Genomic DNA, 56435 nt, shown 5'->3' with positions numbered 1-56435 from the left:
TGTCGCAAGACCAATCGTCCCAAGTCAGAGGGCATCTGCGCGCCTACGACACGATCAACTCACCACAAACATCGGTGGATCCAGGTCAGACGCGGCGAAGGGAGCCTTCAGCCCACAGAAAGTGCCTTCCGCGACACGCGCCCTGCCCCACCCCTCAACAAAAGGACCACGCGCGACCGGGATTGGCAGCCGGTCGCGCGTGGTCTCGTAGTCCGGCCCGCTGGGGGTTCGAGCCGGAGCTGGTCTCGGCCGCGCACTGCGGCCGAGCGTTTCTAGTTCGGGGTGACGGGCTGTCCGCCGAGGGTCACCTCGATGACCTTGTCACCGCTGAGAGTGAACTTGACCTTGTCGTTCGGTGCCCGCGTGCGGATCTCGGCGACGAGCGCGTCCGCGTTGGGGATCGACCGGTCGTCCAGCTTCGTCACGACGTCACCGGATTTGAGGCCCGCCTTCTCGGCGGGGCTGCCCGGCGAGATCTCGCCGAGCTGCGCGCCTCCGGTCGGCGCCGTCTGCACTCGCGCGCCGATGAAGGTCTGCGTCGCCTGGCCGGTGTTGATGATGTCGTCGGCCGTGCGGCGCGCCTGGTCGATCGGGATCGCGAAGCCGATGCCGACGTTGCCGCCGCTCTCGCCGCCCTGGCCCTGCGCGGACTTCGGGCTGTAGATCGCCGAGTTGATGCCGATGACCTGACCCGCCATGTTCGCGAGCGGGCCGCCGGAGTTGCCGGGGTTGATCGCCGCGTCGGTCTGCACCGCCGACATGACCGTGGTCTGGTCGCCGTTGCCGCCGGCGCTCACCGGCCGGTTCAGCGCGCTGACGATCCCCGAGGTGACCGTGCCCGTCAGCTCGAACGGCGAACCGATGGCGACCACCGGCTGGCCGACCCGCAGGTCGTCGGACCGGCCGAGCTCCACCGGGGTCAGGCCGCTGACGCCGCTGACCTTCACCACGGCGATATCCGTCGTGGGGTCGCGGCCGACGACGGTCGCCGTGCCCTTCTTGCCGTCCTGGAACACCGCCTGGATCTGCCCGCCACCGGCGGCGACCTCGACGACGTGGTTGTTGGTGAGCACGTAACCGTCGGTGCTGAGCACGAAGCCGGAGCCCTCGCCCGCCCCCGACCGGCCGGACACCTGCAGCTCGACCACGCTCGGCGACAGCTTCTGCGCCACGGATTCGACCGAACCGGCGGGCAGGTTGCCCGTCTGCTGGGCGGGCTTCGGCGCGTCGAGCGCGTTCACGGCGGCGCCGCCGGAGGAGTCCGCGGTCAGGTAGCCGACCGTGCCGCCCGCGACCCCGCCGACGACGAGCGCGATCGCCGCGACACCGGCGAGCAGCTTGCCCGAGGTGGACTTCTGCGCCTGGCGCTGCTGCGGGACCGCGTAGACCGACGGGCCCGGCTGCGTGTACGGCGTCTGCTGGCCGGGGACCTGGTGTCCCTGGGGGTACTGCCCCTGCGTCTGGTGTTCCTGGGTCTGGGTCTGCTGGGCCTGGGGCGACCACGGGTTGTACTGCTGCTGGTCCGCGGGGTAGGCCTGCTGCGCTCCGGTGTGCGGAGTGGCTTGGCCGCCGAGGCCGGTCGCGTCAGGCTGCTGAGGCGCGGGCTGAGCCGCCCAGTTCGCGCTCTGCTCCGCGTCCGGCCGATCGCCGGCGGGCCGCGCCTTCTCGGCGTCGTTCTCGGTCATGTCTTCACCTTGCGGGATGGTCCTGAGAAGTTCCTGAGCCAAAGCTGTGCATCGCACATGAGTATGGCCCCGTCAGCGGGTGGCGCGCAGCCTGTCCGCGATCTGCTCGGGGGTGGCGTCGTTGATCCACACGGCCATCCCGGACTCCGAACCCGCCAGGTACTTCAGCTTGTCCTTGGACCGCAGGACCGAGAACACCTCCAGGTACAGCCAGCCGAGTTCGCGATCGCGTTTGGCGGGCGCCTGGTTCCAGGCCGCGATGTAGGGCAGCGGCCGGTCGTAAAGGCCGTCGCAGCGGCGAAGGACTTCGAGGTAGACGTCGGCGAAGTCGTCACGCTCGGCGTCCGACAGCGCGGGGATGTCGGGCACCTGGCGATGCGGCACGATCTGGACCTGCACGGGCCAGCGCGCGGCGGGCGGCACGAACGCCGTCCAGTGCTCGCCCGCGACCACGACCCGCTCCCCGGACGCCCGCTCGGCGGCCAGGACGTCCCCCATCACCGGACGGCCGTGCTCGGCCTCGTAGGCACGGGCGACCTCCAGCATGCGCTCGGTCTTCGGCGTGACGAACGGATAGCCGTAGATCTGACCGTGCGGGTGGTGCAGGGTCACGCCGATCTCTTCGCCGCGGTTCTCGAACGGGAAGACCTGCTCGACACCGTCCATCGCGGACAGTTCGGCGGTGCGGTCGGCCCAGGCGTCGACGACCGCGCGAACCTGCTTCGCCGTGAGCCCGGCGAAGGAACCGTCGTGGTCGCTGGTGAAACAGACGACCTCGCAGCGGCCGACGCCCGGCGCGACCGGCACCAGTCCCGCGCCGTCCACTGTGGACGAATCACCGAGGACGTTGCGGGCGAAGGAAGGGAACCGGTTTTCGAATACCGCGACGTCGTAGTCGGGCTCCGGGATCTCGCTCGGCTTCCCGGGTTTCGTGGGGCACAGCGGGCACAGGTCGGCGGGCGGTTTGTAGGTCCGCGTCTGCCGGTGCGCGGCCATCGCGACCCATTCGCCGGTCAGCGGGTCGCGCCGGATCTCCGATGCCGCGGCGACCTGCGGCAGGTCACGCGTGTCTTCAGCGGTGCGTTCGGGCGCGCCCGGCGCGTCGAAATAGATGATCTCCCGGCCGTCGGCCAGGTGCCTAACCGTGCGCTTCACGCTTCTTCTGCCTCAGCCGTCTCCGCCGTTTCGGCGATCATCAGCTCACCCACCTGCTCGGTGAGCGTTTCCCTTGCGTTGTCGGACAAACCGTCGTCCGAGACGACGACATCGGCCTCTTCCAGCCCGGCGATGGTGGAGATCCCGACGATGCCCCATTTGGTGTGGTCGGCCAGCACGACCAGCTTGCGGCCCGCCTCGACCAGCGCGCGGTCGGTCTCGGACTCGGTGAGGTTCGGCGTGGTGAAGCCAGGGCCGTCGGCCATGCCGTGCACGCCGAGGAAGACGACGTCCAGGTGCAGCGACCGCAGGCTCTGCACGGCGACCGGCCCGACCAGCGCGTCCGACGGGGTGCGGACACCGCCGGTGAGGACCACCGTGCGATCCGGCTGGTTCGCCCCGCGCAGCACGTCGGCGACCTGGATGGAGTTCGTGACGATCGTCAGGCCGGGGACCTCGTCGAGCGCCCTGGCCAGCGTCCAAGTGGTGGTGCCGGCGGAGATGCCGATCGCGGTGCCCGGCCGGACCAGCCCGGCGGCGAGCGCGGCGATGGCCTCTTTCTGCGCGCGCTGGCGCACGGATTTGGCCTCGAAACCGGGCTCGTCGGTGCTCTTGCCCACGATCGAGGTGGCGCCGCCGTAGACCTTCTCGACCAGCCCGCGGCCGGCGAGCACGTCGAGGTCGCGGCGCACCGTCATATCGGACACGCCGAGCCTCACGACGAGATCGCTGACCCGGACCGCCCCGGTCCGGCGCGCCTCCTCGAGGATCACCGCCTGTCGTTGCCGCGCGAGCACGAAGCCTCCGAGTAACTACACTGGATCAACTACACAAAATCCTACACGATCAAACATGGACTTCGCGTGTCGATCAGGCCTGATCACTCCGTGGCCGTCTCCTTGACGCCCTCGATCGGGACGCCGCGGAAGCTCAGCACGAAAAGCGAGACGGCGCCGAAGAACAGCGCGATGTCGGCGACGTTCCCGACGAACCAGCCGTTGTAGTCGATGAAGTCGACGACGTGACCGCGCGCGAAGCCGGGCTCACGGAACAGGCGGTCTCCCAGATGGGTCGTCGCGCCGCCGAGCAGCAGGCCGAGCGCGATCGCCCAGCCCGCCGAACGGACCTTGCGGGAGATCCACAGCAGCGCGACCACCGCGGCCGCGGCCAGGATCGCGAAGATCCAGGTGGAGTTCGCGCCCAGCGAGAACGCCGCACCCGGGTTGTACAGCAGCCGGAACCGGATGAAGTCGCCGATCACCGGGATCGGCGCGCGATCGGTGAGGGCGTCGACGGCCCACCATTTGGTCAGCTGGTCGGCGGCCAGCAGCACCGCGGCCACCAGCAGTGTCCACAGCAGACGGCGGGGCGGCATCTCAGGCGCGTTCTCGGTGCTCATCACCCGTCAGGGTACGGGCGACGCCGAGCGCGTTGAGCGCGGCGGGGAAACCCACGTACACGGCGAGATGCAGGATCGCCTCGACGGCCTCCCGGAGCTCCCCCGCGTCCCGCGCCTCGCGAAGGACGTCCGTCAGTTCCGGCGCCACGCCGCCCTTCGCCGTGTACACCGCGACCCGCTTGAGCCGCCTGGTCGTTTCGTCGTCCTGCTCCAGGTCACCGCCGACGTTCGCCACGGCGTCGCGGTGGAACCGAAGCTGCGCCTCCGCGTATCCCAAGGCCTCCAGCGCCGCGACCGTCACCACTTGCCGCTGTGCCAGCGAAAGTCCCGGCCGCTGGTAGACGCCGCCGTAGACGTACGCGACGGCCTCCTTGCCGTAGTCCATCGCCTCGACGGCGTCGAACAGCTCCAGTACGGCGGGGTTCTCGACGCCGCCGAGAAGCCGGAGCAGCTCAAGGCCCTTGTCGTAATCACCCATCAGGCCGGGGCTCCCGGCAGCCGCAGGGTCATCAGGGCGCCGCCCGCGGGAGCGCGTCCCGCGTAGACGTCACCGCCGTGCCGCTGCGCCGCGTGCTGGACGATGGCGAGGCCGAGCCCGGAACCGGGCAGCGTCCGCGCCTCCGACGAGCGATAGAAGCGGTCGAAAACCTTCGGCAGGTCCTCGTCGGCGATGCCGGGCCCGGAGTCCTCGACTTCGAGCACCGCCGTGCCGTCGCCGACCGGGTACAGGCGGACCCCGACCGTCGAGCCCTCCGGCGAGAACTTCACCGCGTTGTCCAGCAGATTCAGCACCGCGCGTTCCAGCGCGCTGGTGTCGCCGGTCAGCACCCACGGCTGGAGCGAGACGTCGAACTCGATCTCGCCCGCGCGGCGGCGCGCCCGGTCCAGCGCGCGCTCGACGACGTCGACCATCTCGACCCGCTCGTGCTCGATCCGCGGCTCGTCCTGGCGCGCGAGTTCGACGAGGTCGCCGATCAGCTGGGTCAGCTCGTCGAGCTGGCCGCGGATGTCGGCCTCGATGTCGCTGCGGTCCTCGTCGGACAGCGTCCGCGCCCCCGGCCTGCTCGCGGACAGCAGCAGTTCCAGGTTCGTGCGGAGCGACGTCAGCGGAGTCCGGAGTTCGTGGCCGGCGTCGGCGACGAGTTGCCGTTGCCGCTCCTGCGATTCGGCGACCGTGCCCAGCATCGTGTTGAAACTCTGGGTGAGGCGGGCGAGTTCGTCGTCGCCGCTCACCGGGATCGGCCGCAGATCGCCCGTGGTGGCGACGCGTTCCGCCGCCGACGTCAGCCTGTCGACCGGCCTCAGCCCCGCTCTCGCGACGGCAGTTCCCGCCGCCGCGGCGACGAGGATCCCGGCGCCGCCGATCAGGAACAGGACGACCGAAAGCTCGTTCAGGGTGCGCTTGGTCGGGCCGAGCGACTGGGCGAGCACCATCGCCTGACCGGCGCCCTGCGGGAGGGCGACGACCCGGCTGTCCGTCTTCGGGTCGGTGCGCAGGGAGAACGTCTTGTCCCCGGTGGCGACGGCGATCTCGTCGTCGCCGTACGGCGGACGGCTCCCGGACTGCGGATAGGTCAGCCGGACCTTCTGCCCCACCGTCAGCTGGCCGATCTGCAGGTCCGCGCTGGCCAGGAAGGCGCCGGGGACCTGCTGCAGTTCGGTCTGCACCTGCGGTGAATCGACCGCGGCCTGCGCGCGGGCGAGCAGGTTGTCGTCCACCTGCTGGTAGAGGTTCTCCTTCACGACGAGGTACGCGCCGAGCGACACCAACGCCACCGCGCCCGCCACCGAAACGGCCGCGAGCAGCGTCACCCGGCCGCGGAGCGAAAAGCGCCGCGTGCCCCAGCGGTCGCCGCGCGGATCCTTTTCGGACACGTCGACGACCGGGACCGGCTCCGTCACGGCGGGGTTTCCCTCAGGACGTAACCCACTCCCCGCACCGTGTGGATCAGCCTCGGTTCGTTCCCAGCCTCGGTCTTTCGGCGCAAATAGCCGACGTAGACCTCCAGCGCGTTGCCCGACGTCGGGAAGTCGTATCCCCACACTTCCTCCAGGATCCGGCTGCGGGTCAGAACGTGCTTCGGGTAGGAGAGGAACAGTTCGAGCAGGGCGAATTCGGTCCTGGTGAGACTGATCTCCCGTCCCGCCCGGCGCACCTCGCGCGTCCCCGGGTCCAAGGTGAGGTCCGCGAACGAGAGGACCTCGGCGTTCTGTCCGGCCTGCGGATCCGGGATCGCCCGGCGCAGAAGCGCGCGAAGACGCGCGAGAAGCTCTTCGAGCGCGAAGGGCTTCGGCAGGTAGTCGTCGGCGCCGGCGTCGAGACCGGACACCCGGTCCGAAACGGTGTCCCGCGCGGTGAGCACGAGAATCGGCAGGTCGTCACCGGTGCTTCGCAGGCGTCGGGCGACCTCCAGGCCGTCGAGCCGCGGCATCATCACGTCGAGGACCATCGCGTCGGGTCTGTTGGCGATGATCGCTTCGAGGGCCTGCGCGCCGTCCCCGGCCAGCTCCACCTGGTAGCCGTTGAACTCAAGGGATCGCCTGAGTGATTCACGGACGGCCCTGTCGTCGTCCACTACGAGGATGCGCATGGCGACAGTCTTACGCAGAGTGCTGAGACTCGCCTAAGAACACACACAGAACCAACAAAGGAAATCCGGCAGTCCAGAAGACGTTTCAGCCGGTCTCGGGCCCTTTTGCAACGGGTGCGTTCCATCTCCGCCACAAAGCGAGCATCCGGACCCCCACCACGGCGGCGGCTGCTACCACCGTCACCGGCCCCGGCGGCAGTCGCAGAGAGTGACCGATCACGACGAGCACGGCCCCCGCGAGCGCCGCGACCGCGTAGATCTCCTTCCGCAGCACGAGCGGGATTTCCCGTAGGAGAAGGTCACGCACCGCACCACCGCCGATACCCGTCGTCATGCCGATCAAGCACGCCGCGTAGGGAGTGGCGCCCGCGTTCAACGCGATAGTGGTCCCCGCCGTCGCGAACACCCCGAGCCCGAGCGCGTCGGCGAGGAGTACGCCACGCCGCAGCTTCGCGATCTGCGGATGGAAGACGAACACGACCAGCGCCGTCCCGCCGCAGACCGCGAGATAAGGCCAGGTCCGCAGGGTCGTGGGCGGCGTGATCCCGAGCAGGACGTCACGGATGACCCCGCCGCCGAGCGCGGTGGTCAACCCGACGACCACCACCCCGAAGACGTCCAACCTGGACCGCACCGCCGCGAGCGCCCCCGAAGCGGCGAACGCGATCAAGCCGAGGAACTCGAGCGCGGTGAGGATCATTACTGGTCGAGCAGGCCACCGCGGTAGGCCAGCAGCGCGGCCTGCACCCGGTTCGCCGCGCCGATCTTGGACAGGACGGCCGAGACGTAGCCCTTGACCGTGGCCTCGGACAGGTGCAGGCGGCCGCCGATCTCGGCGTTGGACAGCCCCTGGCCGATCAGCCCGACGACCTCACGCTCCCGTTCGGACAGCGACGCGAGCAGCTTGCGCGCCGGCTGCGCGGCCCTCTGCTCGTCCCGATGCGACTGCACCATGCGCGCCGCGACCCCGGGGTCGAGCACCGCGCCGCCCCTGGCGAGGTCCCTCACCGCCCGGAGGAGAGCCGCCGGGTCGATGTCCTTGAGGAGGAAGCCGTTGGCCCCAAGCCTGAGCGCGAGACTGACGTAATCGTCGATGTCGAACGTGGTCAACATGGCCACGGTCGGCGGATCCGGCAGGGCCAAAATCGCCCGCAGCGCGCGAATGCCGTCGTCCGGCGCCCGCATCTTGATGTCGAGCAACGCGACGTCGGGGTGGTACCGCCGGGCGACCTCGACCGCTGATCTCCCGTCGCTCGCCTCGCCCACGATCTCGATATCGGCAGCGCCCGACATCATGGCACGCAGGCCCGAACGGACCAGTTCCTCGTCGTCGGCGAACATGAGCTTGATCAACGAAGCCCTCCGGCAGCCGGGGGAGCGGCGTCTCGCGTCCCGTTAACGAAGATTACCTACTGTTGTTCAGGGTTTCGAAACCAGACACGTACGAGTGACCCGCGCGGGTCATCTGTGTCGATCTAGGCGTCGATTCAGACCCTGATTTCCTGCTGGAGAGTGTGGCTGCTCCTGGGCGGATCCGCAGGTCGGGTGTCACTGGACGGCCAGTGTCGCTGTCCGGCCGCCGATCCTGGGGTGCCTGCCGCACAACCGCCGTTCGGGGCATTCCGGACATTCACCGGGCCGGGCGCCCGGCAGTTGGAGGTGTGACGACGCCCTCCCGTGCTCGTTCGTGTGGCTACACGGTAGGCTGCGCGTGGCAGTACATGCCCTCGTAGCTCAGGGGATAGAGCACCGCTCTCCTAAAGCGGGTGTCGCAGGTTCGAATCCTGCCGGGGGCACTCCAAGGACGGAAGCGGTGCTGGATATGGCGCCATTCTCGTTACTCTTCTGCGTGTCGCGCCGGCAAGGTTCCTGCGCCATTCGAACAGCAGGGTGTGTCTCATGGGCAGCTTGCCGTGCCGCCGGGACCGCCAGCCATACAGAGTGGCAGCACACCTGAGCTGGTTGGCAATTTTGTGGCATTGAAGGGAAGTCAACCCTGGTGTGATCAATCCCCTGGCGAACAGGCTGTCTTCACAGGCTTCTACGACGGATTCGCGTGCTCCACGACGCCGGGATGATCGGCCATAGCGATGTAACGACAGGTACCGGGAGCGATGAGGCCGGGCAGATCGCGGATTCACCCGACCTGACCACGAACTCCATCTCATCGGTCTCCGGCACCCGAACGAGTTCTCGGCTCCACGATCAGTCAAGCCCCGACGTGCTGGAAACGCCGCCCCGCTACGGAGGACCGATCAGCATCCGCAAGGCCAGGCTCCGCGATCTCGCCTCGATCACGTGCGAACACCCCCGCGCACTGGGCGCGAAACTGGTCGAGGACATCCTCGCCGCGCTCGATGAGCAGACCGCGCCCCTCGCGGGCACCTGTGTTGCGGACAAATCTCACCCAGGCTCGCCGACAGCCTGAAGCTGTTCTGCAGCATAGGAAACCGTCGCAACCGAGGGTGGACAGGATTCTTGGTGCACGCCCTCTCGCCCAAGCCGCAATCCGAATCCGTAGCTCCCCGGAAAAGTGTCGGGTCCGGCAAGGCTGACCGCAGCGGGCGGCCAGCAAACTCACGCTTTTACCTGCGAGTTCGGCCGCGCATCCAGTGGGAAGCTGGACCATCGAGGAGGCCATGGATTTCCTGCGTAGGACATCTACCCCGATCTCGACGCCCACGCTTACCGTGCAGGCGCTGTCCCGCTCGCTCACTCGGATCGTGTTGTCGGCCATGTCAGCATGTGCGCCGACGACAGGTGAATGACCAAACTCAACTCCGCTGTCGATCTTGCCGTATGGTGCGTGTTCATCGTGAGTGGAGGGGAGCCATTCTGGTGCGGAATCATGCGCAGTCGGCGCGGGTGGTGCGGTTCTGGCGCACAATCGAAATGTTCAGTCCGCCAGGGGTTCCGAAACTTACTGCGGCCGGACAGCGGCAGGATTCGACACAGGTGGTCATGGATGTCGCCCCCGATGAACCGGCGCCGTGGCAGGCCCCTCATCCGATCGCGCGGCGTCGGCCGCGCGAGGGTAAGACGTGGCAGTTCACGGTCTATGGCGGCTTGTACGACGTGGCGACGGCGCGGGCTGCGTTGACCACCGCGTTCGGTGAGGACAACGTGCCGGCCGATGCCCGCGGGAACGACGGCGAGACCGCACTGTTCGCGTTCACCCTCGACGCGGAGGGATGCCTGGTGGAGAACTCGGCCACGTTGTCCGCGTGCGCGTGGGCAATCAGCAGGCTGGCCTCACCCGGACCGGACGACCGCACGTGGCTGGACGGGTTCGCGCTCCACGAGCGCGAGTTCGTGGCCGCATTGAACAAGCTGGTACCTCCCAAGCGTGAGCCAAGGGCGATGGGGAACGGCGTGGTCAAGTCCGCTTTGACCACTGCGGGAAGGGCGATCACCGAACAGGTGAAAGGCGCCGCCAAGGAGGCGGTCGCGGCCGGCGCGAAAGCCACGGGTACCGCCGTGACGACGGCGGTGGGCGCGGGAGTCGGCGCGGTCGCGGGTCCGGTTGTCGGCGGGATCGCCGGAGCGGTCGCAGGCACCTTCGCCGAAAAGCTGCTGACCCCGCGAGACTCCGATTCCTCGCCCAAGAACGAGGGTGATGCCGCAGGTGACAGCGAAGCAGACGTGACGATTCCGCGGCTGCGGATGACACCGTCCGCGTTGCATGCGTTCGTCTCGGAGTTGGCCAGTGCTCTGGGTGTCGCGGACGTGCTGGACGCCCACGGGGTCCGGGTGGCCTGCACGCAGGTTTCGGAATCCAAGGCGGATCAGGCTGGTGGGCAGAACTTCCTGAACAGCTACATCGCCGCCGACCTGGCCGAGATCGAGGACGCTGCGCACTCCGGGAATGTCGGCGCCGGGCTGACCAGCTACCTCGCCGATCGCCCTGCTGCGGGCAGGGTCGATGTGCGCGCCGGGCGCGCCCCGCTGATCCACGGTGTCCAGCCGCGCTATATCCCGGGTGGGCGCTGGCCGACAGCGGTGTCGCGGCCGCTGGTGATCAGCCAGCAATTCGCCGTGAACCAGATCATGTCCGAACTCGGCGACAACACGGGCTTGTTCGCGGTCAACGGCCCGCCCGGCACCGGCAAGACCACCATGCTGCGTGACGTCCTGGCCGCCATCGTCGTCGAACGCGCTACCCGCCTGGCCGCGCTGCAGAACCCCATGGACGCCTTCACAGACGTGACCGAGAGGGTGGCACTCGGCCCGCGATACAGCGCCGCTGTGCGGGGACTGCGGCCGGAGCTGACCGGGTTCGAGGTGGTGGTCGCCACCGCCAGCAACGATGCGGCAGCCAATGTGACAGCGGAGATCCCGGCCATGGACGCGGTACGCGGAGCCGAGGACGACGCCTTGGCCGTCGACTACTTCACCGACCTCGCCTCACATGTACTGGGCGGCCCAGCCTGGGGAATGGTCGCCGCGGCACTCGGCAACATGAAGAACCGCAACAGCTTCGCCAGCCGATTCTGGTGGGGTGACGGCGCCCGCCAGCCCTCGTACGAGGCAGGAAGCCAGAATGCGGACGACGAGACTGACACGGACGAGCTGAACGACGAATCCGGCAATGTCGGCCTGTTGAACCTGATGAAGCAGGTACGCGAGTACCCGGACAGCGTCGAGGACTGGGACACCGTGGTCACCGCGTTCACCGACGCACAGACGGAGGTCCAGCGACTTGCCGCCGCCCGTCAGATCGCCGCCGAAGCCATTACAGAGTTCACTTCCCGCCGGAATGCGGTCCGTGAAGCCGAGGACAGACTGCGGCAGTCACAGGCCGCCTGCGAGCAGCTCAACAACGATCTGCGCCATGCCACCGAACAGTGTCACAAAGCGGAACACGCCTACCGGAAAGCCGACGAGGAGTACGAGGACTGGCCCAACCACAGGCCTGGATGCTGGGTGTCACTGTCCACCGGCCTCCGGGCCGGCAAGGAATGGGACACCCAGCATGGCAAGTTGCGGAAGGCTCGGGACAACGCCAAAACCACCCTCGCTCAGTGGACTGAATTCGTCCCCAAATGCAAGTCCGCCTTGCACGAAGCCGTGCTACAGAATCGGCGGAACGAGAATGCCCTGAGCGACGCCACCTACGCGCTGGCCGCGGTGCAGGCTCGCATCGACGCCGCCCGAGCCGAGTGGCCCACCACAGTGCCTTTCGGTGACGAGCTCACCGACGAGGCACGATTTCAGCTGTGCGCGCCGTGGGCCGACCCGGAATTCACCACGGCACGTAACCAGCTGTTCCTGGCCGCACTGCGATTGCACAAGACCTTCCTGCTGACCGCGGAGCAGCACGCCCGCGGCAACCTGGCCGTCATCGCCGCCGTCATCGGCGGCACGCTCAAGAACCAGCCCAAGCCGCAGACGCTGCTGGCCGCGTGGCAGACCTTGTTCCTGGTCGTGCCGATGATCTCCACGACCTTCGCCTCGCTGCCGCGACTGTTCTCCGGGCTGGGCAGCGAAAGTTTCGGCTGGTTGTTCATCGACGAAGCCGGCCAGGCAACACCCCAGCAGGCCGTCGGCGGTCTCTGGCGATGCCGACGCGCCGTGATCGTCGGCGATCCGCAGCAACTCGAACCGATCGTCACACTCCCACTTCCCGCCCAACACGCGTTGCGCCGCCACCACGACGTGCATGAACAGTGGACGCCGGAAAACACCTCGGCCCAACGCGTCGCCGACCGGCATGCCCGGCACGGCACCGCTCTCCCCGAACCCGACGGCGGCACCGTATGGGTCGGCGCTCCCCTCCGAGTCCACCGCCGCTGCGACCGCCCGATGTTCGAGATCTCCAACACCATCGCCTACGGCGGAGACCTCATGATCTACGGCACCAGCCAAGACGGTGACTACCCAGGGCAGAACACCTGGATCGACGTCCGGTCCGGGCAGTCACAAGGCAACTGGATTCCCGCCGAAGGCGAGGCACTGCTCCAGCTGCTCACCGACCTGGCCAGGGACGGCGTCAAAACGCACGAGATCCGCGTGATCAGCCCATTCCGCGACGTCGTCCGCGGCAGCAAGGACATCATCACCGAACGCTTCGGCCGCAACGAGCACATCCGGGGCTTCGCCGACAAGAACGTCGGCACCGTCCACACCGTGCAAGGGCAGGAAGCCAACGTCGTGATCCTTGTTCTGGGCAGTAAGCCCAACGGGACCGGCGCACGCGCATGGGCGGCCGAAAAACCCAACCTCCTCAACGTCGCCGCCTCACGCGCCAAACGCCGCCTCTACATCATCGGCAACCACGACAACTGGAAAGACCTCCGCTACTTCAGCACCCTCGCCGCCACCATCCCCACCGACCGGAAGTAGCGTCAGACCACGGGGGCCGGCAGGTCGATCACGAGGTGTTATCCAGTGCCGCCACTCGAAGTTTCGGGAGCCGGACAAGCCTGCTTTCGACAATGCAGCGACGGAGCACAGCAGCTTGCCGACGTTCGGTGAACCGTCATCGTGCGCCATCCAGCGCGCGAACAGAATTCCCGGCCCTTCAGACGGCGACCACGGCGCATCAGGCTCATTGCCGGACCACGAAACGGATCGGTTGCGTCAGAACCTCACGAGCTGCGTCGAAATCCGCCAGCCGACTAGCCAGCGTAGCCAGCGCCAATCGGTGCGGCAGCGCCTCCGAGAACTTCAACCCGGCCAGTGCCCGCTCGTCCACATCTGGCAAGCACATACGGTCGAGCGCACCCCGCATTCCTGCCTGCCATGATTCCCTGGTCAAATCGCTCCGCAGCCGCACGGAGACATCGTCGAACCGTTGCTTCTCATCGACGAGCCCGGTCAATGTCGCCGCCAGAGTGGCGTTTCCTCGGAAGCCGGCCCAGGTCCACCACCTCACGTCTGCGGCCTCGCGGGTGACGAGCGTACCTGCCGGATGAACGGCTCCGTAGCGGTCCTCCCGCAGCTCGGCCAGGACACGCCGTGCTCGTTGCGTGAGCTCGACACGAGGATCAGAGCCGAGGAGGACATCGCGCGCCGCTCGCGCCAAGGCGAAGCCCACACCGCTGGCTCCCGGGGTCAACCAACGCGCTCGACCACCTCCGTCAGCCACCTCGACGAAACACCGGCGACGCTTCCAATCGGTCCAGGTCACCTTCCAGCTCCGGCCGCCCAGCAGGAGCAAACGGGGACCGTCCACCTTTTCCGTCAACAAGGCGGGGTCGGTACGCCCGATCTCTCGTCGGCCCTCCAGAACAGTGAACTGGGGCGGCGCGGTGAAGACAGCGGTCATGTCCATGAAGTGCCGGTGCCCGAACTTGCGCTCGGCCTCCCGACCGATGAACATGGTGTGCCCGTCGCGCTCTATGAATCCATCATCCAGCAGATGACGCAGAATCGGCTCATTGTGGTGGTCGAACGGCGCGAGACTGTTCCACGCCTGCCCCCATTCGCTCCCGATCGCATGCTCCTGCAAACACAGGGCAAGGAGCTGCTGAGCGACGATGTGCCGCGGCTCGGGTGGCGCAGTGACGGGTTCGACGTAACCTCGCCCCCACAACAACAGCAACGCTGCCGACCACAACAGTGAATCCTCTCGAAGTGCCAAGAAGAGACAATTCCGGGTAGTGCCGGCGCGACGACCGCTCCGGCCGAGCCGCTGCAGGAACGACGCGACCGATGAAGGTGCGTTGATCTGAATGACGCGGTCGAGATCCCCGACGTCGATCCCGAGTTCGAGCGTCGAGGTCGATACGATGACGCAGTCGCGAGCCTCCGCGAACGCCCGCTCGGCCTGCCGCCGTTCGTCGATCGACAACGAGGCATGAGACAAGAACGTCGTGACACCACGAACGCGGAGGGCTGCTCCGATCTCCTCGACGAGCTGGCGCGAGTCGCAGAACACGAGGCGCTTCTCCCCGCGATGCAGTGCGGCGATCACGGTCGCGGCATTGTCCACCGAGCCGACGTAGTCCAGTTCGATGTCACCCGCCGGCTGTCCCGGAACCGTGACATCGGCTCCCGGCGCGACGACCACACCCGGCCGGCTTCCGCGGCCAGAGCCTTGCAACCATTCGAGCAATTCCGGTGGATTGCCGACCGTCGCGGACAACCCGATCCGCTGGATCGGCTTTCCCGTGACTCGGCTCAGCCGTTCGAGTACAGCCAGCAGATGCCAACCGCGGTCGTCCCCGGCGAAGGCATGCACTTCGTCGACCACGATCGCGCGGACGCCGTCAAGGAATTGACGGTGGTCCACATTGGCGCTCACCAGCATCGCTTCCAGCGATTCCGGTGTGGTCAGCAGGACATCAGGCGGGGCACGCAGGATTCGCTTCCGCGCGGGCCCCGTCACGTCGCCGTGCCAAAGCGCGACCCGCCGTCCCAGCCACGCGGCATATCCCTCCAGCCGGGGCAGGAGATTGTTCAGCAGTGCCTTCAGCGGGCACACATACAACACCGACAGACCGGTCCAGCGCTGCTCCTCCATCGCCGTCAAGACGGGGAAGAACGCGGCCTCGGTCTTTCCGCCCGCGGTGGGCGCGAGCAGCAAGGCATCCTTGCCGTCCACGACCGGCTCGACGGCTTCCTGTTGGAGCGGCCGCAACGTCCGCCAGCCCAAGGTGTTGACGACGTGGTGCACGAGCGCCGGATGCAGCCGTGACACCGAGCCGGTCACGGCAGGTCCAGATCGACTTCGCCCGCGCTGGTCGCCGCACCGCGTTCACCGGCGGTCAGCTCGGCCGCCGTCACGGTCAATTCATAGTGCTCACGCGGGTCGAAATCCGGATGCTCGTCAACCCGATCGAGCACCTCGGCCACCAGCTTCCGGAGGAAGATCCGCGGGGCCACTCCGACCCTGCCCCCGAGTTCCCCGGTCAGCGCGCGGGCGAGCAGGTCGACATACCCGTCGTCCACCACGGCCGCCACCCGGTCTGGATGACGTGCTGCACCGACGTACAGATCGCGGACCTTGCGTCCCAGCTCACCCAGGAGATCGAGGTCGAACCCGGGAAGCCGCAGCTGGACCGCACGAGGCGAGTCGAATCGCGCGTCGGTCGTGAAGTCGGTCGCCAGCCGCTGCGCCAAAGGAGGCAGCCGCTGGACTCCTTGCTGCCCGTCGAAGAACGCCGGGGTCCCTGTCAGGACGAGGAAGAGGCCCGGGAACCGGCCCGCGTCGATTTCATCGAGAAGCTGGCGCAGGGCGTTCAACCCCTTCTCCCGGACATCACCGCGAACGCGCTGCAGTGTCTCGGTCTCATCCAGCACGAGCAGCAACCCCGGATGCCCGCAATCCCGAAGCACCGCAAGCAGACCCTGCAGAAAGCCCAGCGCGGCGAAATGATCGAGGTCACCGCGGACACCCGCAACCCGCCGAGCGGAGGCCGCGACCGACTTCTGGCCACCGAGCCAGGCGACGATCGCTTCCGCCGTGGCGTTGTCCCCGGACTCGACGGCCTGCCGGTAACCGCGGAGCGCGGCCGCGAACGCGGGAGTTGTCCGCGCCACCTCGGCCAGCCGTTGCTCCAGAAGAGTGTCCACCGAAGAGGCCAGGCCGGCTTGATCCTCAGCCTCGACCTCGCCGGTCTCGAGAACCTGCTCCTCCAAGGTGTACAGCCAAGAGTCGACAACGGCACGCAACGCGCTCGGCTGGTGGGTAGCGGTGGTCAACCTCTCGGTGAGACGCCGATAGACCGTCTCCAGCCGATGCAACGGGGTTTCAGTCTCAGAGATCTGGATCTCCGAGACGGCCAGACCACGTCGCTTCGCCTGCTCTGCGAGCCAACGAGCGAAGAATGTCTTGCCCGCGCCGTACTCGCCACGTACCGCGTGGAAAGCCGCTCCGCCCCGAGCGACGGTCGCCAGGTCTTCGCCCATCGCCGCGTCGAATCGCTCAAGTCCCACCGCCAGCAGGTCAAGACCGTTCTGCGGGACAGTTCCGCGCCGCAACGCATCGATGACCTCGCGCCGCCGGACCTCACTGACCGCGGTCACGGTTCTCGCACCCCGAACTGCACCCGCAGCACCTCCAGCTCCAGTTTCACTCGACGACCACCGTCCACCAAGGACAGGACTGGGTAGCCATCGACGTTGAGCAACCGCTGGAGCGTCGTCGCGAAGAACTCGGGACGACGGGCCGCTCGTCCGGCCACCGCGGCGACCGCACTCACCGTCAGCACGCCGTCAGCCTTGACCAGGGCATCGATCACGGCCGCGACGACCTGTCCGTCCGGAGCCTTCGGGACGAAGCCGCGTTGCGCGGCGTAAGCCGGCGTGGCGACCACCGCGGTTCCGAGCGACGACACCGGATCGTCCACGGTGAACAAGGGCACGGCGTCCTCGACGGGCTTGGCCTTTCGTGCCCGGCTCGCTTTGGTCGCTGCCTCGACCGAGACCGGCAACGCGTTCCACCACGGTGGCTCGACCTCCTCCTTCGGCAGGACGTGCCAGCCGGCCGGAAGCTGGTCCAAAGCGGGCAACAGCACCAGAACGGGGACGGTCATCTCGGCCAGGGACGCACCACCGTGATAGCCCGCCTTGCTCGCGGTATAGCGGATGTCCTCTCGCCACGGCAATACGAGTTCGCCATCTCCGAACATCACACGTGGACCGGTCACGCCGATTTCGCCCGCTCCGGGTTTCCCGGTCCGCCACCGTGCCGACTCCACTCCGGTCGCCGCCGTCTTTCCGTGACCGGGCCGAGCGAGCACGTGACCGTGATCGGAGACCAGCACCACCGGACGTCCGTATCCCCGAGCCGCGTCGAGCAGCTCGGAAAGGAACGTGACGGCGCTGACCGACCAGCCCGTGCGATCGCCTTCCTGACCGTGATCCAGGGCGTCATCGATGGTGTTGAGCACGACGCCGACCACGGTCTCGCTCTCGGACAACGCGGCGATCAGCGGCTCGGCGAGCCGGTGACCGGCGTCGCCACCGAGATCGCCCTTGTGGAAAAGCGCGGCCGAGCGGTGCCGGCTACCCCAGAAAGCGGCGAAGCCCGCCTTTTCCCCGGCTTGGTCAGCGACCTTCAGGTCGCCGGTGAGCAAGCCGCCGCGGCTCGCCCCGGTCACCGACGGAAGTCCCGCCACCGCCGCGACGCGACGACCCGCCGCCGGGGTCACCTCGGTCCATACCCGGCCGGTCAACTGCTCACCCAGCTCGACGGCGATCGCGGCGGTCATCCCGTCGACCACGATGACCAGCGGCGCGGCCTTGGCTGTCACCGGCGCGACGATCTCGGCCTGCACCTGCTCGATCAACAGGCAGCCACCGCTTTCGACCGCTGTCGCGTGCCTGGCCCACGGAACCAAGCGTCGTGCGAACTCCTCGTCCAGGGTGTCCCGGCGAGCGCGTACGACGTCGCAAAGTGCTCGATAGGCCTGTCCGACGGCGGGATCCGTTACCGGGTCACCGGCCGCAAGAGTCGTCAGCGCTCGATCGACCCAGGCCCAGACAGTCATCTGCTGGTTGAGGCCGACGGACACCGAACCGACCGAGGTGGCGGGCGAGCTGATCCAGCGGGCCAGCCGGACCGCCATCTCCGCGGCACGGACCTGGGGAACTTCAAGCCTGGCGAGCGCGTGATCACGAAGGGCCGACAGCGCCTGCTCGATGTCCACCGATCCGTGACGCGGCGATCCGGGCAGCGCGGCGGCGAGTTCCCTCAGCGACTCGTTGAAGGTGGATGGCAGGAATCTGTTGCCCGCCAGGGCAACGGTGAGATGCGCCTCGACGGTGATTTGATCCGCCCGGCGCAATACCTCGATCACCCGATGCCTGGCAGCGTCTCCGCCCCGGCTCGAGGCTTCGCTCACCCACCGTTCCAAGGTTCCGGCTACAGCTTCGGTGAACGCCCTGAGCTCCGCCCCCCGGATTCCACCGAGCAAGCTGCCGAAGGCGAACGCGGTGTCCATCGACGCGCCAGGAGCGGTGACGGCCGAGCCGACGACGCCGAGCGGCATCGTGTCAGCCGCACGCCCGTCCGCGGCCAGGCGCATGACCACCACGGCCACCTCTCCGACCGTGTCGGAGAGCCACTGGGTCAGGCCGGCCCGTTCGGGCTCCGAAAGGGCCATGAACCGGCTGGATGCTGCCGGGTCACGCGACCATTCGAGAAGCGCGCCGGCGTCCAGCGCACCCTCCGCCAGCGCGCGGCCACCGAGCCGAGCGCCGATGAGCGCACGGATAGCGCTGTCCCGAGTGAGCACCGAACCGTTCCGCGGCCAGCCTTCGGTCGGCTCGGCATCCAGGAGGGCGTCGACCAGCCACCTGTCCTGCCGGATGCGAGAGTCGACGGCCGTGGCACCGAAGCGCTGCGCGACGATCCTCGCCCGGTCGACGGTGCGGGTGGAGCGGCCGATCGCATACGCGCGCACGTCCCAGCCGAGTTGGTCGTCGGGCACGCTCGTGGTGACCACGAGCAGGTCGTCATCGTCACCATGCGACCGCTCGTGCTCCTGCCAGACCTCGATCACGCCGAGCACCGAGTGCTGGTCGGAGACGTGTACGCGGCGCCGCTGTTCCCCGGCGAGAACCGGGAACTCGGTCGCGGTGTCGACATAGCGGCCGAACACCAGCAGCAACCTGAGCTCTCCGGCGTGCGGCAGCCAGTCGTGCACCATGGCTTCGACGATCCGGCGATCGACCGTCGGCGGCACGCTCATCCGGTGGTGTCCTCACCGAGGCCGTCGTCGCCCACCACCGACCAGATCAGGTCGAATTCGACGCCTGGGTGGTCCTTGGCGTAGGCCCGGATCTTGCCGTCCATTTCGGCCACCAGCCGCACCAATTCCTGTTCGACCGCGCTCGCGTGGATCCTCGTCCGGCCCCCGGCCCGCTCGCGCCGGACGGCGGTTTCCGAGTCGGCGCCCTCCGCCGCGACCGGAGGCTCGGCGGCTTGCTCTCGGTAGACCGGCGCCGGGACCGCCGCCAGTCTGGCTGCCTCATTGACCAGTCCGACCGCCCGGCGTCCGAGACCCTCCAGCACGGGAACGAGGTCCCGGGTGAACTGATCGGCCGCGGCTGCCGCGGCCAGGTCATCGACGAGGCCTTCGGCCTGATTCCCGACGGGGTCGCCACGCCCGGTGAACTTCCGCACGGAGTCCAGCAACGTCCATTCGACTCGCTCCAGCGCGGCGAGCACCTCCGGAGCGGAGCTGATCGCGGCGGCGAGCACCTCGTCGCTCGTGTCATAGCCGGCCGAGGCGAGCTCCTGCACCAAACCGGTGGAGTCGCGCATCGCGGTGAGCCTGGCGAGCAGATCCGCCGCATCGCGCCCGGAGGTGACCCGTGGTGCGTCCGGTCGCCCGTCGATCCCCAACGCGGCCATATGCCGCTCCAGCGCACGCCGGACACCGGCCCCGGCGCCTTCCAGCGCGGCGGCCTTCTCCCGCACCTCATCGGCCAGCCGGTTCACGTTCCGGGTGAAGAGCGTCTCCGGGACGTGCAAGCCGAAGAGAGTGGCCGCGCGCCGTCGGGCCGTCGCGAATTCGTCGGCGCTGGGGAGTTCCTGGGCTCGCAAGGCGTGCCCGACGCCGATCTTGTCCAGGTCCGGCGGCTCGCGCAGCGGCGAACCGTGCAGCACCCAGGCTCGGTCGGCCAGTAGCGCGTAGGTGGCGATGACCAGGTTGCCGACCGATTTGTCCCATCCGGTGTAGCCGAGTTCTTCGATCCAGGACCGGATTTCCTCGACGCGGAGATCGCCGGACGCTCCGTGCTGCCTGGCGGCCTGCTCGATCCGGCGACGCCACTCCGTGGAAACGTTCAAGGGACCGTCGGACACCTCGCCCAGTTCGAGGGGGTGCACGATCCGTTTGACGAGCGCGAGCTGGGCCCGGTCGACGACGACCCGGCGCTGCCCGTCTTCCATTGCCCGGATGATCCAGTTCAGCACGGTGCGCAGATCGCCGAGGGTGGTGGCCTTGCGGTTACCGCTGGGATCGAAGTTCGGATGCTTCGGGTAAAGCGCGTCGAACAACCCATCGGCCAGCGTCAGCGCGTTGTACTCGAATCCGGCACCACCGGCCAAACGCGGCTTGTGCCCGTCCTGCAGCGACAGCACATGCCCGTCTTCGCCGACTTCTTTGCCCACGGTCGCCTCTTCGGCCTGCGCGATGCCGTAGAGCTGACGCAGCGCGGCGGCGAGTTGCGACTCCAGGTTGTCCCGCTGCGCCTGAAGCTGGTGCCTGACCTTGACCCGATTCTCTTCGGACATCGTGCCCGCGTAGTCGGCGAGCCGGTCGCGTTCGAGCAGGTACTGAATCTTGAGCAGCCGTCCGAGCTGGGACGACTTCTGCGGCGAGAAGAAGTGCGGTAGCCAGACCAGGGTCGGGGCGTTGACACCGTCCCGGCGCAGCCTGCTCACCCGCGCCGCGTCGCTGAGCGGCGTCTGATCGGCCTCATCGAACGGATAGTCCAGGATGATTCGCACCCGGCCAGGCACGGTGGGGACGAACTGCATGTCCGGGAGATCACGACTGTCCCGAACGTTCGCGAAGACGAACTCCGCCGTCCGGCGAGTTCCCTTCCAAACGATCTCGCGCTCGCAGACGAAGTCTTCGGTGTCCCGGACCCCGAGCTGGCTCCAAAGCTGGCGCTTGGTCCAGATCCGGCGGGCGCCCAGGGTGTCCTGCTCACCCACGTCGTCGAGTAACGGCTCGATGTCCAAATCGGACAGTTGCAGCCGGAAGACCGGGTCCTCGTCTCCTTCCGAGCGCAGTTCACCGAACTCCGCCTGCATGTCGCGCAGCCTGCTGACCGCCATCGCTCCCGCCGACACGGTGCGCGACCGGATCGATCCGTGGTTCAGCGCGGCAAGCCGCCCACCGGTGAGCCGCGCGAGGGCAGGCACGTTGGGCGCGAGGGCGGCCAGCAGCAGCGTCTTGACGAAACGGTCCATGGCCACGAACTGAGTGCTGCCCTCGCCGTACCGCTGCTGCAGATAGGCACGCGCCTTGACATAGAACCGGTGTCCGGCTTCGGCGTCCTTGCGGAGTCTGTCGGTGAACGCTTCGCCGGTCCCGTCGGCGAGCACATCCCAGAGGTCGCCGAGCGGAATCAGCTCGCCGACTTTCATGTCTTCGCGTCGCCGGTGAAGCATCTCTTGGAGCAGCTTGAGTCCGGTGCGTTCTCGTTGCAACGCGCCGGAGAGGGCCACCAGCACGTTGAGAAGCGCCGGGGAAAGCGGATACACGGCACGGAAGTCCTGCCAGGTCGCCCCGGTCGCGCCGCCGGCGTCGAGCAGGACGTCGCGGTCCGCGGCCTTCGTCGACTCGATGCCGGCGAACGCCTCGTCCAGCACCACGCGGCCGCCTGGCAGGGGTTTGAGCACCCGCTCCTTGATGATGGCGGGGAGGTTTCGATCTTCCAGCGAGACAGTGTCGAACCGCTCGGCCAGGTAGTGCAGTTGCGCCTCGAGGTTCTTCACCTCCGAACCGGTGACGTCCTCACCGACCAGTTTGGACAGATCACGCTGCCGGGAGATGAACGAGACGATGGGCAGCACCCGGTCGGCGTCACCCGACTCGATCAGCTTGACGAGCTTGCTCACCTGGGTATTGACGAACTGCTGGTCGGCCATATTGCCCTGCAGCCAGAGAATCAGCTCGTCGAGGAACAGGATCAGCCCGTCATAGCCTAGGTCGCGGGCGTGCCGGCTGATCACCGTGAGGCCGTTTTCCAGCGGGATGAACGCCGCCGCGTCACCACTCGCCCCCCGGATGTAGGACGACATCGGGCCCGACAGCAACGCGGAGATCAGCGCGTCGCGCACCGGGTCGCCTGCCGGAGCCGCGAAGGCGCGGTCGAGCTCTGTGCTCGTCCAGCGGGAAACCCGCGCTCCTTCGATCACGTCGAGATCGTCGTCGTCATCGCGCTCGGTGGTGGCGGGCGCGTCGCCGCCGAGCCACTCGGCGAACTTCGCGTCGTCTTTGAGGAACTCACGCTGCCCGCGGGCGTCCGCGAGCATCGCGTCCGCCTTGTACACCGGCGGAGTCGGATGATCGGGGTGCAGCTCCCGGACCCGCTTGACGTAGCCACCGAGGATCGCCGAGTCGATGTCGCTGGAGCCGACGAGGTGATAGGGCACCATGAGGAACTTCTTGCCCCGCAACCATTCGTCGTGCTCGGCGATCACCGGCTGCAACCCGGGTTTGGCGCGCGCGGCCTGGTGATTGTTCAGGATCGCGTGGAGCACGGTGAGGAAGTGGCTCTTACCGGAACCGAACGAACCATGCAGGTAAGCGGCGTGTGACTTGGCGTCGCGCACGGCCGAGCGGACCACTCCCAGCGCGTCGCGGAAGGCGGTGCGCAGCTGATCGGTGACCACGTATTCGGCGACGCGTGCTTCGACCTCGGTGAAGCCACCGGTCAGCTCGACCTTGAAGTCGCCGGCGTGTACCGACTTCGGCAGGTCGAGGACTTCGCGGAGGTACTTGTCGCTCACTGCTCCCCCTTCTTGCCCGCCCGGCCGCGCCGTGCGGGTTCGGGCCGCCATGTCTTGAGGTCGTCCTCGGCGAGCTGGTGCTTGGTGCGTTGTTCGTCCAGGAAAGCCTGGTACTCGTCGGCGGGGATGCCACCCCACTCCTCGTCTTCCTCACCATGCCACTGATGAACCCAGAACATGACTTCGGCCAGTCCGGCGAGCAGCGGAGTGAGCCGGGCGGTATCCCATCCGGCTTCAGTGGTGCGGTCGTTGACGAGGTTGACCAGCGCCTGCGCCTGATCTTTGTGGTCCCAGCCCGCCCAGCCGAGCAGCAGGGTCGGGTCGGAATCCGGGTTCGCCCCGGGGTAGGAGATGAACCGCTCCTTGGGGACGTCCAGCTTGCCGCGCTGCGACCAGTAGCTGGTCTTGCGGAAGTCGGCCGAGGAGTACTTCGGCGGCACCGGGATGTCCAGGCGCTGTCCGGTCCTGTCCTCCTCTCGCTGCTGCTCCCACACCTCTTCCCATTGGGCGCGTTTGCTCAGGCCGGAGTCCTTGTAACGAAGGGCCGCGAGGTACGGGACGTGTTGGTCCGCCACGACCCGCTCCAGCACCTGGGCCAGCGTCAAATCGGGTTTGGCGAGATGATCGGTCGCGTACAGCTGGGCGACCGCGTGCATGTCAGTGTCACTTCGGAACGCGTCGGCGAGCTGATTGACGGTCAACGTACGCGGGTTCTCGAAGCCGTCTCGGAGGCCGAACCACAGGTCGCGACGCTCGCAGCGGTCGAGGAGCCAGGTACGGACGGCTTCGGCTTCCTTCTTCTCCCACGGTTCGGTGGACCAGCGCCGCTTACACTCGGGGCGCTCGATGAGCGCGATGTCGCGGCGCTTTTCGATCGTGTCGATCCTTGCCTGGACGATTTCGCGGTACCAGGACGGCCAGTGTGCGGGGATCTCGGTGATCGGCGTTGACCCGTGACGTTTGAACCACACTGTCTCGGTTTCGCCTGCTGCGACTTTTCGGGCCAGGACGATCTCGAAGGCGCGTTCACCGAGGTTGATCTCCGGGACGTTGTCTTTTGCGACGAGCTGGGCGCGCTCGGTGTCGTCGATGAGGCCGTAGGCGTGGTAGACGTACCAGTCGAGTTCTTCCTGGGTGGCGATCATCCGGTTTCGGATTCGCTCATGCTCGGCGCGAGCGGCGGCCAGCCGCTCCCTGGTTGGAGTCACCTCAGTCGCGACGGCGGCGGGCTCCTGTGTGGCGAGTTGCTGAGCCAAAGAGTCGAGGGCCCGGCCGAACTCAAGTGGTAGCGCTGACGGAAGCGGGAACTCCTGTAACTTTGTGCCCGTGAACTCGTAGAAGCGTTCCCATTCGTCATGCATGAAGCCACCAGTGCCGGACTGGCTGCCTTTGTCATGGCTGACTTGCTTCAACCAGAAGCACGCCGTGGACGAGTTGAGCACCCCAAGCAAGGCCAAGTGATCATCTTCACTGGCTTTATCTCCAAGCTGGACAACTGGCGCAGCCCTATTGGCAACAACACCCAAACGATCAAGAGAGAAATGATTATGCGTCGCCACAAATGAAAACAAAATCACACTGTTAGCTGCGAATCTCTTCGGGTAAAACTCGCGGAGCTCCCACCATGAAACGTTGGACAATTCGCCAAAAGGAATACCAAACCTTCGCCTCTGTCGAAGGCTCTCCCTCCATCTCCACATCCAGCACCTCGCTCGGACAGGCAGGTCTTTCAATGCCTCCCCGAAAGGATCATATGGATATAGCGTTAGATTACAGCGAGCACTGAAATCTCGAACGTCTTCACCGGTGACATATTGACGAACTGGAGCCTCGATACGATCGGCAATGAAGTCGTTTAAGACGAATACCTCGTCCAACCCTGTTATTGCCCTGAACCCGCTGTCCGCCACCGCTGATAGCGATACAGAATCGCGCTCTATTTGTTTTTTTACCTCGGCGGCACCACCGCCGCCGAGGGCCCACGGATGTCTGGCAAAGTCATTACGGTCAGAGTCGATTACGGAGACCCAATCAGATTCACTGCCAGGGTTTGATATCCCACTAGAAATGGCAGACCATACAAGACCGAACATAGGATCACCGGGTCGGCTCGGTTCACCTCGCACGCCGAGAACCGCGCGGACGGGGTCGGGCCGAGGTGGATGATTGTTGCCCACCAGAATTACGGTCGGAGTGCCATGCCCAGGAATATAAGCACCCGACGTGTCAATAACGTGCGTGAGGTGAACCTTCTGAGCAAAGTAGTTCTCGATCAGCTTCTTGCCGAACTCGCGCTTCATGAACGAGTTCGCGGTGATCTGGCCGATAAAGCCCGCATCGCGCTCGCCGCCATCCCGCCGGATCGCAAGCTGGAAGAGCCGCTGCGCGAAGGGCACAGAGAGCGCGTATGTGCCGGAACACGCGTCGTAGCGACGCCGATAAGCGTCGTTCTCCCGCTTGTCCTTGACCGTGATGTACGGCGGATTCCCCACCACGACGTGATACGACGACCGACCCAGAAGATCACATGACCGAACGAACTCGTTGACGTCCTCGGTGGCGTAAGTGTGCGCTTCCTCCGTCGCGAACAGCTCTTCCTGAATCCCCGGGGCGCCCCGGCCGTGGATCAGAGAGTCACCGACCGCGATGTTGATCGGGAACTCCGGTGCGCGATCCAGCCGTCCGGCCTCCGCCGCTCGCAGCACCGCGACCAGCAACCGGAACCGAGCGATCGACACCGCGAACGGGTTCTTGTCGCATCCGTGCACCGACGCCAGCGTCCGCTGGATCAGCTCCCAAGCATCGGTGCCAGGCTCGACAGCCCGCCACTTTTCCAGCACCCGGTGGAAGATCCCGAGCAAGAAGTGTCCAGACCCGCAGGCTGGGTCGATCGTGCGCAGCCCCTTCAGCCCGAACTCCTTAACGGCGGGTTCCAGGGTGAGATCGAGGATGAACTCCTCCACGAACTCCGGCGTCTGCAGCAGGGCGTACTTCTTGCGTGCATCCTCGGAAAGGTCCTGATATAGGTCGCCCAGGAACCGGGTGTCCCACCCGGTGAAGTCGTATCGGTCCTCGCCACCCCGCCAAAACCGCAACAACGCCGTCGCGGCTTCGAACGAGGGCGTGATCTCCCACAGTGGATTGTGCTGCCGGTCGAAAAGCCCGGCCGTCGTCGGATGCGCCGATGCCAAGTGGTTGAACGACTCGACGATCCAATCGCGGTCGTTGTCCTGCGGGCGCTCCCGGAAATACGCCTCGTGGCGCTCTTCCGCGTCGGCCAGCCGCTGGCCAGGTCCGGCGATGAACGGCGCCGCGATCAGGCCGTTGTCTTCGCAGTACCGGACGAACACCGTGCCCAGAATCCATGCCGCCGCGACCTGGGTGACTCGCTCCCGGCGCCACGACTCGTACGTCGCCGCGGTCCGCTTCGCCTCGAAGGCCTCGTCGTATTCCGCGCGAAGCGGCTTAGCGAACTCGGGCTCCTCTTCGCTTCGCGCAAGCAGGTCACCTTCGAGGACCGTGACCTGCTTGCGGAGGTCCTTGACCAGTTCTTGAAGCCTGGGTGCCGCCATCTACCGCTTCCCTTTCCAGCTGCTGATCGTCACGCCGCGCTCGCCCGCAACGCCTTCAAGAACCCGCCGTCCAACGCCGCCCGCTCAGCCTCACCCAGAACCTCGATCCGCTGACGGTCCAGGCGTGGCGCGTCCGTGGGCGAATCGCCGGGACACAGCAACCACAGGCCGTGCGGCACTTCCCTCGAACGCCGCGCCGCGTTCTGCAGCCCGGTCAGCAGAGCGTGCCCGCCTTCGTCGAAATACCGTCCGAGCAGGCTCGCGTGGTGCAGGAACAGCACGCTGTCGGCCCCGGCGAACTCCAGCAGGCGCTGCCTGACTCGATCCCACGCGGCCGAGACATAGGACGCGAGTCCACGGGAGACGTCACCGGTCTCGGTGAACCGGGCATCCAGCTTGCGCACCTTGGCCCAGTCCTGGCCGCGCTCGGTGACCAGGGCCTGAAACTCCGACAAGAACTCCTCGTCCACGTTCACCGGGCGCACCGCGTAGGCAGCTGCCAGGGCCTCCGCGGCGCCTGGCAGGTTGTATCCGCGCAGCGTGAGAGCGAGAAAACCGCCTCGCTCCACCGACGCCGTGAGCTTCGCGGCGACGATTTCCCGAGGATCGGCGCCGGCCGCGCGCAGGAGTCCGTGACCACTTATCGCGGTGCTGGACGAGATGACCGCCCCGGACAGTTCCACCGGGCGCGGCCTGAACCGCCGGGTGGTCATGTCGTACTCCAACGCGAAGCCGGCCGCTTTCAGCGCCTCCTCGATGCGAACGTGGGTGAGCCGCTTGCCCAGATCGAGCGCGGGGAACCGGGCCCGCACCTTGGCCAGCAGGTCGTCCACGCTGATCCCGGGATCACGCCGGACCCCGGCGGCCGCTTGCGAAATCCGCAGCGCCCGCATCAGGTCGAGTTCTCGCGGGTACAGCTCCAGCCTGGGCGACGCGGCCGCGTGTGCGGACATCTCCGCGGCCAACTCCACAAGCCGGGTATCGGCCTGCGACATAAGCCCTTCCGGCGGCACGATCGCCCGCAGCTCCCGGACTACGGAGCCTCGGCCAGGCAGGGGTTCCTGTTTCACCAGTTCGTCCGCGCGCCGCCCCAGCGCGACCGCGTAGTCGGCGAGTTCTGGTGCGCTCGGATCGTCCGAACCCCGAAGCGACTCCAGCGCGATGAGGACGTGGCCACCGCGCCGAAGCACCGCGAGCCGGGGTTCGCTGTCGGCGTCGCCTGGCTGCATGCCCACCCACGCCTCGGTGTCGGCGGCTGCACGCACGACGGCCAAGGCATGCGCCGCGCCGCGCCGCGTGTCTTCCTCGACAGTGCCGTATCTGGCCCGCAGCTCGGCTGCCAGTTCGGCCGCGGTCATGATCCGTCCGGCGCCCGCGACCAGCTCGACGACGTCGTTCCGAACGTCGGCCAGCCACTCCTCGGTCGCCCATTGCTTCACCGCCGCACGGTAGTGCTGGGACACCGAGCCCTGGGCGACGCCGACGGCATCGGCGACCTCCGACTGGGTCGGCCACGCCGGTGGCACCCCTTGATCGTCAGGCAGACCGAGCGTCAGCCGTACGGATTCAGCCTTTTTCGAGTTCCGCCGTCCGGCCTTCGGAGGCAGCCGCGCGGCAAGGTCGTCGACGGTCTGCTGTCCGTCGCTGGCGGCCGGGGACCGCCCGTAGCCGTCGTCTTGGCGCAACGCCTGCGCCCACTGCTTGTGACGGCGGTTGAGCTCCTTTCGGACCACCGCCCCCGCGCCCCGTGCCTTGGCGATCTGGTAGAGCTGGACGTCGAGCAGCTCGCCCACGGTCGTCGCGCCGAAGGACTGCGCCACCGACACCGCCCGCGGCGTCAGACCCGCGGCCTCCAGAGGAGTGTCGAGCTTGGCGGCCGCGGCATGCGCGTCGCGGGCCTCGTCGAGAGTTTCCTCTTCGATTCCGACCGTGCCCGGCGTGGTGACCGGTGCCGCCGCATCGGCCGCGGTGAACACCGCCCGCCAGGCGTCCTCCATATGCCTGAAGGTGTCGAACCGCCGGTTCACGTCCCGGTGGAAAGCCCGCTGGAAGAAAGTGATCAGCTCGTCGCGCAGGGCCGGATCGAAAAGATCGGCCGCCAGTGCCGGCGTCTCGTCCGTGGTCATCCGGGGATCGGTCACCCCGTCACCCCAGGTGGGACGTTGCCCCGAGGCCATCTCGTGCAGCGTCACCGCCGCCGCGTAGCGCTCGGCGTGGTCATCGAACGCGGGGCGCCGGTCGGTGCCGAGGAACGGGTCGAGATAGCCGCGCGTACCCGCCTTGACATCTCGTTCCGGAGCGTCGGCCAGCGAGAAGTCGAACAGCATCAGCTGCGTCGAGCGGTCCGCCCGTTTGCAGACCCCGAAGTTGTCCGGTTTGAGGTCGCGATGCCGGACTCCCTTTCCGGCGAGCTGGTCGAGCGCCGTGAACAGGTCACGGCCGTACCGTTCGAGGTAGTGGTAACTGAGCCTGCCCTTGGCACGGAGCAGCTCACCAAGGGTTCCGCTCTCCGGGTCGGTTCCGCCGGCGTACTCGAGATCGAGCACGGTGCGACCGCCCAGCTGCCTCGGCGGCTCCAGCAACTTGACCACGACACCGCCGCCGACGAGGTCCAACGCGCGTGCTTCGGCGTGCAACCGCTCGGCCTTGGCCTCGTCCAGCGCGACCTTCAGAACCCGGGTGAAGACACGCGCATGACCGTCGTCGTCCTCTTGAGTGCGTTCGACCAGGAGCGCACGAGCGGTGGCACCCGTGCCCAGCACGCGCCTGACGGTCCATTCGGAGTCGAGAAGCTGGCCTGCGGACACGGTCAGCGGATCGGCGACCACCATCACCGTGGGTGGCAGCGCGTCGCGCTCGGCGCCGTCAAGGCGTTTGAGAAACGCGTCGGCCGAATCGAGCCGGTGCGCCACGTCGGCTCGAGTGGCGTCGTAGACCAACGCGTCCAGTGCGTCGGAGATACCATCCGCCACCGAGTAAGGATGGAGGCCCTGGCTTTCTGCCATCCGCTCGATCAGCCCGCTGCGCTGGGTGGCCGGCGGCTCTCCGGTCAGGATGAGGTACGCCAGTGCTCCTAGCCCGAAGATGTCCAGGTCGACGGGGTCCGCGTGGGCGGTGTCGAACTCGGGTGCGAGGTACACCTCGGCGGAACCGGCCAGGTGCTCCGCGTTGAGCGACGAATTGCCGAGGGAAGTGAGCCCGGTCGTGTCGAAGTCGCGGGCCGCGGCCTGCCAGTCGATGATGCGCAGAACCGGCCGCGCTTCGCCTTCCCGAGCTGACACGTAAACCGAACGGGCGGACAACGCGCGGTGATACAACGACCGGCTGTGCGCGTATTGCACCGCCTCCGCGAGCTGCCGCACCATGTCCATCCGGGTTTCGGTGGTGAGCCGCTCGCCGAACACGTCCAGGTAGGAGTCCAGCCGCAGATCCGACTCGCGATGGTGGAACAGGATCGCCGGGCCACTTTGGTGGTCCCGGATCTGCACCGCCTGCGCGATTCCCCGGTGGGTGATGCCCTGCAACAGCTGATACTCGCGGCGGGCGGCCCGCTCGACGGACTGCCGCTGCTCGTCTGTCGCCTGCTGCTGGGTCAGGTAGATCCGGACCCGGCCCTGTTCACGCACGATCCCGGTGCGCTCGGCGAGACGGTCTTCCCAGGTCGGTCCGGCGTCGAGAAGGTCCGAGGACAACGCCCAGTCGTCGTCGAATCGCAGATGGGTGGTGGCCGCGCGGATGCCGATCCGCTCCAGGAGCTTGGGAAGGACCTGCTGCGAGAACGCGGGGGTGATCCGCCGGTTTTCCTGCTGCGGCGGCCTGGCCAGCAGGTCACGCCAGATGAACGGCAAACCGTCGCAGTCGTCATCGCGCCCGTAGACGCGGGTCCGCTGGACCTCGTCAAGCTCCGACCTCAGTCCGGACGCGGAGAGGAAGACAGCGGCCTCGACCCGCGGGATACGCGAGGTGATGTGCAGTTCGTTGGCCGCCCACTCGAGCCGGCTCTTCAGTTCCTTGCACTTCAGGTCGGTCAAGTGCAGCGGGTTGCGCAGGGTCCGCACCCGGTTCGAGGTGGCGTCGTGTACGCGCCAGGTGTCGCCGTTGCCGACGACGCGGCCCGGGTGCGCTTTCAGCTCGACCAGGTAAAGCCCACCCGGAACGGCGACCAGCAGATCGCATTCGTTGATCCTGCCGGTCCTGCCGGTGAAGGTGAACGTCGCCCAGGCACGGTAAGGCTCGGCCTGCGGCATCAGCCGCTTGATGTGATCGAGGCCGTCCTGCTCCCACGGGAACGGCGACGGCCGCTCCTGGAACCACCGCTGTAGCGCCTTCGGGCCCGGCTTGGGCACCGGCTGTCGACCGCTCGGCAACGGTTCACCCCCTCGTCGTTTGATCACTGCCCTCCGACGAGCGATCGTAGTGGTCAAGCCCATGGTGACTGCCCGTCACAGGAGCTTGGACCTCGGTCGAGTGAGTACACCCGGCGCCTACGCATAGTCGTCAAGGCCCACCGTCACGTTACGTAGCTTCCCGCGACTGTGCTGCGAGCCCCTCGGTGACGAAAGAGATCACCCCTGAATTCGGCGGGAGCTCAGATTCCTGCTCGGTCGAGGCGTTCGATGAAACTGGGCTTACGACCGTGTGCCTGCCGCAGTGCACTGACCCTGGAGACGAACCTGTCGTCGCGATCTCCTCGCTCCGCGAGTGCTTGAAGATCGGTGAGCAAGATGACGGCGGCGTCGTATTCGGCTGGTTTGCGGGTCGCGATCAATGCGTCGACGCGTGACCATGCCGCGTCTCCCTCCTCCTCGAGCCTGTCGAGTCGTCGTTCACGTGCTCGGGATCGCGCTTCTTCCTGGCGTGCTTCTTCTTCAGCACGCTGCGCGGCCAGGTGACGCTCCCGGTCCGTCCTTCGGCACGCCGCGTTGTCGAGTAAGTCGGCCACGGTCCGGCGGCCTGGGGCTAGGGCGGCCGGGACGGTGTCGCCGCGAAAACGCCGTAGCAGCTCCGTCCGCACCCGTACGGCCTCCCCCTGCGCCACCCGGACGAGGAACCGGTCCTTCTCGGCGGCCGGCCGGAGTGCCACCCAACGGGCGAGATCATCGGGATCGTCGGCAGCCTCATCCAGCGATGGGGAAACCTGGGCCGCGGTGACGAGGAGGTCTTCGTCGAGGCGGAGAAAGTCGGCGAGCGCGCGCTGTGCCGCGGTGAGCGTTCTCAGCCCTGGCGGGATCGGCGGTTCGACTTCGTCGTCGGCTTCAGGGGCGAACGCATCTTCATCACGCTCCCAAGCGCCGTAGGCCGCCAGCCAGGCGAGGTAGAGCGCACGGAGATCACCGGCGGCCAGTTCGGCGCGAACACCGACGATCGCCGACAGCAAGCTCCCCGGGTCATAGTCGAAGTCGAACTCACCGGCTTCGTCCTCACTCGCGAAGTCGAGCACCACGGACTCGCCCTTCACCCACGTGGCTACCCGATGCCCGACGCAGTAATCTTCGACGACATCGGGAGCCAGCAGGTCACTTGGCAGACGGAACATCACGTGGTGGGTGCCCCAGTTGGCGACGTAAAGGTGCGCGTCGTAGAAGCGCTCCATCAGACCGCGAGGATCACCTCGGAAGTCGCCCCAGTGGTACTCGTTCACGAAGCTCGTGGCACTGATCCTCGCCCGAGTGGACAGAGACCGGACTTCGGCCTGCTCGCCGCTGTCGAGCGGCCGGTCGATCGCCAGGAACTCGTAGTACTGGTATTCGCTCACGCCTCATCCAGATCATCCGCGTCGATGTAGGGCCTCGCCCGGAAACTCGAGTCGTCGCCCGAATGGAAGAACAGCCGCCCCTCGACCGTGCGGCAGTCCAGCCAACCTTCGACAGCGATGCGTGCCACGAGACGGCAGAGTAACGACCGCGGCTAGCATCGCGGACAAGCCCCTTCGACCCCGAGAGCCGATGGATTTCGACGAGCTGGACTTCCTGCGCCGCAATGATCCGGCGTGGCGGCTGCTGCGCGCCGACAACGCGCCTCTGGTGCTCGGCTTCCTCCGGAAGGTCTTCGTCGACGACAACGTCCGGTCGATCTCGTCCGCCGAGCTGATCAGCCGACTGGACGACGAGTTGTACGCGCTCAACGAGCGACTCGGCGAAGGCACGTTCCCCAAGGCGGCCAAGGCCTACCTCGATGACTGGGCGGCGCCAGCGAACAGCTGGTTGCGCAAGTACTACCCGGCCGGGTCGGACGAAGTGCATTTCGACGCGACTCCGGCCGTCGAGAAGGCGCTGACCTGGGTCGAGTCACTTCGTGCGCGCTCGTTCGTCGGTACCGAGTCCCGGCTGAACACGATCTTCGAACTGTTGCGCCAGATGGCTTACGGGGCGGAGACAGACCCGGACGTCCGGCTGGCCGAGCTGCATCGGCGCCGGTCGGAGATCGACGCCGAGATCAACCGGGTCGCCGGCGGCGACTTCACCGTCCTCGATGTTTCCGCCCAGCGCGATCGTTACCAGCAGTTCGCCGCGACCGCGCGGGAGCTGTTGGCAGACTTCCGCGAGGTCGAGGCCAACTTCCGTGGGCTGGATCGGGAACTCCGCGCGCGGATCGCGGGCTGGGAGGGCGGCAAGGGGCAGCTGCTCGACGAGGTGGTCGGCAACCGCACCACCATCGCCGACTCGGATCAGGGGCGCAGCTTCCAGGCGTTCTACGACTTCCTCCTTTCGCACGAGCGGCAGAACGAGCTCACCGACCTGCTCGAAAAGGTGCAGTCCCTGGACGCCGTCGGCGAACCGGATCCGCGCATGCGGCACATCCATTACGACTGGCTCGACGCGGCCGAGCGCACGCAGGCGACCGTGCGGCTGCTGTCGGAACAGCTGCGACGGTTCCTCGACGACCAGGTGTGGCTGGAGAACCGCCGCGTGATGGACATTTTGCGCAGCATCGAGTCGTCCGCGCTCAAGCTCCGCGAGCGCCCCGCACCGGATCTCACCCGCGAACTCGACGGCACGGCCCCTGCCATCGCGTTGCCCATGGAGCGTCCGCTGTACACCCCGAAGGAAAAGGTCCCGCTGGAGAGCGCGGGAATCGTCGCGGCCGCCGAGGACCTCGACGCATCGGCGCTCTTCGAACAGGTCTACGTCGATCGTGAACGGCTGTGCGGCATAGTGCGCCGGGAACTCCGCGAACGGGCCCAGGTCGGCCTGGGCGACGTCCTGCGGCGGCGCCCGCTGGAACAGGGGATGGCCGAGCTGGTGGGTTACCTTTCCCTGACCGACCCGGCCTTTCAGGTCGTCTTCGAAGAGACGACACGCGAGCAAGTGCGCTGGGTCGACGACACCGGCACCGAACGAATCGCGACCATCCCGCGCGTGACGTTCGCCCGAACCGCGGCCGACGGTTCTGTCGGCAGCCACCTTTAGCATGGCACCGTGTCCACGTCACTACGCCGAGACGAGCTCGACCTGCCGTTGGTCGTCACGCATCTGATGAAGGGGGTGGTCTACGCCGACAGCCAGGAGAAGGTGTGGCGCCACCTGCTTCCACTGCAGGCGCAGGTACGTGACTACGTCGGGGTGCTGGGCCTGACAGTGGTCGTCGACGAGGCCGAGGGTTACGCCTTCTTGCGTTCGAAGCCCGAGAACGACGAGGAAGACGGGAAGCTGCCCCGGCTGATCCCGCGCCGGGCCTTGTCTTTCCACGTAAGCCTCCTGCTGGCCCTGCTGCGGAAGAAGCTGGCTGAGTCCGACGCGTCCGGCGCGGAGACCCGGCTGATCCTCACCCGCGATCAGCTGGTGGAGATGGTGCGGATGTTCCTGCCAGAGAGCAGCAACGAGGCCCGGCTGGTCGACCAGATCGACACCCAGCTCACCAAGATCGTCGAGCTCGGCTTCCTACGACGAATCACCGGACAAGAGGCCACGTACGAGGTTCGGCGCATTCTCAAGGCGTTCGTGGACGGTCAGTGGCTGGCCGAGTTCGACCAACGGCTCGCCGAGTACGCCGCGCAGCTCAAGAGCGGGGAGGACGACGGCTGATGAGCGGCTTGTTCAGCGCGGCCGAGCTCGACACCGAGAAGGGAGAGCTCGCCGGTTACCGGCTGGAGCGGCTGGAGGTCTACAACTGGGGCACCTTCGACCAGCGGGTGTGGACGTTCCACCCCGACGGCCGCAACAGTCTGCTGACCGGCGACATCGGGTCCGGCAAGTCCACGATGGTCGACGCGATCACCACGTTGCTGCTGCCCGCGCACCGCATCTCCTACAACAAGGCGGCGGGAGCCGAGGCTAAAGAGCGGCATCTTCGCTCGTACGTCCTCGGCTACTACAAGTCCGAGCGCAACGAGGCGACCGGCGCGTCGCGGCCGGTCGGATTGCGGGATCGTCGCTCGTTCTCGGTCATCCTCGGTTCTTTCACCAACACCGGCTATGACTCGACGGTCACCTTGGCGCAGGTGTTCTGGTTCAGGGACGCGTCCGTCGGCCAGCCTGACCGGTTCTACGCGACCGCCGACCGCGCCCTGACGATCGCGGACGACTTCGCCGGCTTCGGCGGGGACATCGCGGCGCTCAAACGCAGGCTGCGCAAGCAGGAGGTGCGCGTTCACGACCGCTTCCCCGCCTACAGCAAGGATTTCTGCCGCCGCCTCGGCATCGAGTCCGAGCAGGCGATGGAGTTGTTCCACCAGACCGTGTCGATGAAGTCAGTCGGCAATCTGAACGATTTCGTCCGCTCCCACATGTTGGAACCATTCGACGCCGCAGACTGGACGAACCGGCTGGTGGAACACTTCGAAGATCTGACCAAGGCACACGAAGCGGTACTCAAGGCACGCACCCAGCTCACCCTGCTCGATCCGCTGCTCACCGAATGCGACGCCTACGACGAGCTCGGCGCTCGGATCACAGGGGGCAAAGCCGCGCGTGACGCTTTGAGGTTCTTCTGCGCCGACCGCAAGGCGACACTGCTGAACGAGCGATTGGCTACGCTCACCGAGCTCATCAGCGAGCAGGAAACAAACCTCGCGGAGGCGAAGACCGACCTGGAAGGGCTGCGCCGCAAGGAGCGGGATCTCGAAATCCAACGCGCCGGTTGTGGCGGCGACCGGATCAGCCGGCTCGAAGCCGAAATCGTCACGGAGGAGAAAGAACGTCACCGGCGCAAGGGACAAAGCGACCGATACCACGCGCTTCTGGACACTGCCGGCCTGCCTGCAGCCGCCGACCCGGCACAATTCGCCGCCCGGCAGCGCGCGGTCGCCGAAAAGCAGGGTTCTCTCGACGAGGAACAAGCCGAGCTGCAGAACCGGCTCACAGATCTCACGGTCGAGCGTCGCGAGCTCGATGCGGAAGCCGCAGAGCTCAACACGGAGTTGCTGAGCTTGCGGGAGCGTCGCAGCAACATTCCCAAGCGCAGCCTGGACCTGCGGGACGCACTGTGTGCCGCGCTGCGGGTCGACTCCGCCGAGCTGCCGTTCGCCGGCGAACTGATCCAGGTCCGCTCCGACTGCGCCACCTGGGAAGGCGCCGCCGAGCGGCTGTTGCACAGCTTCGGGTTGTCGATGCTGGTTTCGAGCGAGCATTACGACGCCGTTTCCGAGTGGATCAACGAACGGCATCTCGGCATCAAGCTCGTCTATTACCGGGTGCCCGAGCGGCTGGGCCATACTCCCTCGCCGCCGTTGTCGGAGCGGTCCTTGTCCACCAAGCTGGAGATCAAGGACTCACCCTTTGCAGCCTGGCTTGATCGTGAACTGGCCCACCGCGCCGACTACGAGTGCGTGGACACCATGGCCGAATTCCGCCGAGCCACGAAGGCGATCACCCAGGCCGGGCAGATCAAGAGCAGCCGAGGCAGACACGAGAAGGACGACGCCCGCAGAATCGACGATCGCCGTCACTACGTGCTGGGCTGGGACAATCAGTCCAAGACTGACGCGCTGCTCGACCAGGCCAACCAGCTCAGCGTTCAGCTGCGCGGCCTCAACACCCGGACCGAAAAGGTCAAGGACGAACTCAGCGCCAAGGGCAGGCTCGCCACCACGCTGACCATGCTGGCCCAATTCAGCGGGTTCGCCGAGATCGACTGGCAGACCTCGGTCAACCGCATCAGCGAACTCACCGGCGAGAAGCGCCGTCTGGAACAGCAGTCGGACGAACTCAAACGGCTGACCACCGAACTGGAGGCCGTCGGGGCACGGATCAAGGTGGTGGAAGAGACCGAGGGCAAGGCGCAGAAGGAACTGGGAAATCTCGGTGGCAGGCGCGAAACCGCGGAGAAACAACTACAGGACACGAACGCCACCCTGGAAGAACCGGCAGCCGAGCCCGCGAGAACGTCGTTCACTCTCGTGCGAGATCGTGTCGGATCCCGAAGCCTTGCCACTCCGGAAGCCTGCGACGCGTGCCGCGTCGAAGTGAACGACGAAATCACCTCGGAGGTCGACCGGCTCACCGGCAAACAGAACAAGGTCGCGGCCCGAATTGTCGGAAAAATGGGAGACTTCCGCAAAGCGTATCCGCTGGAAACCGAGGATTTCGACAACTCGGTGCAGTCCGCCGGCGAATACCGCGCTCTGCACGACCGGATCGCCTCCGACGACCTGCCCAGGTTCGAATCCGAGTTCAAGACCTACCTCAATACCAACACAATCCGGGACATCGCGGGATTCCACTCGCAGCTGACCAAGCAAGCCGAGCTGATCAAGCAGCGGATCGAGACGATCAACGACTCACTGGTCGACATCGACTACAACCCCGGCCGCTTCATCCGGCTTGAGCCTCATCCCACCGTGAACGTCGAAATCCGCGACTTCCGGAAAGATCTCCGTGAGTGCACCAGCGGATCGCTCGGCAATGACACGTCGGACCAGTACTCGGAGCAGAAGTTCCTGCAGGTTAAGTCACTGATCGAGCGGTTTCGTGGGCGTGAGGGCCAAACCGAACCGGACCGGCAGTGGACCCGTCGCGTCACCGACGTGCGCAACTGGTTCACCTTTTCCGCCTCCGAGCGGTGGCGCGCCGATGACACCGAGCACGAGAACTACACCGACTCGGGCGGCAAGTCCGGCGGCCAGAAGGAAAAGCTCGCCTATACGATCCTCGCCGCGTCGCTGGCGTACCAGTTCAAGCTCGACTGGGGGGTAAGCAAGTCGAAGACGTTCCGGTTCGTGGTGATCGACGAGGCGTTCGGCCGTGGTTCCGACGAGTCGACCCGGTTCGCGCTCGGCCTGTTCCGGCGTCTGGGCCTGCAACTGCTGATCGTGACGCCGTTGCAGAAGATCCATGTCATCGAGCCCTACGTCGCCGCCGTCGGGTTCGTTGACAACAAGACCGGCCACAGCTCGCGGTTGCAGACCCTCACCATCGAGGAGTACCGGCAACGGCAGCTCGCGCACTCTCTTGGCACCACAGCCGATCAGGGCGCGTGACTCAGTGCCGTCCGATTGGACCGTTCCGAGTGATGTTCTGGGCAAGCTGCGACGACGCTGGGATCGCGGCGAGTTGCTGGCTCAGTTCGCCGGCGGAACCAGGTGGGAACCCCTGGCGATCGGGTTACGGGGGCCGAGCGCGCAAGACACAGCCGAACACTTCGACCGCGCCCGTGCCTGGGTCGAGCAATGGCATCGGCTCCGGCATCTTCGGATCGAGATGAAGAAGGTCGGCGGGCGTGCCGCCGGAACGAACGAGATCCCGGGCAGGGTATGGGTCGACTCCTACGAACAACTGTGGGCTTTCCTTGATGTGTGGCCGGAGGTACGAACGTTCACCACCCTCCTGGAAGCGACCCGGTCCCGCACCCCTGCCATCGCCGACTGGATGTCCGCCAAGCCGATGGAAGCGCTCAGATACCGGAGCGAGTGGCAGCAGCTGGTGGACACGGCCCTGTGGATCGAGACCCATGCGCGTCCTGATATGTACCTCCGGCAGATCGACGTGCCGGGCGTCGATACCAAGTTCATCGAGCGATACCGCACCGTTCTGGCCGCTTTGCTCGACTGCTTGCTCCCGGAACACCGCATCGATCACACCTGCCCCACATCGGACTTCGCCGGCCGGTACCACTTCCGGAAGAAACCCGCTTACGTACGCTTCCGCCGCTTGTCCGAACCTCACGGCTTCAGCGAGCTGGCCGTCCGGGCGGCGGAACTGGCCGCGGCGCCGCCAGTCGAACACACGGTGTTCGTCGTAGAGAACGAAATCACCTATCTGGCGTTCCCGCCCGTCGAGAACGCGATCGTGATCTTCGGCGAAGGGTACGCGGCATCCCGGCTGCAACCCCTCGAATGGCTGACCTGCAAGAACCTCGTCTACTGGGGTGACATCGATACACACGGCTTCGCGATCCTGAACAGGGTGCGCCGATCGTTCGACGGCACCCGGTCCATGCTCATGGACCGGGCCACCCTCCTCAACCATGAGGGACAATGGGTCAGTGAGCCCAACCCCACCGGCGAACATCTCGAAGCACTTCTCCCGGACGAGGCAAGTCTCTACACCGACCTCGTGGAGGACCTCCTGGGCAAGGCCGTGCGACTCGAGCAAGAACGCATCTCGTACACGGCCATCCAAGAGGCTTCCCGCCGGTACCACTGAGCGACAGACAAGCGGCCTCCGATCCGCCACCGGACGAGCGGATCGACTCGGGCGACCATGGTTCGACCGTCACGAGTGCTTAACGTGCGAACTTTCGAAGTATCTGGTTCGTCGCCGGATCCTTCGAGTAAAGACAGACTCCCTGCATGCCCCGGGTCATCAACACTTTGTACGTGTTCCGCACCAACCGGTCGAAATCTGCATCCTTGGCCGTATTCACCCGATCATCTTTCGAAGAACCGCTGTCCGAGACCCAATCGCGCTCACGAATAATCAAGTCATCACCAAAGATCACGCCTGCCCAGTCGTATTCGAAACCCTGGGCACTGTAGATACAACCGACTTGCCCGAAACCACGTGGGTCGGAGGCCCACAACGACGACGACGGAACACCTGGAACGGGCGCCTCCGGCCTGGCGTTCCACGGACGCGACCATCCACCGATCTTCACGTCATCGACCAGACGACGAGTGCCATCGACCTCGACGGGCTGACTCCAGTCCCAGCAGAACCCTGCCGTCATCCTCGCATTCCCACCACGAAGGTCCGCCTGCTGGAGGAGCCATGCCTCAAGTTCTTGAGGCGACTCCGCCGCATCGACCACGTACTCGTCATCACTTCCCGCAACCAGCTCGGACCAGACGATCGGGCGCTCGGGGCTCAGACGCAAGAGGCGCCTGACCCATTCGTCGAACTTGTCCGACCCACCACACCGAAACTGCCCGTCGAGGCGGATGTCGAGAACCTCATACCCCTTGAGGTTCACAATGTCAGTTATGTATTCCCTGGTACCGACTTCGCCGGGACGCACGACCTGATGCTCGTCGAGCAGGAAAACGGGAACCTTGGCCACGTCGATGAGCTCATCGATCTGGCCGCGGAACCTCCCTCGCACACGATCGGGAAGTCCACGGACACGATGGGCTTCATCGCAGAGCAACACGTCCAACGAGTTCTCGCGCTTCGAGCCGAATTGATTGAAATACTTGAACATCTCGTCGAGACGCTCATCGCCGGCAACGGTCGCTCGCAGCGTCTCCGTAAACGCCTTCGAGCCTGTCGCATGCAGGACCCGCCTGTTACGACGAGCGAGGGCGGCGAGAAGGGTTATCGCTATCGCACTCTTTCCTGAACCCGGACCGCCACTGACGACGACCACCTTTTTCTTGGCCTCAGAGGAACCCTTGGAGTCCACTTTTTCAAGGGCCCCCATTACCGATTCATAGGCCACCTGTTGTTCGTCGAGAAGGATGAACTCTTCACGTTTCTCAAAGGTGCTGGCGGCCGTCGTCAACAGGTTCCGAGCCGGGGTGTGCCGAGCAGCGAGAAGGTCCACCGCCGCCTCACGCGCACCAGCGGCCGAACCAGCGTCAGTGTCAAGAAGAGAACAGAGGAACCCGGCCAGGTCCTTCTGCGTGTCAGCCGCGAAGAGCTCCCCCAAACCATCGACACGGGTCTTGTCCATTTGCCAGGCCGGATCGTAGACGGCGTCGTGCAGGTAGGCGATTCCCTTCACCAATCGCGGTGCACGCGCGAATCGAGGCGTGAAGTCAAGGAGCTGGCGGCAGTAGCGCCGGACCTGTTCGGACGGATGCAAGACGGGCTGCGCAGCAGCATCCGACGTCTTGACCAGCCCCTCGCCCACCAACTCCATGCGTCGCCATTGCTTCAATTCCACCAGCACATACGACGGTTCCTCCGTCTCCGGATGCACACCGCACAGAATCGCGTCCACTCGCTTAGGACTGAAGGGGAGCCGATACTCGAGAAGCACCTCGACATGACCCAGCCCGATGGCACAAAGAGTCTCCGCGAGGACCGGGAGGCTGCGCCGCCACGAACCGACTTCACCGTTCCTTCTCGAAGCGCTGTAATCAACCCTCGCATGTATAGCGAGCTTCGCTATGAAACCTTCATCACCCAACGCCACCCGCAACTCGGCAGCGGTCTTCCTTACCGGCAAAACATCCTCCCCCGAGGCTCACGTCGCATAGTCACTCTTAGTCAGAGTTCAGCGTGCGAGGTAACACTAGTGAGCTACAACTCGAACACGAACCGGGGGTGAAGGTGACACCTGACTCGTCGGACGAACCACCTGTAACCGAACCGCCACCGAACCGGTGAACCACGGCGCAGACGGCGATCCACTAACCTGGACGGCAACGGTCCGACGGACACCGAGTCATCTCGTTGTTGTCCCCCATCCGTACGTCGATGACGCACGCCCTGGGGAGGGGACGAGGTGGCACTTGCACGCGGTCGAGCAGCCGACCTGCTAGTCGAGGCTCGGGCAGGCAGCCTTCATCAGAGGCTGCGCGAACAGTCCGGATACGTGCTCGGTACCCGGGCTGGGACCGGTGAGGTCGTCTCCTGGCAGAAGAGCCTTCCAGTCCTGCTGAGCGACCTGGTCGATGCTGGACTCGAAGACGTCGAAGTCCTCCTCGAGCACCAGCTTCCCCACAGCAGGCAACGTGTGGACGTCATCCTGTCCGGAACGCACCCCCGCACCGGGGAGAGCTCGTTCGTATTCGTCGAGCTCAAGCAATGGTCGAAGGCCGAAGTCCACCTTGCCCAGGTACTCGACATCCCCGGCCTTCCCGGCCTGCACCTCCACCCGGTAGAACAAGTGCGCGGGTACTGCCAGTACTTCGTGGACCACACTCCGGCGCTCGCCGAGCGCCCCCAGGCAGTCCACGGGATCGCGTACCTGCACAATGCCCGCCGCGCCGATATCGACGGCCTCCTCCAGTACAAGGTCACCGAATACGGGCGACTGTTCACGATGGACGACAAGGCCGACCTCCGGCAGGCTTTCAACGCGGCACTCGACAAATCCGCGGAGCGAGGAAGCAACCTCGCCGCGGGCGACGAACTCCTCGGCTTCGAACACCGTCCGACCAAACCCTTGCTGGCGCTCGCGGCTGCGGAGATCAGGGACCGCGAGCAGTTCGTCCTGCTGGACGAGCAAAAGGTCGCCTACGAGTTGGTGATGCAGGCGGTCGAGCGTTCTCGCGCCGCCCAGACTCGTACTGTCGTCATCGTCGAGGGTGGTCCTGGATCAGGCAAAAGTGTGATCGCCTTGAGTCTCCTTGGCGATTTGGCTCGCCGCGGCCTTGCCGTCCACCACGCGACCGGCTCCAAGTCCTTCACGCAGACAATGCGGAAATACGCCGGCCGTGGAAGTACACGCGTACAGGGCTTGTTCAAGTATTTCAACACTTACGTCGGCTGTCAGCCGCGCGAGCTCGATGTCCTGATCTGCGACGAAGCACACCGCATTCGCGAGAAGGGCGTCACGCAGTACACGAAGAAGGAGCAGCGCGATCGCGCTGGTCGCCAAATCGACGAACTGATCAACGTTGCCACCGTACCGGTGTTCCTTCTCGACGAGAACCAGATCGTGCGACCCGGCGAGATGGGCTCACTGCGCGAAATCTCCGCAGCGGCCGAGTCACTCGGCTGCAAGGTGGAGGTCGTCCGGCTGCACGACCAGTTGCGCTGTGGCGGTTCGGTCTCCTACGACACCTGGGTCGCCCGCCTGCTGGGCTTAGGGCCGAATGTCGAACCGCCAGTCCCGTGGAGCAAGCTCGCAGGCCCGCTGGACGCGGGGATCACGGTGTCGAGTGCCGCATCGCCGCAAGCTTTGGAATCATGGGTGCTGCACCAAAAGGAACTGCACGGCGGAGTGCCCCGGCTCGCCGCCGGCTTCTGCTGGCCGTGGAGCGACCCGGTGATGACTCCGGACGGCCGTGCGCTGGTCGACGACGTCAAGATCGGTGGTTGGCAGCGTCCGTGGAACGCGAAGTCGGAACGGAACAAAGCTGTGGCTGGTGTCCCGGAATCCAACTACTGGGCCACGGACGAACGCGGCTTCGGGCAGGTGGGCTGCATCTACACCGCTCAGGGCTTCGAGTACGACTGGTCCGGGGTCATCTTCGGCTCCGATCTCGTTCGTCGCGACGGTATGTGGATTCCCCAGCGCCAGAACTCCGAGGACAGTGCCGTGAAACGAGCCGACGAACTGCATTTCGGCGCGCTGATCAAGAACACCTACAAGGTCCTGCTCACCCGCGGGATGCGCGGCACCGCCGTCTATTCGACCGACCCCGAGACCCAAGCGTTCTTGGAAGAGATGACCCAATAGCCCTCTGGCGCTCTGATCAGCCGCCTGCGGGACGGCCGTCAGGGTCCGTCATCGTGATGGCGCCACCCTGCGCTCGCAGGACAACGTCCGCTCGGTACTTCCCCTCGCCGAGAGCGGCGAGAGTGCCGAGGCTGACCATCCGCGTGGTCGCGCCGTCGCGGTCGAACACCAGCAGATTGCCGTCCTGGACATAGTCGCCACTGTGGGTGCCATCGCCCTCGATGGTGACGGGCCTGCCGAGTTCGCGTTCAATTCGCGCACCTGAAGCGGGGCCGGTGAGGACCTGTACCGACGTCCAGTCGCCGGGCGCCAGTTCCTTGAGCGGCCGCGAGCCACCTGTCCTGGCGAGATCGCCGATCGTCTTCTCGAGACCTTCGTCGAATTCCACTGTCACTCCTGGGGTGCTCGTGCCGCAGCCCACCACGAGGGCGAGCAGGACGAGCAGAGTCACTATCAAGCGCATGGGTCAGTATTGGTCCGGAGTCGCCGACGGGTCGCCGTGGTCGTCATCGTGCCCCGGATTGTCCGTGGGCCAAGGCTTGTTCTTGGTTTCGCGGGTCTCGCCAGGAGGCGATTCGTTGGACGATACCAGGGTGTCGTTCTTGTCGATGACCACCATTTTGCCGTCCTTGACGGCTTGTTCGATCAGGTTCGCCATCTGCTCGGGGCTGGCGTCCGGGTTGGCTCGTGCGATCGCGCGGCCGACTTCGTTGCTGTGCAGGTCCGTGGCCACCGGGACGTGGTGACTGCTCGGATTCCGCTCGTGCGCGGTGGCAAAGTCGCGCCCATTCTTCTCCGTACCGCTGCGTCATCATCGCGTTCCAATAAGCGTGGCGGAACGCGTCGGCGTGGCCGTCGGTCAGGCCTTTGCCCTCGAACTTTCCTTCGGCGACGTGCAGGGCGTCCTGCCGGATGTCGGCGAATTCCTTGAGCCCGAGCAAGCCCTTGCGCATTTGCAGATCGTCGAGCAACTTGGCTTCGGACTGGGTGATCTTCTCTTTCGAGAAACCCGCCCGTTCCGCGAGCCAGCCGGTCAAGCCGCTCGGCCACACTGTCGTGCCGTCTGTTTTGACCTGGTATTTCGCCAGGAGATCGCGATGCCGCTGTTCGTCGGCGATGCGGTCTTCGCCTGCCGCGGCGGCCGCAGCCAGCGTCGTCGCGCCGGCGTCACCGATCTCGCCGGCGAGGATGCGCTTGAGCACGGAATTCAATTCGGTGTCGATCTGGCCGGCGCGGGTCAGAATGGCTTCCACCTCGACCTGCACCAGCACGCTGGAGAGAAACCCGCCGGCGTTTTCGGTCTCGACGACTTTGCCGTTGTCGATCCGGAAACCGTTCTTGGCGGCGAAATCCTCGGTCGTCTCGACACTGCGCACCAAATCGCGCACCGCCTACTCAGTGTCATCGATGATCTTCACAGCCGCGGACAATCGCGCCGCGAGATCTTCGAGTTCCTGGCATCGGGCACGAAGATTCTCAGCCGCCGCGTCCGCTGCCTCCCCGGCCCACCCGGCGGGCTTGGCGCCGTCGATCTCGTCCTGCAAGCCGAGCACCTGACGGTTCTGCGCGGCCAAGTGGTCACCGATCTGCCTGATCCCGTCGAATTCCTACTCACCGGAGTCATCTCGAACCCGGTACGCGGTCGCGGCCGTGGTCAGCGATGCCGCGTAGGAATCCACCCCCTTCGCCCATACACCGATGGAGTTCTCCCAATGTGGCCCCAGCTCGGCGGCGGTCTTCGCCGACTCCGTTCCGGGCAATGTGCCGGAAAGCGCCGCCACCCGCTCCAGATCCAGCTCCCGAACGATTCCCGCGACTCGTTCGGCCTAATCGGCCGCGGCGCGCAAGGCTTTCGGATCAGCTTCGAACCCCGTCATAAACCCCCTCCCCTCGGTTCGAGGCTACTTGTCCCGTTTGGGAGGTTCAAGCCGCCGAGATCGCGCCTTAGGCCTCGTGGAAGTCGTCGAGGCGATGGGCTTCGGCCGAAGACTCCGTGGCGGCCAGCCAATGCGGATAGGTGACATAGACCAGCTCCGTGTCCTCGTCGGCCACGTAGACGAGCTCGGTCCCGGCCCGTAGGTAAATGACCTCGCCGGCCCGAGCCGTCACCGAGCCCGAGGGACCTTCGACGGTGAAAGTGCCGGAGGTGATGACGAGGGCCTCGTCGTAGGTCATCTTCCAGGGGTTCTTCTCCCCCTTGCTGTAGCGGGCGAAACCGACGGACATCTCCGCGCCGCTGTCTTGCGCGACGACGTCGGCCAGGAAGATCCGCTGGTCGAGCCGCTGGAACCAGGTCGAAGCATCATCGCTCGTGAAGTGTTCGACGGACATCCAGATCTCCTTAAGTGGAAGTTTCTCCACTTAGTTAACTGGAGAAAGTTCCACTTGTCCACCGGTTAGGCTGGCCGGGTGCTTCCCATCGCAGGAGCCGGGACTCCAGAGCGGGCGGACGCGGCTCGCAACCGGCAGAAGATCGTCCACGCGGCGGCCAGGCTCGTTGCGGCCAAAGGGATCGACGGGCTCGCGTTGGACGAGGTCGCGGTCGAGGCCGGTGTCGGGATCGGGACCGTGTATCGGCGGTTTCCGGACAAGGGGGCGTTGGCACAGGCGCTGCTCGACGAGAACGAGCGCGAGTTCCAGGAGGCGTTCATCAGCGGGCCGCCGCCGCTCGGGCCGGGGGCACCCGCATCCCACAGGCTGAAGGCGTTCATGGACGCGTATGTCGACAGGCTCGAGACGCATGGCGAGTTGCTCATGGTCGCGGAGACGGAGACGCCGATGGCGCGATTCGTGACCGGTGCGTACCGGCTGCACCACAGTCACCTGGTCGCGCTGATCAGCGAAATCGAGCCGGACGCCGACGCGCATTTCAGGGCCGACGCGCTGCTCGCGCCACTGGCGGCGGCACAATACGTCTACCAGCGACGAAGCATGACGCCTGAACAGATCAAAGCGGGTTTGAGCGACCTGTGCCGGCTAAATGACTAAGACTGAAAAAGGGGTGGCATGGATCTCGCGGTGAAGTCCGAACTGGTCGAGCAGGTGCGCGCGTTCACCGAATGGGTGGGCGCGGGGCGGAAACTCACCAGACCGGGCGTCTCACCTTGGCTGACGCCAAAGCACTGGTGCCGTTGTTGAAGACCGGTGACGTGCTCGAAAAAAACATCGGCAGCCACGTGTACCGGACCAGGTCGAGCGAGCGTCTCCTCAACCTGATGCTCGTCGTGGAGTGCGCCAAGGCGGCGGGGCTGGTTCGCAAGACCGGGCAACGGCTGGTTCCGGTGAAGAAGAACCAGGCGCTTCTCAAGGACCCAAAGAAACTGTGGCTCGCGTTGTTCACCGGGTTCGAGAACCTGGGCGAGGCGTTCCTGCACTCGGGATTCGGCGAGTCACTGCTGCGCCCGGAGTTCGCGCACGGCAGCCGCGCCGCGTTGGCGGCGTTGTACGGTGCGGACGGTGCTGTCACGATCGCGAACTTGTGCGCGCTGGTCTGGGACATCGTAAGCGCGCCTTATGTGTTGGAAGATCTCAACGAACTCCAGCTCGAGACTTTGCGCAGCGCCACCGATCGCGATACCAAGAGCGTGCTCGAGGCCCTTCGGCAATTGGGGGCCGTGACCCTCCGGGACGAATCAGCCGAGCTGACCGAGCTCGGCCGATCTGGTATGCGACGGCTCTTGGGCGAGCCGGAGGCCGGCGATCCGGTCTACCAGGTGAAGATCACCCTGTTGGAAATCGAGAGTCTCCCGGTGTGGCGGCGGGTGCTGGTTCCGGCGGCCATTCCGCTCGACCGGTTGCACCTCGTCATCCAGGCCGCGATGGGTTGGGAGAACTACCACCTGCACTACTTCCTCGACGGGAAGACCTACTACGGCGAAGCCGAGCCCGAGCTTCAGTACCGCGACGAACGCAAGGTGCGGCTGGACGACCTCGTGAAGCCAGGCGGCCGCCTTTTGTACAACTACGACTTCGGCGACAACTGGGACCACGAGATCCTCGTCGAGGAAGCCACGGTCGCCACGGCCGATGGGCGCTACCCGCGCTGCATCGCGGGCGAAGCGGCGTGCCCGCCGGAGGACGTCGGCGGCACCGGAGGGTATGCCCGGATGATCCAGATCCTCGGCGATCCCGGACACCCGGAACACCAGGACGTCGTCGGCTGGCTCGGTCTCGACGACCCGGGCCAATTCGATCCGGAACACTTCGACCTCGACGAAGCCAACCAGGACCTCGCCCTGGCCAATGGCCTAGCGGATCTCTACCGGCCCAACGCGTAGGACGCCGTCGTCCAGCGGCACGCAGCGCTTCCCGCCGCGGCCCCGCAAGGCACGGAAAGTGCCCGACGGGTAGACGACCTCCATCCAAGCGCACGGATTCGCGGGCCGGTGGACCTCGAACCGCACGGGGCCATCGCCCGAGTCCAGCGTGACAACAGACCCCCGCGGCAAAGCGTCCACGTCGAAGCCAGAGAGCACGATGTTCCGCCGGGCAAGCAGCGGATCGCCCGGCACGGAGGCGGAGAACAGCGTGACCGCGGCGGAACGATGCGCGGGGTGGTTGAAGTACCGGTCCCCGACCAGCCCCAGTCCCGCGCGCACCTCGACGTGGTCGCGCGAGACCGGCACTGGATCAGGACGAGGGCCGTCAGAGGGACGGCCCTCGTACGCATGCACCGCGGAGACGTGCAGCGCGACGATCAGCGCTCGCCGAGTTGCCATTCCGGCCGCACGTAGTGGCAGGTGTAGCCGTTCGGGATGCGCTCCAGGTAGTCCTGGTGCTCCGGCTCGGCCTCCCAGAAGTCACCGGCCTGGGTCACCTCGGTGACGACCTTGCCCGGCCACTTGCCGGAGGCGTCGACGTCCGCGATTGTCTGTTCGGCGACCTGCTTCTGCTTGTCGTCGGTGTAGTAGATCGCCGACCGGTAGCTGGTGCCGATGTCGTTGCCCTGGCGGTTGCGCGTCGTCGGATCGTGGATCTGGAAGAAGAACTCCAGGATCTGCCGGTACGTGAGCTGCGCCGGGTCGAAGACGATCTCGATGCCTTCGGCGTGGGAGCCGTGGTTGCGGTAGGTCGCGTTCGGCACGTCGCCGCCGGTGTAGCCGACCCTGGTGGAGACGACCCCGGGGTGCCGGCGGAACAGGTCCTGCATGCCCCAGAAGCAGCCGCCCGCGAGAACAGCCTTTTCCGTCACTGTAGATCTCCTTCGGTCGTTGACACCCAGTACAACGTGTCGCACCGCCCCTGTCATCCCCGTCCAAGTGTGACGGAACGCTTACGTCCGCCGTGCGTCTCACGCTAGGTGAAAACCCTGCTCGCGGTCCTGGCCCTCCTTCTCGCCGGCTGTGCGACGGCCCCACCGAGCCCGACGCCCGAAGACGCCTTCCGGTTCGGCGGGATCTCCATGCCCGCGAGCGGCAAGGTGCTGGAGACGAAGTACGACCGCGGCATCGACTCGAGGTACGTCGTCGTCCTCACCCTTCCGGCGGAGGACGTGCCCAAGCTGCTCGAGGCGTCGAACTTCGCGCCCGGGGTCAGGGAGGACGACCGGCTCGTGGAGGGTCGCCATGTCTACCGCAAGGTCACCGTCGAAGGGACCACGGTGCGCCTCGAGATGTTCACGACGTGAGCACTCTGCGTGAAAATGATGGGCCGTTCGAACTCGCCTGGGTGACCCCCTAACGTGTACCTCCACGCACCATCCGCCGGAGGACGCATGGATCCGTTCCGTGTACCGCCCGAGCTGTTCCGTTTCAGCGACGGGAGCAGATCCGGGCTCCCCCTGGCGATCCTGCACGCCTTCGGTGAGGCGAACGAGCGGCTCGAGACGGCGCTCGGGATCGACGACGTCCGCACGAGGCTGCGCGAAGTCGGCTGGCTGGAGACGCTCGACGACGAAGACCTCGTCAAAGCGCTGGACCAGCTCAAGGGCCAGGGCCACCTCGACGTCGTCCAGAGCCACGCGGGCGACTACCGGACCGCGTCCGAGTACGAGCGCCGCAATCTCAAGTACGCGCTGACCCGGCAGGGTGAAGCGGCGTACGCGGGTGTGGTCCGCGCGAGTGAGGTGCTCAACGCGAGCGGGGCGCTCCAGACCGCGACGCTCGAAGCGCTGGGTGAGCGGCTCGGCGAGCTCGCGAAGCAGCTCGAAGACGGCACCGACAAGCGCGTGTTCAGCACGCTCGCCGAAGTCGAGAGCCACCTCGAAGCGTTCCGCGACAACACGAAGCGCTTCAACGGCGACCTCCAGCGTCTGCTGCACGCGGAAGCCGACCTGGCGACGTTTCACGAGGTCAAAGCGGCCACGGTCGCGTATCTGCAGGAGTTCCTGAACGACCTCGAACATCACACGCACACCATCGCCACCCGCATCAAGGAGATCGACGACCACGGCATCGAGCGCGTGCATCGGCGGGCGCTCAACGGGGCGACACTTCGGAACCCCGATCAGCGCTGGCTCGACGTCCGCAAGGCGCGCTGGGACGGGCTTCGCGCCTGGTTCCTGCCTGAAGACGGCGCGACGCCGCGGGTCGAGGACCTTCACAACCTCGCGCGGCGGGCGATCATCACGCTTCTCCAGGTCCTCGACCGGATCACCGAGTCACGGCGGCGCGCGAGCAGCGCGGTCGCCGATTTCCGTGAGCTGGCGCGGTGGTTCACCGTCGTCCCGGCGCAGGAGGACCTGCATCGCCTGTGGTCCACGATGTTCGGGCTGAGCTCGGCGCGGCACGCGCACCTCGCCCACGCGGACCCGGAAGTGGTCAGCACGACGGCCTCGTGGCTCGACGCGCCGCCGGTCGAGGTGTCGGAACTGCTGCGCTCGGCGGGCCGCACCGAGCGGTTCACCAGGACCGGGCGGGTCCGCGACGTCACCGCGATCCGGGCGGCACGGGTCCAGCAGGCGATCGCGGAACGCGCCGAACTCGAAGCGGCGTGGAACATGCTCGACACCGGCGGCGTCGTGCGGCTTTCGGCGTTCGAGAAGCTGGACCACAGCGTTTTCGAGCGGCTGCTGGACCTGCTGGGACAGGCGCTGGGCAGGCCTCCCGGCGCGGAGGGCACCCGGCGGAGCACGACGTCCGACGGCCAGATCGAGATCATCCTGCGGCCGCCACGGAACGGCGCGGCCGCCCGTTTGACCACCACGCGCGGCGTCTTCCGGGGCCCCGACTACGAGATCGAGATCAGTACGGCCGGAGGCGGTGCGTGAGCCTCACGAACCAACTGGTCATCGCGGAACGCGAAGAGGTCGCGCGCGGGATCCGGGCCCTGCTGGCCACTCCGCTGATCGGCGAACGCGGCTCCCCCGAGACCTTCGACCTCATCCGGCGCCGCCGCGAACCCATCCGGCAGTGGTTCGACTACTACTGCGGCTGGACGCTCACCGTCGAACCCCGGCTCGGCTACGCCCGGCTGGTCAAGGTCCGCGCGTCCGCCGACCCCACCCGCCCGGCGCGGCGGTTGCGGTCCGGGCGCGCGGCGTTCGACCGTCGCCGCTACGTCCTGCTGTGCGTGGTGGCGGCCGAACTGCTGACCGTGCCGGTGACGACCATCGGACTCCTCGCCGGCCGCGTCGCGCAGGCGAGCGCCGCCGACGATCTCGTCACGACCTTCGACGGCGCGGTCCGGGCGGAGCGTCTCGCGTTCGTCGACGTCCTCAAACTGCTGGAGTCCTACGCCGTCCTCGAAGCCGCGGACGGCGATCCGGAGTCCTTTGTGGATGATCCAGCCGCGAAGGTGCTGTTCCGGGTCGACGCGACCCTTTTGCTGCGGCTGCTCGCCGCGCCGGTCGGGCCGTCGCAGCTGGCCGTGCCCGCCGACGACGTCGCGTTGCGGTTCGAGGAACTGCTGGAGGCGGTGTCGCACGAGCAGCGCTACGGCCTTTCGTCGGGCCGCCACGAGGACACGCCGAGCGCGTCCGACGTGCAGCGGAACCTGTGGCTGCGGCACACCGTGTTCCGCCGTCTGGTCGACGATCCGGTGCTGTACTTCGCCGAACTGACCGCGGAAGAGCGCGCGTACCTCGGCACGCCGACCGGACGCCAGTTGCTACGGCGAGCCGCGGAGCAGGGCGGTTTCGTCCTCGAAGAACGCGCGGAGGGCGTGCTGCTCGTCGACGTCGACGGGCTGGCCACCGACGAGAGGTTCCCGGACGACGGCAGCAACGCCAAGGTCGCCGCGCTCCTGCTGCTCGACGCGCTCGACGAGCCGCGCACCACCGATTACCTGCAGAAGGCCACCGCCAAACTGCTGAAACGCTTCCCGCGCTGGGCCAAGACCTACCGGGGCAAGGACGGTGTGCGGCGGCTGACCGTCGACGCGCTCGCCGTGCTGACCGGCTTCGGCCTGATCCGCACCGAAGCCGAACTCGTCCGGCCGCTCCCGGCCGCCGCGAGGTACACCGACCGCACCGAGGAGGCGCCGTGACCGTGACGAGGTGGATTCCCTCCCGTGCGGGCATTCTCAACATCTGGCGCTACTACGACGAGATCTTCGAGTTCCACGACGGGCGCCTGCTGTTGCGCGGCCCCAACGGGAGCGGGAAGTCCAAGGCGCTGGAGCTGCTGCTGCCGTTCCTGTTCGACGCGAGCCTGCGCGCCAACCGGTTGTCGACCTTCGGCACCAGCGAACGCAGCATGCACTGGAACCTCATGGGCGAAGGCGCTTCCGGCGCCACGCGCGTCGGGTACGTCTGGCTCGAATTCGGTATGGCGGGCGAGAAGTGGTTCACCTGCGGGGCTCGGCTGCAGGCCAGCACGCACACCAGCACGGTGCACGCCGACTTCTTCACCACCGATCTGCGTGTGGGCGACGGCGTGGCGCTGGTCAACGAGGCGGGTCAGCCGCTGACCAAGAACGCGCTGGAAGAGGCCCTCGGCGAACACGGCACGGTGCACGACGGCGCGGCCGAGTACCGCGCCGAGATCCGCGCGAAACTGTTCCCCACCTTGAGCGAGCAGCGGTACGACGCGCTGATCACCGCCCTGCTCCAGCTGCGGATGCCCAAACTCTCGCAGCGGCTCGACCCGAGCCTGCTGTCCAACCTGCTCTCCCGCGCGCTTCCGCCGTTGGGGCAGCAGGAGATCGCGGATCTCGCCGAGGGTTTCGAACGGCTCGACGCGCAACGCGAACGGCTGGGCTCGTTGGAGACCGAGGTCGACGCGACCCGTGCGCTCGCCGCGCGGCAGAAGACCTACGCCCAGCGTGTGCTGCGCGCGGGCGCCGCGAACCTCATCAACGCGACCACCGAACTCGACGGACTCGCCGCGGCCGCCCGCCGTTCGGCCGAGGAGCACGACGAGGTCGCCGCGAAGAAGGAGGCCGCCGAGGAACGGGCGGCGAAGCTCGAGAAGGACGTCGAAGAGGCCGAAGCCCGGCTCTCCGGGCTGACCGAATCCGAGTCGTACCGCAAGGGCCAGGAGCTCGACAAGCTGCGGCAACGGACCCTGTCCGCGCGCGAAAAGGCCGAGGCGCTGCGGGCGGACGCGGATCGGCTCCGTGCCGAGGCGGACGCCGACGAGGAGCGCTCGCGGAAGGCGAAGCAGGTCGCGAAACGACAGGCCGACCTCGTGCGCTCGCTGGAGACCGAGGTCCGCGCCGCCGCGACCCGCGCGAACCTGGCCGGGGTGCACGACGAACTCGTCGCCGGACTGGACGAACCGGCCCGGCTCCGGCCGCTGCTGCAGGCCGCCGTCCGCGGCAAGCGCGACCAGGTCGAAGCGCTCGGCTTGGCGCTGGACAAGCACGAACGCGCCGTCGGACGGCGTCACCAGGCCGAGGCGGACCTGGACCGCGCGCGATCGGATTTCTCGGCCCTGCAGGAGCGGGTGGATCTCACGACGGCGACGCGGGAACTCGCGCTGAGCGATCTGCGCACCCGGCTCGCCGAATGGGCGATCGGCTGCCGTGAGCTGCGGTTCCCCGACGTGGAAGCGGTCGTGCGGGACGCCGAGGCGGAGGTCTCGCTGCTGGGCAGGCTCAGCGCCGTCGCCGAGACCGTGCTCGAAGACATCATCCGGCGGGAGGCGGCGATCGGTGCCACGCTGGCCACCGTGCGCGCCGAGCACGACGAGCTCCTCGTCGAGGCGGGCTTGCTCGAAACGAAGGACGTCCTCGCGCCCGAGCCGCCGCGCACCCGCACCGCGGACCGGACCGAGATGAGCGGCGCGCCGCTGTGGCGGCTGGTCGATTTCGCCGGCTCTGTCCCGGAAAGCACGCACGCGGGGATCGAGGCCGCGCTCGAAGGCGCCGGTCTGCTGGACGCCTGGGTGAACTCCCACGGCGTCGTCGAAGGACACGACGTGCTCGCGGAGGCCGGGACGCTGCCAGTGGCCTCCGGCCGTTCGCTCGCCGACGTCCTCGTGCCGGAGCTCGACGCGGAGCTTTCCCCGGCGAAGATCCGCCGGATCCTGGAAGTGATCGCCTTCGACGACACGCTTCCCGCAGGGCCGGCCGCGGTCGGCGCGGACGGCGGCTGGCGGATGGGCAGCCTGTCGGGCAGCTGGTCGAAGGACGCTCCGGCGTACATCGGTGGTTCCGCCCGCTCGCGCGCCAGGGAGCGCCGGATCGCCGGACTGAGGGACGAGATCTCCCTCCGTGAGAAGACCATCGCCGAGCTGGAAGGCGAACTGGCCGGGCTGCGCGGCAGGCGCGAGCTGATCAAGATCGAACGCGCCGCCCGGCCCGGTCACGACGATCTCCTTGCCGCGACAGGGGAATTGACCGCGGCCGAGGCCGAGCTGACCGCCGCCGACGCCGCCGTCCGGCATCGGGAAACCATCGTCGCCGCGCTGGAGATCGAGGCCAAGACCGCGCTCCACGCGCTGACCGCCCAGGCTTCGGAGAGCGGGCTGCCGACCGAACGCGCGGCGCTGGCCTCGCTCGCCACGGCCCTGCGCACCTACTCGGACCAGGGCGAGAACTGGCTGTACGAGCACGGGAATCTGCTCACCGCGACTCAGCGGGCCGAGCTGTGCGCCGAACAGGCCGACCGGTCGGAGGCGAACGCGGCCCGGCGCGAGGACGAGGCTTCCGAAGCTGAGGCCGAACGCACCAAGCTCACCGCGATGCTCGAAGCGATCGACGGGACCGCGGGCAGCGGCCAGCGCGAGGTGCTCGCCGAAATCGACGGCCTGCGCACGAAACTGCGTGAACTCTCGGGCGAACTCCGCGCCGCGAACGCCGACGCCAAGGAGCTCGCGGTGTCGCTGGGCGCGCTCGGCGTCCGGCGGACGACCGACGCGCGAGCCCGTGAGGACGCCGCCGGGAAGCAGGACGCCGCCGCGCTCCGGTTCCGGAAGCTCGCCACCGGGATCTTCCCCGCGGACGGCGGAATCGAAGACCTGCCGAAGTTCCAGGCCACCCTGTCCGCCTCCGAAAGTGTCCGGGCGGCGCTCGACACGGCCCGGCTGGTGGCCGCGGCGTGGCCGTCCGTGCCGCACGCGCCGAGCAACCTCGGCGAGGCGCTGCACCGGCTCTCCGAAGCCGTGCACACCTGCCGGAACACGCTCAGCTCGCGCGCGGAACTCGATCTGGAGACCGATGAGGACGTCCAGATCTTCACCGCCGTCGTCGACGGGCTGCGGGTCGGCGCGGCCGAACTGCTGAAGATCCTTTACGCCGAAGCGGAACAGAGCAGGCACGAGATCACCGACCGCGAGAGCGATCTGTTCGACAAGACGCTGACCGGCGACACCCGCCGTCATCTCGCGGCCCGCATCCGGCAGGCCAACGACCTCGTCGACGGCATGAACGCGCGGCTGGAACGCGTGCGGACCGCGTCGAGGGTCGCCGTCCGGCTGGTCTGGCAGGTCTCCCCGGATCTGCCACCGGGCACCAAGACCGCGCGGGATCTGCTGCTGAAGGATCCGGATCAGCTGACCGCCGAAGATCGCGTGTCACTGCACAGGTTCTTCCGTGAGCGCGTCGAGCAGGCGAAGGCGGACGACACGGCGACCAGCTGGGAGCAGCAGCTCGCGCAGGTCTTCGATTACACGTCGTGGCACCGGTTCGTAGTCAAGGTGGACCGCGCGAACGGGGCGGGCTGGCAGCTGCTGACCAAGAAGCTGCACGGCGCGCTTTCCGGTGGGGAGAAGGCGATCGCGCTGCACCTGCCGCTGTTCGCCGCCGTCGCCGCGCACTACCAGGCCGCCCCCGAGGCGCCGAGGGTGATCCTGCTCGACGAGGTGTTCGTCGGCGTCGACACCACCAACCGGGGGCAGGTGTTCGGCCTGCTGTCCGCGCTCGACCTCGACCTGATGCTGACGTCGGACCACGAATGGTGCACCTACGCCGAACTCGGCGGCGTCGGGATCCACCAGCTCATCACCGGCGGCGACGGCGACGACGCGGTCACCACGGCGCGGTTCACCTGGAACGGCCACGATCTTCAGCCTGCGGGGCATTAGGGCGTCGTTGGTTGTGTCCTTTCTGGACGGACTGGTGTCATTGCCGAAAAACGGCGACGCCAGGCGGGCGGCCTTGGCCTGCGTCTTTCGTCGAGGTCTCGTTGCCGGAAATCGGCGGGCTTCCTGAGCGACAGTCGTCTGTCGACGCCTTGTTGTCGAAATTCGGCGACGTCACGTGGTGGCCATAGTCGACAGTGGACCGCCGAGTTACCGAAAAACGGCGAGGGCGTCAGGCTCTCCTGGGCAACAGGCGACCGTCGGAGCCTCGTTGCCGAAATTCGGCGACGCATCCAAGACTTGCACCCGACAAATCCCCACCGAGACCTCATTACCGAAAATCGGTAATGCGTTGCGGTGCCTACGGGCCAGGAATTGTCGGTGGCGGGCCGTAGGTTCGTGGGGTGGATACTCATTCCGCGCCTGTGGCGCTTCTGGAAAGCCTCACCGATCCCGAGGTGCTGGCAGCGGTGAACGATGCCGCGAATCT

Annotated in this window: 38 protein-coding genes, 1 tRNA gene and 1 pseudogene; 14 read left to right on the top strand and 26 right to left on the bottom strand. The window is 66.8% G+C overall.

Going from position 1 to position 56435, the window contains the following annotated elements; translation table 11 throughout:
- Positions 1 to 272: 272 nt before the first annotated feature.
- From ACIRGA_RS31970 to ACIRGA_RS31930, 9 genes are all read right to left on the bottom strand, one after another.
- Entirely contained in the window at positions 273 to 1685 is a 1413-nt protein-coding gene (locus ACIRGA_RS31970) for a S1C family serine protease (protein WP_400948052.1), read from the bottom strand.
- A gap of 72 nt (positions 1686 to 1757) precedes the next feature.
- Entirely contained in the window at positions 1758 to 2840 is a 1083-nt protein-coding gene (gene galT / locus ACIRGA_RS31965; protein WP_400948049.1) for a galactose-1-phosphate uridylyltransferase, read from the bottom strand.
- Positions 2837 to 3637: a DeoR/GlpR family DNA-binding transcription regulator gene (locus ACIRGA_RS31960; protein ID WP_400948046.1), complete on the bottom strand. Its 801-nt coding sequence runs from the start codon at positions 3635 to 3637 to the stop codon at positions 2837 to 2839. The genes galT and ACIRGA_RS31960 overlap by 4 nt, the downstream gene beginning before the upstream one ends.
- Positions 3638 to 3720: 83 nt before the next feature.
- Positions 3721 to 4239 (bottom strand): signal peptidase II, encoded by a 519-nt coding sequence (gene lspA, locus ACIRGA_RS31955; RefSeq protein ID WP_400948044.1) that lies wholly within the window; start codon positions 4237 to 4239, stop codon positions 3721 to 3723.
- Positions 4217 to 4717 (bottom strand): carboxymuconolactone decarboxylase family protein, encoded by a 501-nt coding sequence (locus tag ACIRGA_RS31950; RefSeq protein ID WP_400948041.1) that lies wholly within the window; start codon positions 4715 to 4717, stop codon positions 4217 to 4219. Before ACIRGA_RS31950 ends, lspA begins: the two co-directional genes overlap by 23 nt.
- Positions 4717 to 6141 (bottom strand): ATP-binding protein, encoded by a 1425-nt coding sequence (locus ACIRGA_RS31945; protein ID WP_400948039.1) that lies wholly within the window; start codon positions 6139 to 6141, stop codon positions 4717 to 4719. The genes ACIRGA_RS31950 and ACIRGA_RS31945 overlap by 1 nt, the downstream gene beginning before the upstream one ends.
- Positions 6138 to 6830, bottom strand: a complete 693-nt coding sequence (locus ACIRGA_RS31940) for a response regulator transcription factor (protein ID WP_037340466.1) — start codon at positions 6828 to 6830, stop codon at positions 6138 to 6140. Before ACIRGA_RS31940 ends, ACIRGA_RS31945 begins: the two co-directional genes overlap by 4 nt.
- Before the next feature lie 85 nt (positions 6831 to 6915).
- Positions 6916 to 7530 carry a trimeric intracellular cation channel family protein gene (locus ACIRGA_RS31935; protein WP_400948037.1) on the bottom strand — a complete coding sequence of 205 codons (615 nt, stop codon included), beginning with the start codon at positions 7528 to 7530 and terminating at the stop codon, positions 6916 to 6918.
- Positions 7530 to 8183: a response regulator transcription factor gene (locus ACIRGA_RS31930; RefSeq protein ID WP_005155565.1), complete on the bottom strand. Its 654-nt coding sequence runs from the start codon at positions 8181 to 8183 to the stop codon at positions 7530 to 7532. Before ACIRGA_RS31930 ends, ACIRGA_RS31935 begins: the two co-directional genes overlap by 1 nt.
- Positions 8184 to 8553: 370 nt before the next feature.
- Here ACIRGA_RS31930 and ACIRGA_RS31925 point away from each other — a divergent pair.
- The 3 genes from ACIRGA_RS31925 to ACIRGA_RS31915 all read left to right on the top strand — a co-directional run bounded on the left by ACIRGA_RS31925 (position 8554) and on the right by ACIRGA_RS31915 (position 13172).
- Positions 8554 to 8626: transfer RNA gene (locus tag ACIRGA_RS31925), tRNA-Arg, on the top strand.
- Between the two features lie 260 nt (positions 8627 to 8886).
- Positions 8887 to 9258 carry a hypothetical protein gene (locus ACIRGA_RS31920; protein ID WP_400948035.1) on the top strand — a complete coding sequence of 124 codons (372 nt, stop codon included), beginning with the start codon at positions 8887 to 8889 and terminating at the stop codon, positions 9256 to 9258.
- A 410-nt stretch (positions 9259 to 9668) separates the two neighbouring features.
- Positions 9669 to 13172, top strand: a complete 3504-nt coding sequence (locus ACIRGA_RS31915; protein ID WP_400948033.1) for a DEAD/DEAH box helicase — start codon at positions 9669 to 9671, stop codon at positions 13170 to 13172.
- Between the two features lie 205 nt (positions 13173 to 13377).
- Here the strand turns inward: ACIRGA_RS31915 and ACIRGA_RS31910 are convergent, their stop codons facing one another.
- From ACIRGA_RS31910 to ACIRGA_RS31875, 8 genes are all read right to left on the bottom strand, one after another.
- A complete protein-coding gene (locus ACIRGA_RS31910) occupies positions 13378 to 15483 on the bottom strand; it encodes a DEAD/DEAH box helicase (protein WP_400948030.1) in 2106 nt (701 codons plus the stop codon).
- On the bottom strand, positions 15480 to 16799 hold the full coding sequence (gene brxD / locus ACIRGA_RS31905) for a BREX system ATP-binding protein BrxD (RefSeq protein WP_400948028.1): 1320 nt from the start codon (positions 16797 to 16799) through the stop codon (positions 15480 to 15482). Before brxD ends, ACIRGA_RS31910 begins: the two co-directional genes overlap by 4 nt.
- Complete coding sequence (gene pglZ, locus ACIRGA_RS31900) at positions 16796 to 19468, bottom strand: BREX-2 system phosphatase PglZ (RefSeq protein ID WP_400948026.1); 2673 nt, start codon at positions 19466 to 19468, stop codon at positions 16796 to 16798. Before pglZ ends, brxD begins: the two co-directional genes overlap by 4 nt.
- Complete coding sequence (locus ACIRGA_RS31895) at positions 19465 to 23298, bottom strand: PglY protein (RefSeq protein WP_400948023.1); 3834 nt, start codon at positions 23296 to 23298, stop codon at positions 19465 to 19467. Before ACIRGA_RS31895 ends, pglZ begins: the two co-directional genes overlap by 4 nt.
- A complete protein-coding gene (gene pglX / locus ACIRGA_RS31890; RefSeq protein ID WP_400948020.1) occupies positions 23244 to 26819 on the bottom strand; it encodes a BREX-2 system adenine-specific DNA-methyltransferase PglX in 3576 nt (1191 codons plus the stop codon). The genes ACIRGA_RS31895 and pglX overlap by 55 nt, the downstream gene beginning before the upstream one ends.
- A gap of 29 nt (positions 26820 to 26848) precedes the next feature.
- Positions 26849 to 31186 carry a BREX system serine/threonine kinase PglW gene (pglW, locus tag ACIRGA_RS31885; RefSeq protein ID WP_400948017.1) on the bottom strand — a complete coding sequence of 1446 codons (4338 nt, stop codon included), beginning with the start codon at positions 31184 to 31186 and terminating at the stop codon, positions 26849 to 26851.
- Between the two features lie 221 nt (positions 31187 to 31407).
- Positions 31408 to 32412, bottom strand: coding sequence for a hypothetical protein (locus tag ACIRGA_RS31880; protein ID WP_400948015.1), 1005 nt, complete (start codon positions 32410 to 32412; stop codon positions 31408 to 31410).
- 158 nt (positions 32413 to 32570) lie between these two features.
- On the bottom strand, positions 32571 to 32702 hold the full coding sequence (locus ACIRGA_RS31875; protein WP_400948013.1) for a hypothetical protein: 132 nt from the start codon (positions 32700 to 32702) through the stop codon (positions 32571 to 32573).
- Between the two features lie 62 nt (positions 32703 to 32764).
- Between ACIRGA_RS31875 and ACIRGA_RS31870 the strand changes: the two genes are divergently transcribed.
- The 4 genes from ACIRGA_RS31870 to ACIRGA_RS31855 are packed head-to-tail and all read left to right on the top strand — an operon-like array spanning position 32765 to position 39400.
- Positions 32765 to 34228, top strand: a complete 1464-nt coding sequence (locus ACIRGA_RS31870; RefSeq protein WP_400948011.1) for a DUF3375 domain-containing protein — start codon at positions 32765 to 32767, stop codon at positions 34226 to 34228.
- Between the two features lie 9 nt (positions 34229 to 34237).
- Positions 34238 to 34843, top strand: coding sequence for a DUF4194 domain-containing protein (locus ACIRGA_RS31865; protein WP_400948009.1), 606 nt, complete (start codon positions 34238 to 34240; stop codon positions 34841 to 34843).
- Complete coding sequence (locus ACIRGA_RS31860; RefSeq protein WP_400948006.1) at positions 34843 to 38235, top strand: ATP-binding protein; 3393 nt, start codon at positions 34843 to 34845, stop codon at positions 38233 to 38235. Before ACIRGA_RS31865 ends, ACIRGA_RS31860 begins: the two co-directional genes overlap by 1 nt.
- 4 nt (positions 38236 to 38239) lie before the next feature.
- On the top strand, positions 38240 to 39400 hold the full coding sequence (locus ACIRGA_RS31855) for a DUF3322 domain-containing protein (protein WP_400948004.1): 1161 nt from the start codon (positions 38240 to 38242) through the stop codon (positions 39398 to 39400).
- Positions 39401 to 39479: 79 nt separating this feature from the next.
- Here ACIRGA_RS31855 and ACIRGA_RS31850 read toward each other — a convergent pair whose 3' ends face one another.
- On the bottom strand, positions 39480 to 41135 hold the full coding sequence (locus ACIRGA_RS31850) for a DUF2075 domain-containing protein (protein WP_400948002.1): 1656 nt from the start codon (positions 41133 to 41135) through the stop codon (positions 39480 to 39482).
- A gap of 540 nt (positions 41136 to 41675) precedes the next feature.
- The gene (locus ACIRGA_RS31845; RefSeq protein ID WP_400947999.1) at positions 41676 to 41861 is read right to left on the bottom strand and encodes a hypothetical protein; all 186 of its coding nucleotides are present in this window, start codon (positions 41859 to 41861) and stop codon (positions 41676 to 41678) included.
- A 12-nt stretch (positions 41862 to 41873) separates the two neighbouring features.
- Between ACIRGA_RS31845 and ACIRGA_RS31840 the strand changes: the two genes are divergently transcribed.
- Entirely contained in the window at positions 41874 to 43544 is a 1671-nt protein-coding gene (locus ACIRGA_RS31840) for a DNA/RNA helicase domain-containing protein (protein WP_400947996.1), read from the top strand.
- A 16-nt stretch (positions 43545 to 43560) separates the two neighbouring features.
- On the opposite strand, the gene ACIRGA_RS31835 is transcribed toward ACIRGA_RS31840, so the two are convergent.
- From ACIRGA_RS31835 to ACIRGA_RS31815, 5 genes and pseudogenes are all read right to left on the bottom strand, one after another.
- Positions 43561 to 43995: a hypothetical protein gene (locus ACIRGA_RS31835; RefSeq protein WP_400947994.1), complete on the bottom strand. Its 435-nt coding sequence runs from the start codon at positions 43993 to 43995 to the stop codon at positions 43561 to 43563.
- A gap of 15 nt (positions 43996 to 44010) precedes the next feature.
- Positions 44011 to 44497, bottom strand: a pseudogene (locus ACIRGA_RS31830) (DUF6973 domain-containing protein).
- A 438-nt stretch (positions 44498 to 44935) separates the two neighbouring features.
- Positions 44936 to 45118: a hypothetical protein gene (locus ACIRGA_RS31825; protein WP_400947992.1), complete on the bottom strand. Its 183-nt coding sequence runs from the start codon at positions 45116 to 45118 to the stop codon at positions 44936 to 44938.
- A 33-nt stretch (positions 45119 to 45151) separates the two neighbouring features.
- The gene (locus tag ACIRGA_RS31820) at positions 45152 to 45325 is read right to left on the bottom strand and encodes a hypothetical protein (RefSeq protein ID WP_400947990.1); all 174 of its coding nucleotides are present in this window, start codon (positions 45323 to 45325) and stop codon (positions 45152 to 45154) included.
- A gap of 163 nt (positions 45326 to 45488) precedes the next feature.
- Entirely contained in the window at positions 45489 to 45875 is a 387-nt protein-coding gene (locus ACIRGA_RS31815; RefSeq protein WP_400947988.1) for a cupin, read from the bottom strand.
- 78 nt (positions 45876 to 45953) lie between these two features.
- On the opposite strand from ACIRGA_RS31815, the gene ACIRGA_RS31810 reads away from it, so the two are divergent.
- Both ACIRGA_RS31810 and ACIRGA_RS31805 read left to right on the top strand, forming a co-directional pair.
- On the top strand, positions 45954 to 46532 hold the full coding sequence (locus ACIRGA_RS31810) for a TetR/AcrR family transcriptional regulator (RefSeq protein WP_400947985.1): 579 nt from the start codon (positions 45954 to 45956) through the stop codon (positions 46530 to 46532).
- Positions 46533 to 46648: 116 nt separating this feature from the next.
- Positions 46649 to 47821, top strand: coding sequence for a plasmid pRiA4b ORF-3 family protein (locus ACIRGA_RS31805; RefSeq protein ID WP_400947983.1), 1173 nt, complete (start codon positions 46649 to 46651; stop codon positions 47819 to 47821).
- On the opposite strand, the gene ACIRGA_RS31800 is transcribed toward ACIRGA_RS31805, so the two are convergent.
- Positions 47792 to 48262, bottom strand: coding sequence for a molybdenum cofactor biosysynthesis protein (locus ACIRGA_RS31800; protein WP_400947981.1), 471 nt, complete (start codon positions 48260 to 48262; stop codon positions 47792 to 47794). The two genes, ACIRGA_RS31805 and ACIRGA_RS31800, sit on opposite strands and share 30 nt — an antisense overlap.
- Positions 48241 to 48735 (bottom strand): peptide-methionine (S)-S-oxide reductase MsrA, encoded by a 495-nt coding sequence (gene msrA / locus ACIRGA_RS31795; RefSeq protein ID WP_400947979.1) that lies wholly within the window; start codon positions 48733 to 48735, stop codon positions 48241 to 48243. Before msrA ends, ACIRGA_RS31800 begins: the two co-directional genes overlap by 22 nt.
- Before the next feature lie 108 nt (positions 48736 to 48843).
- Here msrA and ACIRGA_RS31790 point away from each other — a divergent pair, with 108 nt between their 5' ends.
- From ACIRGA_RS31790 to ACIRGA_RS31775, 4 genes are all read left to right on the top strand, one after another.
- Entirely contained in the window at positions 48844 to 49170 is a 327-nt protein-coding gene (locus ACIRGA_RS31790) for a hypothetical protein (RefSeq protein ID WP_400947977.1), read from the top strand.
- 87 nt (positions 49171 to 49257) lie between these two features.
- Complete coding sequence (locus ACIRGA_RS31785; RefSeq protein ID WP_400947975.1) at positions 49258 to 50751, top strand: TIGR02677 family protein; 1494 nt, start codon at positions 49258 to 49260, stop codon at positions 50749 to 50751.
- On the top strand, positions 50748 to 51968 hold the full coding sequence (locus ACIRGA_RS31780) for a TIGR02678 family protein (protein ID WP_400947970.1): 1221 nt from the start codon (positions 50748 to 50750) through the stop codon (positions 51966 to 51968). The genes ACIRGA_RS31785 and ACIRGA_RS31780 overlap by 4 nt, the downstream gene beginning before the upstream one ends.
- Positions 51965 to 55948 carry a TIGR02680 family protein gene (locus ACIRGA_RS31775; RefSeq protein ID WP_400947968.1) on the top strand — a complete coding sequence of 1328 codons (3984 nt, stop codon included), beginning with the start codon at positions 51965 to 51967 and terminating at the stop codon, positions 55946 to 55948. The genes ACIRGA_RS31780 and ACIRGA_RS31775 overlap by 4 nt, the downstream gene beginning before the upstream one ends.
- Positions 55949 to 56435: the final 487 nt, after the last annotated feature.

Origin of the sequence: Amycolatopsis sp. NPDC102389 (genome assembly GCF_044765885.1) — a bacterium.
Lineage (GTDB): Bacteria > Actinomycetota > Actinomycetes > Mycobacteriales > Pseudonocardiaceae > Amycolatopsis.
The sequence above is the reverse complement of the archived record's forward strand: the minus strand, read 5'-3'. Positions and strand labels throughout refer to the sequence as shown.

Bases quoted from the DNA above. Each gene is read 5' to 3' on its own strand.
- ACIRGA_RS31940 (WP_037340466.1), bottom strand. From the start codon at position 6,830: ATGCGCATCCTCGTAGTGGACGACGACAGGGCCGTCCGTGAATCACTC.
- ACIRGA_RS31895 (WP_400948023.1), bottom strand. From the start codon at position 23,298: ATGGCGGCCCGAACCCGCACGGCGCGGCCGGGCGGGCAAGAAGGGGGA.
- pglZ (WP_400948026.1), bottom strand. From the start codon at position 19,468: ATGAGCGTGCCGCCGACGGTCGATCGCCGGATCGTCGAAGCCATGGTG.
- ACIRGA_RS31860 (WP_400948006.1), top strand. From the start codon at position 34,843: ATGAGCGGCTTGTTCAGCGCGGCCGAGCTCGACACCGAGAAGGGAGAG.
- pglX (WP_400948020.1), bottom strand. From the start codon at position 26,819: ATGGCGGCACCCAGGCTTCAAGAACTGGTCAAGGACCTCCGCAAGCAG.
- ACIRGA_RS31870 (WP_400948011.1), top strand. From the start codon at position 32,765: ATGGATTTCGACGAGCTGGACTTCCTGCGCCGCAATGATCCGGCGTGG.
- ACIRGA_RS31815 (WP_400947988.1), bottom strand. From the start codon at position 45,875: ATGTCCGTCGAACACTTCACGAGCGATGATGCTTCGACCTGGTTCCAG.
- ACIRGA_RS31950 (WP_400948041.1), bottom strand. From the start codon at position 4,717: ATGGGTGATTACGACAAGGGCCTTGAGCTGCTCCGGCTTCTCGGCGGC.
- ACIRGA_RS31970 (WP_400948052.1), bottom strand. From the start codon at position 1,685: ATGACCGAGAACGACGCCGAGAAGGCGCGGCCCGCCGGCGATCGGCCG.
- lspA (WP_400948044.1), bottom strand. From the start codon at position 4,239: ATGAGCACCGAGAACGCGCCTGAGATGCCGCCCCGCCGTCTGCTGTGG.
- ACIRGA_RS31785 (WP_400947975.1), top strand. From the start codon at position 49,258: ATGGATCCGTTCCGTGTACCGCCCGAGCTGTTCCGTTTCAGCGACGGG.
- ACIRGA_RS31880 (WP_400948015.1), bottom strand. From the start codon at position 32,412: ATGGAGCGCTTCTACGACGCGCACCTTTACGTCGCCAACTGGGGCACC.
- ACIRGA_RS31935 (WP_400948037.1), bottom strand. From the start codon at position 7,530: ATGATCCTCACCGCGCTCGAGTTCCTCGGCTTGATCGCGTTCGCCGCT.
- ACIRGA_RS31800 (WP_400947981.1), bottom strand. From the start codon at position 48,262: ATGGCAACTCGGCGAGCGCTGATCGTCGCGCTGCACGTCTCCGCGGTG.